Source organism: Streptomyces sp. NPDC045026 (assembly GCF_056432625.1).
Genome location: NZ_JBWKIS010000002.1, coordinates 169284 through 220524, shown reverse-complemented (window position 1 = coordinate 220524; position 51241 = coordinate 169284). Strand labels below are relative to the sequence as shown.

Sequence of the window (51241 nt, the reverse complement as noted above, 5' to 3'; positions counted from 1 at the left end):
AATGCGTCCAGCAGTTGCTCCGTGGACTCCGCCAACCAGGCCGGCAGGGCCTCGCGCTCCCGAGGCGCAGCCGGGGCGCCCTCCGCTGCGGACTTGGCCGGAGCAGGCCCTGCGGCGACGGTGGCGGCCCAGTCGCGGCGCCCCTCGCCGATGTGCTGCGCCAGATCGAACAGCGTCCACTCGGGGCAGGTCGGCACCTGTACGTCGAGGCTGGGCGCGGAGGCGACCGCGGCGCGGAAGGCAGTCGACCGTTCGTCGATCAGTCGCAACAGAACGGGGAACGTAAGTGTCGTTGTCACATGGACTCTCTATCACCGTGTTCCGACAATCGGACAGTGATTTTCACAGCCGAGGCGGCGAGCGCGCGGCACGGACCGGGCGCCCTCAGATGACGCCGCGTCCACATTCTGAAACGATCGGTGAGTCACGCAACGCCGCACCGGCAAGGCCTCATTGGCCGCTCTCACCGTGCCCAATGTGAGGTTTCCGATTGACTCGCGGGTCTGGCCGTACCCCGCGCCTCAAGCGGGCGGCCTGGTGCCCAACGACAAGGGACGCCGTCGCCGCTTCGGAGCCGGGCTCGTCTTCGTCGGGGCCCGCGGTGGCGTCCTGCGCCGGAACAACTTCCGGCGGATCTGGCTCCGCGCGCTCGCCGCGACCGGCCTGGGCGACGTCCACTTTCACGACCTCCGGCACACCGGCAACACCCTCGCCGCGACGGGCGGCGCCTCCACGCGCGAGTTGATGCACCGCATGGGGCACTCGTCCGTGCGGACAGCGCTGATCTATCAGCACCTCGTCAACGGTCGTGACCATGTGATCGCCGACTACGTGGACGGCCGGATCAGGAAGGTGAAGCGGCCCCCGCACGGCCCATCTGGCACGTAAGTGGCACGGCGCCGAAGAGCGGCCGCGAACGACTAAGGCCCAGGTCCCCGGATTCGCACCGGTTGACCTGGGCCTTACTCATGTCCCGAGACTGGTGGGCGCGGACGGTTTCGAACCGCCGACATCTGCCTTGTAAGGGTCGATGTATGCGGGTGAGCGCCTCATTCGGCGTCGCTCGCACCAGCGGCAACAGTGCCGAATCAGCAGGTGAGAACGGTTGGTTGAGGTCTCCCGCTCGACTCGCGTCCGCGAGTGTCACGGCAATGCGACGGTGGTGCGCGGGCAGTGACCCACGGGCACGGCCCCTAAATTTCCCCTAAACGATCATCGTCGTTTGCGCTGGTCAGGCGGCCCTCGCGCGGTTGGCGCGAGAGCCGCCCCGAGTGCCGGGGCACCACCGAGGGGGGGCGACCTGCCGACGGTGCCCGGCACGCTCGTGGGGTGTGACCACTCACCCTGTCTAGTGGATGTACAGATTCCGCAACATCGCCCATTCGAGTGAACAGACGTTCGAATCTAGGACAGTACCCGTAGCCCTGCGGCATATGCCAGCACCGCAGGGCGAGTCGCGAACCGCACCCGGACCCGACTACCGCGGATCCTGGCGCTCACCATGATCAAAGAATGCCGCAATTCTGCTGCTGACTTATGATCATCAGCGGCTGAGCGTTTGTCGAGTGCCGCCCGCCGACCAGCCGCCATGGATCCTCGACGCCCGTCGAGCGCTTGGCGACCGCGTGCGCGTCCGCCGGCTGCATCAAGACCTCACTCAGGAGCGGCTTGCCGCGCTGACCGGTATCGACCGGTCGACGATCCAGCGCATCGAGTGGGGGACGAGCGACGTGAAGATCAGCCATCTGCTACTGATTGCGCACGAGCTGCGCGTACACGTGACCGACCTCCTGCACTAGGCATCTCGGTGGCAGGTATTGACACTGTCACTAATAGGCGCCCGCAGGAACGGTGCAGGGGGCATGAGTCCCTGCACTCCGATCGTGCCCCGTGTGAAGGCCCGCCCGCCCCTGGCCCGCCATGACCAGGGACGGGCGGGAGTCTCAGCGCCGCGGCTTGGGCGGGCAGACGTAATGCCGGTGGATGCTCGAGCCGGCGGCCGACGCCGAGTGCACCGTGACGGTGTCGAACTCCTCGTCGGGCCTGATGGGCTGCTGGCACTTCGCGCAGATCACGTGCGCCCCTTCCAGATGTTCCACAGGGCGCGGGCTTCGCCGCACAGCGGGCTGGCGTTGCAGGCCGGGCAGTCCGGCGTGTGCTTGATGAGCGCGATGTACGCGCGCTGCCTGCTGGCTTCCATGAGCGTGATAGCCGCGGCGATGGGGTCGGGCCCGGTCATGACACGGGTCCGAGGCCGTACCGGTGGGTGACTGCCTGCGGGCAGTCGTACAGGTCGCGTTCGGGGCCGCTCGAGGAGAACGTGACGCCGGCCCGAAGGGGCGCGTGGTCCGGGCTGCCGCAGGGGCAGACGAGCGGCTCAAGCTCTTCGCCGGTGGGGGGTGGATCCGTAGGCTGTGTCATGGCGGCGCTCCACAGGTGTCGTCCACGCCCCCGAGCCGTGACCGCGGCTGCGGGGGTTCCAATCACCACAGGTCTACTGCGGTCTACCGCACTGTACTGCGGTCGCGCGGTGTACTGCAGGTACCTAGCGTCAACTATGTGAGCATTGATCTTGACCGGACGCGGCCGGTATGGCGGCAGATCGCGGCGGTCGTCGTGGAACGGATCGAGGACGGCACCTATCCAGTTGGTGCGCGGGTCCCGTCCGTGGTGGAACTGTCGGCCGAGTTCGAGGTAGCAGCGTCGACGGCACAGAAGGTTCTCGCGCACTTGAAGAGCGAAGGCCTCGTCCGCGCGGAAATCGGTCTCGGCACGTTCGTCGAGGACCGCCCCGCCGACTGATCGGACTATGCCGTTTCCGCTGATCGCTGGGCCGTGTCAGACCCGGCACCTAAGCTTGATCTATGTCTCCCACTCCCCCGGCCTCGGGTCCGACGCGGCCTGCCGCTGCGGTGAATGAGGAGATCCGCGCGCTCGTCGAGGCGTGCGGTGGCTGGCTGTACGGCGACACCCGGATCCGCTACGAGCAGCTCGTCGAGGAGTGGGCCGCGGCCGTGCGCGCAGGCGTCGCCGAGGCGGCTTAAGATCCACTCGTGGCCGACATCCCCGATGACCTGATCACGCTGGAACGTTCCGCCGAGGAAGAGCGCGCGAAGCTCGCCGGGCTTGACGGCGAGGAGCACGCGGCACAGTGGCGCCGGTGGCGCGACGCGGCTGAGCGCTTCCAGGCGGCCGTCACGGCGCACGCCGAGGCGACGGGGCAGGCGCGGTATGAGGTCGAGATGGCAACGAAGAAGGTTGTACGGCACGCCGACGAAGACCCAGCGGAGTAGACCCGCCTCGTGGTACTTCCTGCGGCCTGACAGCAGTGCGCCCCGCCCCTGCATCAAAGGGGGCGGGGCGTTGCGCTGCAGCCAGCAGACGCTGATATCGATGGAGCCAGCCTACGGGCAGCCGCTGACAACGCTGGGGCTGTCAGGCGTCCTCGTCGGGCCACTGCTGGAGGTCTTGCTCCGTCCCGTCATCGCCCCGCTCGGTGAGGACAATTCGCGCGTCCGCTACGGCGCCATAGCTACCGACCCAGGAGATGAACTTTCGTTCCCCGGTCGCGCGGTCGGGCCACCGGCCCTGCATCACGACGGCGCCGTCGGAGGTGAGGGTCAGGCGATAGCGCTCCGGATCATCCACCCGAGCACTGTGTCACGGCCGCGGCGGCAGCTCGTCGACGAGGACAGTCAAAGCGACGCCGGCCTCGCAGGCAGCATCACGCAGCACAGCCAGTGTGTCGGCGAGCGGCACGGTCGGCCGACCGCGGTTGGCGGCTGCGAGCATGCAATCCCGGCACAGGTCGAGCCACCGTCGGCCATGCTCCGGGGTGGCGATGATGCGGGTGGAGCGGGCCGGGGTGCCACACGCCACGCAGGGGACGGGGTCCGGGCCGAGACGCTCGCGGGCATCCTGCGCGCTCGCCGCGCGGGCCGGTGCGGGCTTCAGGTCGGCTGGGTCTAGGTCGAGCCGTAGTAGCAGGTCAGTGGTGTCCACGGGTACCTCCTGCCCTGGTGTGAGTACGGCGACCGCCGACGTACTATCGAACACATGAACGATAGCTCGCCCGCGCCTCGTCTCGACATGCTGCGCTTCGCCCGCCGCATCGCCGTGCAGCAGGTCGAGCAGATCGACCGATGGATAGCCACCGAGGAACGCCGCGAGACCGAACGCCACCGCGGCGAACAGGCACATCCGCCCGCCCCGGACTGGCTCATCGAAATGGGCCTCGGTGGCCGCGACCCGGTTTACGTCCACGTAGGCGGCTGCCACATGGCAGGCAAGCGCAGCCGCGGCGTTGAGCGGGATCAGGTGTTGCGCGCGCTCACCGAGGGCGTGGCCGCTTGTCCGCACTGCCGGCCGGACACGGAACTCGGGGTGCTGGACTGAACATCGAGATCCTGGACGTCGGCTGGCTCGGCTGACGCCCCCGCAGGGCGAGCCCTTCCGTATGTGCCGAGGCGCCCCTACCATCGCACCTCTCGGGTCACCAGGCGGTGATCTGTGTTGGGGGTACAGATGGGGTTCTTGATCGGCATTCTGTTGATCGTCTTCGGCGCTCCACTCGTCGGACTCATGGGCCACTGGCTTGAGAACGCAGGCCATGATGCCGCCGGAAGGGCGATCTCCGTCGGCGGGTATGTAGTGGTGCTGGGCGTGGCAGCCTGGCTGATCATCGGCAGCTTCTGACCCTGCCCGGCCGGGGCGGGTCGATGCTCACGGAATACGTCCATGCCTGCCCGCACTGTCGGTCGGATACGGAGCAACTCGGCGTGCCGGACTAGGTGCTGGTAGCGCTCTTCGGGCTCGGCCGAGCTACTCGGCTCAGGGTCACTTGAGCTTGTCGATCACGCTTTTCTCCGCTTCCGAGAGTCGTTTCACGATGTTGCCCAGGATCAACTGCGCCTTGACCTTCCGGTCCAAGAACATTTGAAGCCTGCGGGACTCGAGTTCGTCCTCGCCCTCGGGACTGTGGTTTCCCTGTCGATCTTGCGCCATGATCTTTCCCTTCCTGCGGGGCGGCGGTCATGCGCCGCGGGCACGTCGGGCCGAGGTCTTCTTCGCCGTGGCCTTCTTGGCGGTCGCCTTCTTGGCGGCCGTCTTCTTCGCGGGCTTCTTGGCTGCTGTCTTCTTCTTCGGCAGCTCGTGCACGGTCGCGTGTTCGCCGCTCTCGCCACGGGAGGCCTTCGCCTTCTGGACGGACTCTTGGAGTGCGGCCATCAGGTCGACGACCGCCCCGGCCGTCGTCTCCTCCTCCTCCGCTGCATGCGGCGGCTCCTTGCCCTTCTGCCTGGCGGTGATCAGGTCGGAGATCGCCTCGGTGTACCGGTCGGTCGCGGCGTCCTCGGGGATGTCGTCGCTGGCCATGACGTCCATGAGCGCGAGGGCGCGTTTGATTTCGTCCTCGGGGATCTCGACGGCCGGCGGGGCGAGCGTCTCCGGGGAGCGGATTTCGTCGGGCCAGCGCATGGCGTGCAACACGATGGCGTTGTCTTTGATGCGGAGCAGGCCGAGGCGCTCGCGTCCGTGCCACGCGAACTTGGCGACGGCGGCCTTCGCGTTCCGCTCGAGGGCCTTGCGCAAGAGGATGTAGGGCTTGTTCGCGACCTGACCGTCCGGCTCGAGGAAGTAACCCTGCCCGATCCGGATGGGGTCGATTGAGTCGTAGGGCACGAACGACACGATCTCGATCGCCTTCGCCGTGGGGAGCGGCAGGCCGGCCAGGTCCTCGTCGGTGATCGCGATCAGCGTGTCCTTGGAGACCTCGTACCCTTTGCCGATCTCGTCGGCACTGACCTCGCGCTCTTCGATTTCGCAGTACTTCCGGGTGCGGATCCGTCCTTGGTCTTTCAGGTGGTACTGGTGGAAGCGAATGCTGTGGTCCTCAGTCGCCGCGGTCACGCGGATAGGGATCGTGACCAAGCCAAAGCTGATCGCGCCGGACCAGATGGCGTGGGGCATGGCAGACCTCCAGGCCCCCCTGGGCGGACAGGCCTCCAGCCTAGGGCGCAGACCCTGCCGCAGCACCCGCGCCAAGACAGAGCGCCCGCCTCGACGGGGGTGCGAGGCGGGCGCACGGCAGTGTGGCACGAGGGGGCTGACAGGTGGCGCTGATTCGCCTAGCGTGGCGGAGCGGCCACTTCAGTTCGCAACCGCCCTTCGGGGAGGGGTCCTTCGGGACGCTGGGTGGCCGCACCTTACGCTGACGCTGCGATGCCCCCGCCACTTTCCCTGGCGGGGGCATCGTGCGGTCAGGTCAGGCTTCGTCGATGTAGTGCCAGGAGTCCACGTTGTTCTGCACGTGAGTCTCCAACGCGCCCTCTGCCCAGGACTGCTGCTCCTGGGCAGTCCAAGAGCCCCAGTCTTCGGGCAGCTCAACTTCGGCCTCGTCCTTCAGGCCGCCCATCTCTACGCCGAGCTTGAGCACCTTTGCCATGTCACTTCTCCTTCTGCGCTTCGTCGTGCGCCTGGAGCGCCTGGGAGATGGCTCCGACGCTTGGGTTCTTGCCCTTGCTCTTGCCTTCCGTGATGCGGAGGTGCGGTTGGATCTGCCGGATGGTGAAGCCCTGCGCACGCAGGGCGACGGCCTGGATCACTAGGGGCTCGGTCATCACTGGACGTCGGCCGAACTGCTTGCCGGACTTCCGGGCGGCTTCGAGACCACTCTTCGTCTTGCGGCTGATGTCCTTTCGGCGTTCCTCGGCGAGCAGCATGGCCAGCTTCAGCATCAAGTCGGCCTGCGGGTTGTGCTTCGGATGGTCTTCCGGGTAGTGGTCGCCCGCCCCGATCCCCTTCAGGACGCGCAGCGGGATGCCGACCTTGCCGAGATGGCCCATGAGGAGGAGACCGTCGAGCAAGTTGCGGCCGAGCCGGTCGACCTCCTGGACGCAGAGCATGTCCCCCTGACGCATCCAGTCCAGGGCTGCGGCGAGTTCGGGGCGCTTCTCGTGACTGATCTTGCCGCTGATCTTCTCTTCAAAGATGCGGATGCACCCGGCGGCTTCGAGGTCCATCCGCTGGCGCAGCGTGTTCTGTTCGTCGGTGCTCACGCGGCCGTACCCAACGAGGTCCAATACTCCTCCATGTTCAGGAAGTAGATGATTCACGATTCCTGAACAGTGTCTCAGATGAACGGGCAAATGAACAGACGGGACGTCAATTCCCCTTCGCCTCAGGGGAGATCGTTCAGGATCAGTAGCCGACCGATTGGTGAACGGCCTTTCTCGGCTGGACACAGCGAAGCGCCCCCACCGCTTCGGCGGTGGGGGCGTGGTTCACGCAGGTTCGTCCTCGACGGGCGGCGGCGGGATGTCGGGTTCGAGGAACAGCCCAACGTAGCTGGGCTTCGGCTGCGGTTCGGCATCGGGCATGCGTCCTCCTAGTACTGGCGGCGCTGCGGGTCCAGACCCATCGACAGCAAGCCGTCCTTCTTCTTCTCCGGCTGGGGCGCACTGTCGCGTCGGCAGACAAGGGCGTCCGGATCATAGGCCGGGGTCTGGAGGCTGTAACCGTCGGGGCATGCCTGCCCGTCCCGGCCATCGTTGCCGTCAGCGCCGTCCTGCCCAGCGGGACCCTCAGGTCCGGCCGGGCCCGGTACGCCTTGAGGGCCCGCGGGTCCCGGTACTCCGTTGCTACCGGCGGCGCCTGTCGGGCCGGTAGTGCCGACGCCGTCCTCGCCGCTACTTCCGTCGTCGCCGTTCTTCCCGTTCTTCCCGTTCTTCCCTGGGGATCCTGACGGGCCGGGGCTGCCCGGATCGCCTGGCGTTCCGGGATCCCCCTTGGGTCCTTGGGGGCCGACGATGGATTCGCCGCGGCTGCCGGGCGGGCCAGCCACCGGCTTCCCGCCGAGGCGCTGCACCTGAGCGGCGAGCGCGTCCCTGGCCTTGTTCGCGGCGTTCAGGTCGGCGGACTGGCGGACGACGAGGATCGTCAACGATGCCAGGAATCCGGCGACGAGGAGGAGCGTGAGGCCGACGAGCCATTCGGCGCGAGGGAGCCGAAGACGGCTCGGCTTCTTGCGGGTTGCGCTCACTGCGCCACCACCGCCCATATCGCTACACCCGCCGACAGCAGAGCCAGTAGGACAGGCACGACCAGTTGGTAGAGGCGGGCTTGCCGCTCGCGTTCGCGCCGATCGCGTTCTGTCAGCTGGTACGTCTCGAACGCGTTCTCCAGGGTCTCGCGAGCGTCGGCGACCTTCTGAAGATCCTGCGACAGCTGGGTGATTCGCTGGTCCGTGTAGGCGGACTGCAGGCTGTACACCTCGGTCGAGACGACCTTGTCGAGGCGGAAGTTGATGCCCTGCCCCATCTGCTGAATCTCATGGCGCAGGGCGTCGACGGTGCGCCCGAGTTCGCCGACGGACAGGTCGTCGGGCACGTGCTGCTCCTACCGTCAGACGCTGGTCGGGGGTGCGGGCTTGTTGGGCACGGCCCACGTGATGCCGAGTGCGGCCAGGACGGCGAGGGCGGCGGTGACGCCCTCCTGTGTCGTGATCGTGCCGTCGTCGAGTGCGGTGATGAGCGAGGCAGCGCCCGCCGCGACTGCGGCGGCGAAGGCCTTCAGGTACTTCTGCATGGGGATCGTTCCTCTCAGACGTTGGGGACGTGGAGCTTGGACCAGCTGCTCGGGCCAGGCGGCCACTTCGCGTCCGCGCCCGTGTAGCCGAGGGATCGCTGGAACGCCTCGTAGCTGTCGACGTCGGCCTGGCCGAGCGTCGGGCCGGGGCCGACCTTGTAGCGACCGCAGCCGACCGCGATGAGCCGCTTGCCCATGGCGGTGAAGACCGCGGACTTCCTGCCCAGCGCGGGCTTACTGCCGCTCATGAAGAAGGGGGTCCCGGGGAATGGCTCGTAGTCCGGGGCGCTCGGCGGGGTCGTGCTGCCGCCCGGTCGCGGGGCGCCCTTCTGTACCCACGCGTACAGCTTGGCGCCGGGGCAGGCGGTGGCGTAGCCGTCGCGGTGGCCCTTGATCTCGCTGCCGGCGCCGTGCTTGCACAGCAGGTCGATGCCGTCGCGGATCGCGGACAGCATCGCGTCGTTCGGCTCAGTGAGCCCCTCGGAGCCGACGAGGCCGACGATGGCGTAGTGCGCGATGTTCAGCGGCTGGTTGCCGTTGGCGCCGGTGCGCCGGCCGATGCCGCGGCCCTCGAGGAGGTAGCCGTGGGCGCACGCCCCGTAGTTGTAGGCGATGTCGCTGTAGCCCTCGGCCTTGTTAGCCAGGTGCGACTTGCGGATCGCCTTCCACTCGGCGATGCAGGCGTCGTGGTCGGTGAGAAGCCGTATCGAGACGGGCGACCCCTCGTAGTGGACCTTGACGCCCTTCGTGGACGTCTGTGTCGGAGCGGCCGACGCGGGCCAGCCCAGCTGTGATCTGGTGACGAGCTTCATGCTCGTGCCTCCTCTGCGGGATGGATGGCGAGCTTGAGCTCGGCGAGGGTGATGCGCCGTGGCTTGCTGTCGTTGTGTGCGACGAGCAGGGCGAGCGGCGTGCCCGGGTGAACGAACAGCTCGTGGTGCTTGTGGAAGAACTGCTCGCCGGGGCTCGGCGGCCGGTGCTCGGTCGCGGTCGAGTCGGCGCCGGTCGACAGGCCGAGGGGGTCGCGGACGAAACGATCGCGCAGCTCGGTGTACCCGCCGCCCTCCCAATAGATCATTGCCGTGAGCGAGCCCCAGCCATCCGCGGCCGGCCAGATCAGGCCGGACCGGTCGTCGCGCTGCCAGTCCCGCACCTCATGCCCGTGCGGGTCCTGCAGCTGGTGCATGCCGTGTTCGTCCGAGGACTCGCCGCGGCCGTAAGGGAAGCGGACGGCGTGGTAGGCGCCGTCTGCCGGGATGGACTGAGTGACGTCGGTCTTCAGCGAGCAGACGAGGACCGTCACGGCGCCTCCTAGGTGAGGGCGGCCCAGCGGACTGCGCTGTTCGCGTTCTGGCTGGCCAGGGTGATGGTTGCGGGCAGCGAGGTGTTGCCAATCCCGGTGTTGAGCGCTCGGGCGGTACTGGCTGTGAGGCCAGCGATGTTGATCCCGGTGTTACCGCCAGCGCTACCGACCTGGGGAACGGTCGTGCCGTTGGCCAGGAGCGCCACGTAGTAGGTGCCGACAGTCAGTGTCTGCGGCGTGATCGCAGCAGTCTTGGTGCCGGCGGTTCCCATCGCTGTCGTCTGATCTGCGCTGACGACTAGCCTGTTGCCGCTGGAGTCGTACAGGCCGACCAGGTTCTGAGCGGCCGTAAGGCCGGTGCCCGCGTTGGTCACGTAGTAGACGATGTTGGACACGACCGTTGACCTGTTGACGATCTTCAGCTTGGACAAGTAGACCGTGCCGGCGGTGAGAGGTACGGCAGCGCCGGAGATGACCGCCGGGTCTGCGGTCCATGAGAGAAACCCGTGATCGGTCTGCTTGAACGCCGAGTCATTCACCGTGGTCAGCGGGTACTGGAGTAGGCCAGCGGGCATCGCGTTGCCGGTGTTGAAGGTCGTGATGTCACGGAAGACCGTGCTCGACGACTTCGTGTAGGTGACGGTGCCGGTCGAGTTGTTCTCGATGCGGATGCGCTCGAACAGGTTCGGCGTGTTGCTGGTTGTGTTGAGGTCTTCGATGATCTGCAAGGCGCCTGCGGAGTCGATGTTGACCCACATCGCGCGGAACGTGTTGTTGTAGCTGTTCGTGCCGCAGACGAACATCTTGTTCCCGGCCTGACCGCTGTCACAGGTCACGTAGTTGCAGTCGAAGACGTTCGACTCGCCGTTGGCGACGTTGATGCAGGTCTGGAACTGCTCCAGGTTCAGGCCGTGGAAGCGCTGGCTCGCGGTGCCGACGAGGCCACCGAGCCAGATGCCTGTGCAGCCAGTGGAGTTGGCGCCCGCCTCGAACATGTTCCACTGGTTCTGGTTCATGTTGCCGTCGATGGAGTCGATGTACAGGGCGTATCCGCCTGTGCCGACGATCTCGACGAAGAACCGGTTGAACGTGCAGTCGCCAGCGTTCTGGTTGGCGCTGTCGTTGGTGATCCGGATGCCGTTCCTGGTCCCCTGGATCTCGATGTTGTCGAACGTCGACCGCCACGGCATCGCCATGTCCATGGCCCAGCCGGTGTTCGTCGGCGTGTAGCTGCCGCTGATGCGGATGTTGCGCATCGACGAGTCCCAGAAGCTGAGCGTGGTCGTCGTCGTGGTCGACGTCGACACGATGCCCGAGCTGGCGCCCTGGATGACGACGCCGAGGTCTTCGAGGTGGAACTGTGCCCAGTTCCCGATCAGGATGCCGTTCTGCCCGGAGGCTGGCTTCAGCGTGGTGGCGTTCTTGCCGCAGCCCCGGAGGATCACAGTGAGCGGGTCGTCCACGTTCGCGGTGCCCTGGATCGACACGGGGGCAGCCAGGTTGAAGTCACCGACGCTGAGCTGGACGATGCCGCCGCCCTCGTCCTGCGCGTCGTCGATGGCCTGCTGGATCTGCACCTGGTCGGCGGTGCCGTCACACAGGTACGCCGCTGCAGCCCGCACGTCCGCCGGCGCAGTCGCCGAAGCGACGACGCGGATCAGCTTGGTGAAGACGGCCCCGCCACCGCCAGCCCCACCGGTGGCTGCGCCGTGTGCATCCATCCAGGCGCGCGAGGTTCCGCCGCCGTCGGCCCACATGCCCGTCACACCGTCAGGCCCGGAGAAGCGGGGCAGCGCCCCGAACTCGTCCGCGGTCACCGATGTGATCGGAGTGCTGCTGGCGTCGAGGAGGTCCGCGTACTGGGTGCCCGCGTCAGCCGAGTCCCAGAAGGTGACGGTCGCGCCGGCGCCAACGGCCCACAGGCCATCGGAGGGCGTGACGACGAAGTCGGCGACACCGGCGCCGAAGGTCGACCTGGCCATCAGTCCACCACCCAACTGACCGTGCCGGGCAGGATGTCGTCACCCGTGCTGATGTCTGGCTTCTGGGTAAGCCACGCTTGGCCGGCAAGCGCGTGGTTCGCGGGGTAGATCGTGATGCGGCCGATGTCGGCGCCGCTGATGTATGCGGTCAAGTACATGTTCCGGGTGGGGTGCCGGTAGGCGGACGGAATGAGCACCGGGAGGCGGGCGTCCGTGGGCCCGGCTAGGGCGCCGCCCTTGCGGTTGAAGGTGCCCATGCGCAGGTGGACGTTGCCGCTGCGCTTCTCGAGGACGGATTCGACGGTGATCTCCCATGCGGACAGGGCGGAGTCTGCGGAGACGCTGCCTGAGCTGTCGTAGGCGGTGCTCCAGGAGGAGCCGTTCCAGAGGATGAGGCGGCCGGTGTCGGTCTCGAACGCGACCTCGCCGAGGACCGGGTTCGGGTTGCGCGCAGACGACAGGCAGGGCCGCAGGCGGGTGCCGATGTACATCTCCTCGCGTGCGACGCTCACCGCGGAGCCGCCATTCAGGACGGTGACCCTGGCGAGCGGGATCTCGTAGACGCCGGTGTCGCCGGTCTGCTGGGTCAGCGCCGGAGCGCCCGAGCCTGGGGTGCCTGCCTTGACGACGGCCCGGACCGTCCATGTGGAGCGGTCCAGGCGCAGCACCACGCGGTCGGTCCGTGTGGATCCGGAGCTGTTGGAGCCGATCGTGAGGTTCACGGCCGACGCCCCGGAGTACCAGGCGTGTCCGCGGAGGCTGCCGTAGACGCCGAGGCGGACGTTCACGGACAGGCCGCTGCCGGCGGACACGACGGCCGTGTCGGTCGGGTTGCCCCAGATGCCGTCATCGGAGAATCGAGCGGCGATCTTCTCGTACTCCGTGTCGGTCACGGCCCTGCTGTTGTGGGCCGGGGACGGCCACGAGTCCTGTGCCACGGCTCACCTCGTTTCGAGTCGGCCGAGCCTGCGGCTCAGCGTGCGGATCAGCTGCACCATCTGCGGGTCGTTCGTTGCGTCCGGGGAGCCGACGAGCGTGGTCACGGACTCCCCTGCTTCGGGGGTCGCCTGCAAGTGGATGGAGCGGACGATGTCGGTGACTTGCAGGCCGTGCGGCAGGGCGACTGCGACCTTGTCGCCGAGGTCGAAGTCCCGGCCGGCCTTCAGGTCGTCGGTGTCGACAGTGACGGTGGACAGCTCGATCGGCGCTGCACCGTCCGCGAGCTCGGCTGTACCGGCGGCGGTCAGTTCGCCGTTCGTGTCGTTGGCTGCGCCTCCGTCGAGGTACCGCTCGACGCGCCACCAGGTCGCGGCTGCCGTCGTGTTGGGGACTTCGACGTAGGTGCGGATCGTGTTGCCCTCGGTCTCGGTGCCTGCAACGAGCGCATGGGTGAGGCCGGGAGCGGACTGCTTGAACGAGACGGAGCGCAGGTTGCCCAGCCCGTCGGAGAAGCGCGCGGTCGCGCTCTTGTCCGCGGGCGCGTAGCAGCCGAACTTGAGTTGCGTGCCGACCTGCTGGACGCGGAACCCGATAGCTCCGCCCGCGAGGGCCGCGCGCCGACAGACATCGAGGACCGGCTCGAACCGCGTCTTCTCCGTGGTGTTGGTGCCGACTCCGGCGACCGCGTCGAGGACGAGGTTCGGGATGCGCCGGGCGGTGAGCGCGCCAGGCCCGCAGTTCTCGTTGACGAGAGTGCGGATGATCGTCTCGCTGTTCGTGGCGTTGAACTGACGCCAGGTCGCCCCGTGCTGTCCGGCCCATGTCAGCGTGGGCTCGGGCCATGTGATGTACCCGGCGATCGTCGCCAGGTCGTCGGAGAAGTTGACCTTTACCTGGCCGGGGCCGGGGTCGCCGTCCACGGACCACGAGTAGTCGGTCGGCACCTCCATCGGCCCGGTCATCCAGATCGCCCCGTCACGGATGACCGTGAGCCGGTTGCCGGGCTGGAGCTGAGCCATCACCTCAGGCAGGGCCGGCAGCGTCACCGACCCGGCTCCGGGCTCGTTGAAGTTCTTGATCGCGTCGAGGTCGATCCAGTCGACGAGCGGGTCGCCTTGAACGACCATGTTCTCGTTGGTCACGAGGAGATGGATGGTCATCGCTCAGGCCGTCTCGTAGCGCGGGTTGTAGGAGAGGTCGACGGCCGACCCGGCGCCGGATCCCGACAGCGTGAACGTCACCGGGTTGTCCCCAGGGGCCAGGCCCCACAGGGACGCGGTCGGCCAGTTGAGGCCGCCGATCCAGTTGTCGCCGTTCTGGTAGCGCACGCGCGGCGGGTCGGTGGAGATGGTGACCTGCTGCCCTGCGAGGAGGTTCCCGTGGCCGATCGCGGCTGCGTTGGGGTCGAGGGTGAAACTCTCGCCTGTCCCCGCGTGCGTGAACGTGATCGCCGACGCGGGGCCGGTGACCGTCCACGTCGGCCACACGGTGACGTCCCCGGGGTTGTGGAGCGTGGTCGCCCCGAGCACCTGTGACGACGCGATGGTCGGGTACGGGATGAAGAAGCTGCTGCTCCCAGCCGACGATTCGCGGTGCTCCGTGATGGGCTCGGGGTCGACCCAGTACGGGTCCTCGCACCACAGGCTGATCACCGCAGCATCGGAGTACCGGTAGTAGCCCTGCTTCGACTCGCCCTCGAACCCCTCCTGGTAGATCACTTCGATCCGGCGGCGGGTGCCGTCCGGGCGGGCTAGCTCGAGAACACCAGGCCCCTCCCGCAGCGTGCGCGTGAACGCCGTCGCGAGCGCCCGCCACCGCGCGAGGAACTCCGTGTGATCGGAGCCCTGCACGTACAGCGGCCACACGACCGTGCGGGCCTGCGCCTGCGCGTGACGCAGTCGTGCGCCCCCGCGCGGGTGCGGGTCCTGCGTCAGCTCATACGCCGTGGCGCCCAGTCCTGAGACTCCCTCGGCGAGGGTGAAGATGTCGCTGTCGATGTCGGTGAGCGGCCACACGGTGCCTGTGGGGTCCGTGTAGGTGGCGGTTGCCCGGCCGATTTCCGGGAGCGGGACCGGTGTCCCTCCACCGCCGGGCGGTTCACCCGTATCCGGCGGTGCAGGGGCGGTGATGATGGGCATTTAGCGCGGCCTCCCCACCCTGGCCCTGGCCTCTTGCACGCGCTGCACCCTCTGCAGGTCGGCAACGGTGAAGTCGGCGGTACGGGCGTTGATCGTGTACGCGTAGGAGGGCCCGCCGCCGTCTGCGGCGCGGCTGGATACCGCGTCCCACTGGTGGGCGGTCAGGATTGCTTCCGGCCGGCCGGTGTTGTTGACGGCCGCGGTGAGGCCGGGCTGGAGCCAGCCGCCCGAGTCGTACTTGCCGGGCTCGAACCCGTACCAGGACGTAAACAAGCTGTCCTTGTAGCTGCGGGCCCGCTTGCCAACGACGACGCCATCCCCGCCGCGCGACTCCACGTTGGTCTTGGCGATCGTGCCGGCGGTGTGCCCGACTCCCTTGTTCGTGATGCCGATCTTGAACGGGGAGTTGCCGTGCAGGACCCAGCCGGGCGGCGCGGTCTTCCCGGAGAACGCGCCGGTCGCCCACCGACGGTGGGGCTTCTGGCCTCGGATGACGGACTCGATCGCCGACATGAAACCGGAGCAGTCCCACGACGGGTTGCCGTTGCCGGCCCACTGGTACTTCTTGCCGTTCTGGGTCTTGGCCCACTTGAGAGCCTTCTGAATCTTCGGGCCGCCGACTCCGCCGCCGCCCTTCTTGTCGGCGTCCTTGCTGTAGCCGAACAGCGCGTCGATGATCTTCGTGGGGATGTGGCGCAGCATCTTGCCGATCCCGGTGTCCATGCCGGGGAACGACCTGAGCAGCGGGTCGACGACGTTCTTCACGCCCGCGCGTGCGGACGCCTCTAGCGTGTCCGCCAACCACGAAGCACCCTTCTTGATGCCGTTCCAGGCGGCCGACCCGGCGCCGGCCACCGAGGAGGCGGCGCTACCGATCCAGCCGAAGATCCCGCCGTCCTTGTAGCGCAGGCTCCGGTCGGTGGGCGAGCGCTGATCGTTTCCGCCGAGCACCGGAGCGAGCGCTTCGCGGACCCTCCCCGCACCGCCTGACTTGGCGAGGTGGTTGAAGTACGAGACGAAGCCGGGGCCCACGCCGCGGGTGAACTCCGGGCGCATGATGGCCTCGCCGCCGGACATCTCCAGAGCGCCACCGGTGGGGCTGTAGAACTTGTGCGGGTCGCGGCCCGGCGTGTAGCCGGGCAGGACGCCACCCTGCGCGAACTGGAACTTGTCGAGCTTCGGCGCACCGAAGGCACCAGCAATCTTGTTCCAGACTCCGCGGATCCCCTTGTTGTAGACGATGTCGATGATGAAGTTGACGGGACCCTTGGCGATCCCCTTCAACTTGTCCCACGCCGTCTTGATCGCCTTGCGTGCCGTGTCGAAGGAGTCGGAGACAGCCTTCACCGCGCTCTTCAGCGCACTGAAGATCGGCTTGATGCCCTTCTCGTACACGAAGCTGATCGCGGACTTGATCCCGTTCCACGCGGGCTTGATCGCCTTGTTGTACAGCCAGCGGAATACGTCGCCTACAGCAGTGACTCCGGACTTGATCCACCCGAAAACCGCCTTGATCCCGGTCCAGGCGCCGCTGATCGCGGTCTTGATCCCGGACCACACCGGCTTGATGACCTTGTCCTTCAGCCACGTCATGGCCGGGCCGAGCTTGTCGGCGACCCAACCCACCAGCGTCGAGATCCACTTGACGATGCTGGTGATCCAGCCGATCGCGACCTTCAGCGCCCCGGCGAACACGCCGATGAGGAACCCGGCCAGCTGAATCAGCGGCGGCAGCAGCCAGGACAACACCTTGACTGCCAGCTCCAGGACGATCGCCGCGATCTTCACCAGGGACGGAATCAGGGGGACGATCGCGAGGGCCAGCTGGATGAACGTGGGGAGCAGCTGCACGAGGAGGCCGGCGGCGAGCTTGACGACCTGGCCGATCAGCTGGCCGATCAACGGCCACAGCGGATTGAGCGCGCCGACCAGCGTCACGACGGCGGCGGCCAGAGGCGGGATCGCGTCGGCGAGAGCGCCCGCGAAGAGCATGGCGATCTGCGCGATGACGGGCGCCAGGTCGGCGATGACGGGGGCCAGCTGCTTGCCGAGCTCCGCGACGATGCCGCCGATCGGGCCGATCAACGAGAGCGCCGCCTTCGCGATCTCACTGAATGCGTCGACGAGCACCGGCAGTACCGGTGTCAGGGCGCTGAAAACGTCCTGGATCAGCTGGATCCCGATGGGGATCAGCGGACCCAGTGCCGACATGAGCTGCTTGAAGGCCTGCGCCAGGATCCCGGCGACGAGACCGGCGACCTGGCCGATCATGTCGACGAGCGGCGCCAGGAAGGGTTGTATCGCGGCGAAGATCTGGGAGATGACGCCGCCGAGCTGGATGAACACGGGGGTCAGTGCCTTGACGACCTGTGACAGGGGGCCGACCAGCGCATCGGTCAGCATGGTGATCAGGGCGATCACCGGCTGAAGAGCAGGGGCCAGCGCGGTAATGACGCCCGAGATCAGGTCGGCGATCGGCTTGAGCAGCGGTGTCACCGCTTCGACGATCTGGATCAGCGCCAAGCCGACCTGCGTGATCACAGGCGAAAGCGCCTGGATGATCGGCAGGAGGGCAGCACCGAGCGCCGACGCAAGCTTCGACAGCACCGGGCCCAGCACCTGCGCGAGGTTGGCGATCGGCCCGGCAATCGCGGCCATCAGCGGCACGACGGCCTGCACGATCGACCCGATGACCGGGACGATCGACGTGACGATCTGCGCCACGGACGTGAAGAGAGACCTCATCGAGGCCTGCATCTCGTCCGTAGCAAGGATCTTCTTCAGCTCGCCGAAGACCGCACCGAGTGTGCCGACGATCGAACCGCCCGCATCGGACGCGGCTTTGAAGATCTGGCCGACAACACCGAGCACATTGCCGAGGAGCGTGCCGAACGACTCCAGGATCTTGAAGGCAGCGTTGATGCCCTCCTCGAGGCCGCCGCTCTTGAAGCTCTTGGCAATGCCGTCGGTGAAGTGCTTGATCGCCCCGGCGAACTGGGTGAGCAGACTGTTGAACGCAGGCTGGGCGGCGACAGACAGCTGCCCGAACGCAGTGACGATCTGCCCGGGGGTCTTCTCGAAGACCTTCAGGTTCTTCGTCGCCCCGGCCAGGATCTTGTCGAGCATGCCGCTCTTGGCCATCTCGGTGACAGCGCCGGCCGCGTTCTTGGCCAGGCTGTTCCACACGCCCGCGGTGGCGGTGAGCTGCCGCTGCAGCACGGGGATCGTGGCGCGGCCGAGGGTGGTGACGGTGTCATCCAGGCCCTTGAACAGTTCGTTCTGGACCGACAGGCGCATCGCGTCCCAGGCCGGGGCCAGCCCTTTGACCGCCCGCACGAACGCCTGCGCGTTCGGTGCGAGCTTCGCCATAGCGGCATCGGCCGCCGAAGTCTGCGCAGCGGCAGCGGCCTGCGCATCGGCAACGGCCGCCGCGGCGTCCGCGACGCCACGCTGGGCGTCCTCGATCTGCCGCGCGCCATCCGCGTGCGCCTTGGCGACGCCGGCCTGCGCCTCCGCGAGGGCACGCTGAGCGTCCGCGACAGCACGGGCACCATCCACGCCCGCGCGCCGCGCGTCCTCCTGCGCGCGGGCCAGGGCGCGCGACTTGTCAGCGACGTTGCGCTGCGAGTCGGCGATCCGGTCCTGCGCGTCCTTGACCTTCTTGCTGCCCTCTACGCCTGCCTTGTTGGCCGCGTCGGAGTCCTGGGACAGGCGCTTCGTCTCGCCCTGCTGTTCCTTCAGGTCCAGCGCCGCCTGGTCGCGGGCAAGGCGCAGAGCCTCGATGTCTTTGAGGGCGTTGCCGGGCTTCTCCTCGGCGGCCTTCAGTGCGGCCTCGGCGTCCGCGAGCTTGCGGGTCGCCTCGCGCTCGTCCAGACGCGACTGCGACAGCTTGTTGTTCAGGTCCTCGAGATCGCGTGCGGCCTGCTGCCGCGCCTCATTGAGGCTGCTCTGGACCTTGGTCGCCTCACGCTGAGCGTCGGCCAGGTCCCGCTCGGCTTCCTTGACCTGCCGCTGCGCGTCCTGCTGGCGCTGCGCGGACTCCTCCACCGTGCGGGCGAGGGAGCGCTCCGCGTCCTCGACGGCGCGGTTCGCCTCGCGTACCCGCTCGGCCGCCTGCACGCGCGCGTCCGCAAGGGCGCGCTGCGCGTTCGCGAGCCCGCGCTGAGCGGACTCCACGGCGCGCGTCGCCGAGGCGGCCGACGATGCCTGCCCGGTCGAGTCGGCGAACGCCGCCTTGAACGCGGCGCCTACACCGGACATGCCGATCTTGAGGGCCCCGGCTGCCGCCCCGGCCGTCGCCAGCGCTGGAGCGAGCATGGCTGCACCAGCTGCCGCGCTCGCCAGGTTCGCGCCGATGGCAACGCCGGCCAGCGCTCCGACGCCTTTGATCCCAGCACCGAATGCCTTGGAGAAAGCACCGGCCCCGCTCCTGCCCGCGCTGCTCGCACGGGTGTTGACGGTGCGGGACCAGTCGCCCTCGAACTCCGGCCTGATGGAGACATATCCGCGTCCGACGAGCACACCGGAAGCAGCCACCGCACACCCCCGTCACTGGGTTGCGGCGCGGCCTCCGAAGACCCCCGCCAGCTGGGCTGCCCCGGAACCGTGACGGCCCCCGAAGCGAATGACATTGCTCTTCTGCTTGCGTGCCTCGACGCCGGGCCGCTCGATCGGGTCCGGGGCCTTCAGCTGCCGCGTCTTCTTCGGGTCGCCGTGCAGCTTGACCATGGCGAACGTGTTCTCGCGCGTCGCCTCGACGACCTGCGCCAGCAGATGCCGGTCGAGGGTCCACTGATCCTCGGTCGCTGTGGACCCGCGCACCGAGCGCGCTGTGGCGCTGTCCGTGGGCAGGTAGCGCAGGAAGACGCGCAGCTCACGCCATGACATCTCGCCGCGGTACAGCTCCAGCAGGGACCGGCCCGGCCAGTACCGGGCCATGTCCCACTCGACGGCCTCCCCGTGCTCCGTCAGGAATCGGTGGAGGCCGGCGATTCCCCCGGCTCGATCCCGCTGCGCTTCTGCCACTCCTCGGCGATCAGCTCGATGTCGCCGAACTGGTAGCCGGCCGCGTACATCTCCTTGATCTTCGCCTCGCCGAGGATCTCCTTCAGGACGCCGGCCGAGTCGTTCAAGTCGCCGACCCGCTCCTGGAGTTCGAAGGACAGGGCCTTGATGGGCGGCAGCGTGAACTCAACGCCCCACAGGTCGTATGTCGTCGGGTCGGGCAGGGCGTCGCGGCGCTGCTTGGCGAGCGCGTCGAGGGAGACGACTTCACGTCCCGCAGCGGCCTTCTTGGTGGCAGTCATGCTGTTCTCCTCGCAGGTGGTAGCGGGTTGAACCCGGTAGGCGCGACCCGCGTGGCACGCCTACCGGGAGTCGGGTTACGCCCCGGCCCAGGCCGGGTCGTTGGACAGCCACGTCGCGATCTCGGGCGCGGACGAGGCGTAGGCGGACACGGTCATCTCCAGGGCGACCGCCTCGGAGCGGGCCAGGGTGATGCCGCCGCGGTCGGTGATCTCGCCGCGCGGGATGACGAGCCGGTTCTTGATCGTGCCGTCGATCCACTCGAGGCCGAACGCGAACTCCTGCGGGCCAGGGGCGGCCGGGATGTCCAGGCGCTGCACTGCGCCAGACACTAGGGAGATCGTGGAGCCCGGGAAGTAGGCGGTGATCGTGCGCGACTTGAGCTCGATCGCGGTGAAGCCGAGCGTCATGTCGACGCTGGTCAGAATGCGGCGCACCGGCGAAAGAGACTGCCAGGCGCCGATGTCCTCTGTGTCCGTCGAATACTCGAGAGACACACCGTCGTCTGACATGAAGCCCAGGTCGAGCCAGGCCGCATCCCACGGAGTGTCGAGATCCACGGGGGCCGTCGACCCCTTGGGGGCCATGAAGATGGAGCCGGTAAGTCCGACCCGCACGTTGTCGGCGTCGTTCGCCACGGGATGCCTCCAGGCATAGCGAGGACCCGTGCGGCCAGAATGCCGACGGGTGAATGGGTATGGGGGCGCGGGTTGGTGAAGCTCTATGCGGGGCGGATGACCATGCTCATCACGAGCACGTACCGCGGAATCGGATCAGTCTCGGGTGCCGCCTCGAACGGCAGCCACACCACGCTCGTCTCGTCGACGCCGTAGATGCGGGCGCCCGGCTGGGCAGTACCGGCCGCGGCCAGCAGATGGGCGGAGACGTCCGCGACCAGCTGTCGGGCCTGGGACTTGGTGGCCGCCAGGATGTCGATGTCGAGGACCCTGTCGGCGGTGATGGACCGCTGCCGCGAGCCGCCGCCGCCAAGGGAGACCGCCACGACCGGAAGTCGCTCGGCGATCGTGGCCGGCCACTCGGTGCCCACGAACACGTCTTGCGGCAGCAGGGATCTGAGATAGGTGACGGCGACCAGTTCGATGTCCGGCATTGCCGCCGGGACTGTCATCGCCGCTTGCGGCCCGGCTCCGGCGCCTCAGGCTCGGCGGCCGGCGTCGGCTCCGGAGCCGCGGCGGGGGTGACGACCCGGGCGACGCGTCCGTCGCGCTGCATCTCCCGCAGCTGTACGTCGTCGACGTCGATCACGTCGCCGGGCTGATGGGTGCCGTGCCAGTGGGCGAGTTCGATGCGGGGCATCAGGCGCTCCTCAATGTGTCCAGGGCACGCCCGAGCGTGCGGGTTTTCGGTGACCGGCCGGTCTGCGGGCGGTTGCGGCTGGTTGCGGGACGGCCCGAGCCGAACTCGACCTGACCCCACCAGGCGGCGGTAGCCCCGAACTCGGCACGCCAGCCGCTGGGGCCCATGCTGGCCGCGGAGTAGAGGCTCGCCGCGTACTCGCCGTGGCGTTGGACTGCCGGGCTGTAGGTCGGGCCCGTGTACTTCGGGGCGAGCGCACGGGCCACGTCGGCGCCGCGGTCGGCAGGCCCCTTGACCGCGTTCCGCATGCCGGGTGAGCGTGCAAGTTCCCGGTACATGCGCGGGTTGGGGATGAAGCGGAAAGAGCCGGAGGGCATGTCAATCGACCTCCTTCAGGTCCGCCTCGATGTGATGGACGCCGCCGCCGGGCGCCGGCCAGCGGGCGACTTTGCCGGTCACCTGCAAGGTCATGCCCTCGAACTCGACCCGGTCGGTCTCCCGCAAGTCCAAATCCATACGGCGCGGGGTGTACAGGCGCCAGCCGGTGACCGTGAGCTGCTTGTCGTCGGTGTCTTCCATCGAGCCTCCGGAGGGCTGGACGTTGACCCCCGACACCGGTGTGCGGACGGCTGCCACGCCCCAGTCGGGACGCTCGTTGCCGTACTCGTCCTCGACCGCGCCGGGGCGCACGATGGTGACGGACTGCGTATACAGGAGGCTCATGACGGGATCACCGAGAACGCGGTGCGCCTGTACGGCCTGAGATCTTCCTTGTGCTGCCGGGTCAGCTTGGCGTTCCCGATGGTCTCCGCCGCGTAGGTCAGCGACTCGCCGCCGACCGTCTCCGAGCGCAGCCCGTTCGGGTTCGTCAGGTTCATCGTGGCCAGGTCCAGGACCACGTCGAGGACGTCGTCCGGGATTTCGCTGTAGCCGTGGCTGTAGGTGACGCGGACCTTGTCGGCCCACACGCCTTGCACGCGGTTCCAGGGCCAGCCCATCAGTCTCGTCGGTGCCTGCCACGGATAGCCGCGGGTCAGCTCGCTGCCGATCCGGGAGAAGTCCCGGTTCTCCACGGCCTCGAGTTCGATGCCGGCGAAATCCGCCACCTCGACGACCGTCAGCGGCCTCTGGGCGTCGACGATGAGTGGGCGCTGTGGCATGACCAGCACCCGTTCCCCGCCTCGCAACTCCACTGTGTCGCTCTCGACGAGCGTGAACTGCTGGCCGGTGTAGCGCCGCACCCGGGCAGACGCCCGCCGGAGCGCCATCTCGACGGCCTCAGGCGTCCCGGTGACGCCTGTCGCCTGGAGGTCGGCCGCCGTAGCGAGCAGGGGCAGTGCCATGGCGGCCTCCCCTCACTCGCTGCCGGCGTCGGCGAGCTTCTCCAGCTGCCTGACGAGCGTCGACCGCGGCTTATCCTTGGCCTGCTCGGCGGCCAGTGCCTCCGCGGCACGCTCCGGGTCTTCACCGACCCAGGCGAGGACGTCGGCGGCGTTGGCGTCGATGTCCAGGTCGCCATCAGCGCTCGCGGGCTCCTGGGGCTGTTCGGCGTCCGCCTGTGCGGCCAGCCAGTCGGCTGCCGCCTCGTCGACGGCTTCCACGTTCGAACCGGTCTCCAGCAGGAACAGGGCCAGCCCGCCGGATACTTCCTGATCCTTGGTGAGGGGAACGAGCCCGTAGTTGTAGTACGGACTGCTCGCCTCGAGCACCTTCACACGCATGTTGTCTCCTTCAAGCCGCCGGGGAGAAGCAAGCCCCTCCCCGGCAAGGCAGGATCAGGCGTGCTCGAGGACCACGGCGCGCTTGAACAGGGCCGCGTCGCCGTTCGCGAGAGCGTCGGACGGGACTCCGTAGTCGCCCACCCACGACCACGACGTGGACAGGGTCTGCTGCAGGCGGTCCTGCGGCGGGCGCACGATCCGCGCGACCTGCACGCCGGGCGCCGCCTCGATCATCGAGACGTCCGGGACGTCCTCCACGCCGGTTCCGCGCAGCAGGTCGCCGATCCCCTCGAAGGGAGCGGCTACCAGCGCGCCGGCGCCAAGGACGATCGGACGGTGCACGGTGACCGTGCCCGTCGTACCGGCCTGGATGGTCGGGGCCTCGATGTTGCGGACCCAGTCGATCCCGCCGAACCGGCCGATGGACAGGTCCGTGTAGACGGGGCTGTCGATCCGTCCCTGCAGCGCCTGCTTGAAGTCCGAGTCGGAGAACAGCTGGGCCTCGGTGTCCGGGTCGATGTGGGCCACGTAGTAGCCACCGACCGTGGGGACGTTCATCTTCCGAAGGCGGGTGACCGCGGAGCGGAACATCGCGAACGTCGCGGTGTTCGACGTGGTCAGGTCGTAGGCCGTGTCCGCGGCGGTCGCCCGGATCGTGGTCGGCGCGTTCGACGCCACCACGTAGTCGCCGGCGACGTCGACGCGGGCGGTGCCCAGGGTCAGGGTGTTCGTGCCGACGTTGACGCCGGTCACCGTGTTGGCGACGCCCTCGATCGTGACGTTCAGCGGCGTCGACGCGGACACGGCGGTCGGGACACCGTTGACCAGCACCTGCGTGAACCCCGCGACCGAACTGACGATCATCGAGGTGTCCGAGGACCCGGCCGTGGTGACCCACGTCCGGCCGCCGGAGTAGGCCGCGTACAGCTTGTTCCGGGCGATCTGGTTCAGAGACTGCCCGGCGTTGATGCCGAGGGTCTGCACGTCCGCGAGGAACTTGCTGGCGAGAGCCATGGTCGAGGTGAGCATGTTCGTGTCGACGGCGAGACCGTACTGGTCCATCGTGACGGACCACTGCTCGATGCCGTAGGTCGCGGCCGAGGTGTCCGAGCCGGTGATGGGTGTCGTCGACGGAGTGAGCAGGCCCTTGCGGGTCATGGTCTTGGTGTCGCCGAGGCCGCCCTGCCACGGCTCCGAGTCGGCGATGGCCGGGAAGATGAACTCCGGGCGCAGCGCCTCCTGGAACACGCGGTCCAGGACGCCGTTCTGCATCATGGCGCGGATCGCGACGGGGACAGTCGACCGCACATCGTGGCGGCCGAGGTCGAACCACGGCCGGGCCGCAGTCAGTGTGGTCATGTCTACTCCTGTGTGATCTCGACGGACACGAGGTCCGGGTACTGCTGCGCGACCTGTTCAAGGCCCAGCAGCGCGGTTTGGGTGATGGCCGACACCGCGGCGCAGACCCGGCCGTCCTCGGCGTGTTCCTCGTGACCGTGCACCTCGATCGAGGTGCGGCCCCCGGCCAGGCGGGCTCGGATCTGGATCACGCGCGAAGACGGAATCCCGGAACCGTCTGGGCGAGTTCTGCTTCGAGCTCGTCCCGGGTTGCGGTGCGGAAATCGGTGGGCGGGGTGGCGGGCCGTGCACCTTGCCCGGGGTCGGGCTTCGGTGCCGGTTTCTTCGGCTGCTCTGCGGCAGGGCGCCGCAGGTGCGGCTTGCGTTCCAGCAGAGCGTCGAGGTCTGCCGAGATTGACTCGGTGTCGATCTCGCCGTCGTCGCTGGTGTAGGCAGTCAGGTCGAGGAACGCGGCTGCGTCCTCCGGGTCGGCGAACGCGGCTGCCGCTGCCTTGACCTCGGCAAGCACGGCCCGGTTGGTGGCCTTGGCCACCTGCTCGGCGAGCTTCTCCGCCTTGGTGGTGGCCTTCTCCAGCTCGGACTTATCACGGTCCTGGAACTCGGCGACTTGCCGTGCCAGGTCGTCGGCCCGCTTCTTCTCGGCGGCGGCAGTCTTCTTGGCCTCGGCGCGCTGCGCCTTCATGGCCTCCAGCGCCTTCTTCCCGGGGTCGCCGAGCTTGTCGGCGCCGTCCGGGTCCGGCTCAGGCCCGGGATCCGCCGGATCGTCCGCAGGATCCGGAGCAGGCTCCGGGGCGTCCGGTTCGGGGTCGTCGTGCCGGTCAAGCTGGAACCAGCCGCTCTGGGCAGCAGGCAGCCAGCGGTTACGAGTCGTACTCATGGTGATGTGCTCCCGTTGCGGGATCAGTGACCAGGCCTTGCGCCAGGTCAGGTCGGAATCGGCTACACGATGTAGCCGTAGCGGCGCAGCAGCCGGAGCTGCCCGTCGCGGTCAGCCGTCTGCTGGAAGATGGCCTGCGGGGTAAGGCGGGGCGTGGTCGCCTGCGAGTAGCGCTGGCCCGGGGAGCGCGCGAACTCGCCGCCGGCGCGCCGGACCCGGCGCCCGTACAGTCCGCGGCGCGTGATGCCCTCGCTCGTCGTGGGTGAGCCTGCGTTGTCCATGCCGCGCCGGGCGTTGACCACCTGCATGACGTCGGCGCCCTCGCCGATCGCGCGGGCCCCATCGACGGTGAACACGCGGCGCCGTTCGGCAGGCGACAAGCTCGCAAACAGCTGCTTCGGCGTCGGCACGCCCGGCCACTCGTGCTGTCGCAGCGGCAACGTCTGACAGTCGCAGTTCGGATGCCGCAGGAAGCCCTCGGAGTATCGGTACATCTGCCCCGACAGGACGATGCAGCGCGAGCATGCGGGCAGTTGAACGACCCGCACGTAGGCCACGCAGTTGCGGTTCGCGGCCATGCCGACCTGGTCGGACGAGCGGGCCGTATCCGCCACAGCAGTCGATGCGTAGCGGGCCATGTCCGCCAGCCCGCCCAGCATGGCCTCATCCGGCGGGTAACCGGCCGCCAGGCGGCGGCGCACACCGATCGCCGGCAGGAATAGCAGCGTCTCCAGCGGGCCGCCGTCCGGGGCGATCCCCGCGAACGCTTCCGCAATAAGCGTCGCTTCGGCCAGCGCGGATCCGCTCTGAGCGACCATCTGCGCGGCGATGTAAGCCTGAGCGGCGTCCGCAACGGTGAATTGCCCCTCGGTGACCGCGGCGAGCATCGCGGCCCCGGCCGGCCCCGTGAGATCGTGCTCGATCGAGGACGCTGACAGGCCCTTCCACAGCTGCTGGATCTGCTCGACGACCGTCCGGATCGTTGCCGACACCTGCCGGTAGCGCACCTGACCGAGCTCACTCGGCGACGGCACCGGCCGGCTCCTCAGCTTCCTCGTCCGGCGCGTCCTCCACAGGAGGCTTCGGACCGAAAATCGACGCCACATCACCAGAAGCAAAGCGCTGCATCGCGTCCTGTGCGGCCTGCTCGTCCTGCTCTTCCATGCGCTCGATCTGCGCCTGGGTGTAGCCCATGTCCTCGCGAGTCTGCCGCAGCGGCACGATCTTCGTCGTGTGCAGCTTCACTGCGGCGTCCGCCTTCTGCGCGACAGTCGGCGTCGATGCGTCGCGCCAGATCGTTTCCAGCGAGCGAGCATCGTCGTTCCAGATGCCGTCCCGCAGGCGCAAGACCTTGCGGTTCACCCGCTCCCAAGTCCCGCCCGCCCTGCGCTGCTTGCGCTCTGCCCGCTTCACCAGGCGCGTCTCCGCGCTGCGGATTCCGTCGGCGCTGGCGGGGTTGTCGGTGGCGTACCCCAGGAAGTGCGGCGGCATCCCGGCGAGGGAGGCCACAAGCGAAGCCAACAGCTTGATCGTCTCGTGGAAGTTGCTGAGGCTAGCCTCGCTGAACTGGATGACGTCGGCGCCGTCTTCCTTGCGGTTCTTCTCCGTCGCCCACATCCGGCCGATGATCCGCGAGAACGCACTGACCTTACGGCCGTTGGCGTCGACGAAGTCTTCTTCGCCGAACCCGAAGGCCACCCGGCGGGGCGTGGCGTGGTACTCGGCAGAAACCATCATGTCCGTCGCGATCTTGCAGGCCGCGTCCGAGATCGGAATCACGTCCGCCAAGTCGCTCGTGCCGTTGGGGCACTTCAGGCGCGGCCGGTTCGCCAGCACCTCGACCATGACCTCACCGATCTCGTGATCGTCACGCTCATGCTCCGGATCCGGGACCCAATCACCCTTCTCCTTCACCCACCACGACGTCGCATCCGGCAGGTACAGGGCGGCGTAGTCGGCCGTGCCGGTCTCACCGTCCTCGCACCAGCGCTTCACCGCCGCGCGCACCTCACGCGTCTGCGGATCGAACTCCGCGAACATGTCGAGCGGCGACTCGACGGTGATCAGCGGCGTCGCGTCGTCGCCCTCCCGTGTGCCGACCACCACGTAGGCCCGGCCCATAACCAGCGAATCGAGATGCCCCTGCTGGGACTGCTCGTCCATGTCGTTGGCCTGCCAGATCCGCCACAACTCGTCATCCGCGCCCGGCTCGCCAGGGAAGCGGAAGCCCTCGACGTCCAGGCGCTCCTCGACCGAGTCGACCACCAGCCGGGGCCAGTTAACGACGACCTGCCGCACCGTCTCCTGAAGCTCTCGCTCAAGCTCCGGCGCCATGTACGACAGCGGCTGCCTGCCCTCGTAGTACGAGTTCAGTCTCTTCAGCTCGCCGAGGTCCTTGTCGTGGCACTTGACCAGGTGAGTGAGCCACTGCAGTTCGGTGCGTTCCACAACTCACCCACCCTCATCGCATGATCAGCATCTTCGACTTCTTCTTCGGACGGGCCTGACCCGCAGCCACCGCGTCACCGGCGGCCTCGTGGGCGAGGATGCTCGGGATCGCAGCGTCGATCTTCTGCGCCGGACTCGCCTTCGCCAGCACGTACCGGCCGCCCGTGCGAGCGGCCTTGCGGGCGTTGCGGACATGGACTGCGGTGATCGGGCAACCGTCATGGCGGAACGCGCTGTCGGCCTTGTTGACGTCGGTGAGCAGCCGCTCGGCCGCCGCGTGCATCTGAACCGTGCGGTACGTGTACCAGCGCACAACGCGCTTCTCCCCGTACTTTTCCGCCGCCGCGTCGATCTCCGACTCCCAGTACGGCGGGTCGGCATAGAAGCGGATCACGTCGAACCGCGCGAACACCTCATCGATCGCCGCAGCGACCTCCAGGCGCGGCACCTGGCCGCCGTAGTCAGCCGGATTCCAGATCGTCGGCAGCTCATCCGGTCCGAACGTCGGGGTGAACTGGTAGCCGTCCAGGGTCTCCAGGCGCAGCGCCGTCCAGTCATCGACGTCCGAGCCATCGAAGCCGACCACAACCGGCGTGCCGTCCGGCACCTCCCGCGGACCTGCGAGCTTGTCCCAGGCGTCCCCGTTCATCCACGACCCGGAGCCGTACACGATGCGGTTCCCGAAGAACCTCTCCGCCTGCTCAGGATCCTTCTCCAACAGCTCCGCGGCCTCGGCCTCGATCGCATCGAGGTCAACGTGCGTGGAGCCCTGATAGACGTGCCGGTGGATCTTCCGACGCTCCTGCTTGTTCTTGTACGAGAGCGACGCTGGCGGCGTCCGATGGAACCGGAAGATGTCCTTGACCTTGGCCTCGGCAGTGCGCTGCGCCACCGAATCCTCAGCCGGATTCCACGCGTTGGTCGTCTCCATGGTCCGGCCGCCCATGCCGGCCGCGCCGCGGCGCTGCGTCGTGGCGACTCGGTCCATCTTGTTCGCCACGGTCCACAGCTGCGTCTCGTCCTGCATCACGAATGTGACCGGGTTACCGAGGCGAGACTGAGCGCTCGAGGTGACGACGTCGATCCGGCCGTCGTTCGGCAAGCGTATGAACTGCTCGCCGACCCGCATGAGTTCACCGAGCGGCCCGTTGCGGATCATCGACTGGAGCGGGCGGTAGACGTTGTCCGTCTGCTCCTCGGAGAACGCCGTGATCTGCACCAGCGGCGTCGGCCACGGGATGCCCATGGGCTCGCCGGGCTGATACTCGTACATCCAGCCACAGCCACAGCCGTGATTACGGCAGTCGTAGACCTCGCCGCCCTTGGCCCAGCCGTCGAAGACCGCGGGCCCGACACCCTCGTTCGCGCACACGCTCGCTGTCCACGGACCCTTGCCAGTCTTCTGCGGCGCCACGCACTGCGACCGCCGGTAGTGGAACGCGGGGGCCAACTGACCGACCTTCGCGCGAGGCTTGATCCGGTAGAAGTTCGCCGTGCACCACAGCTGCCAGTCGTACATCTCGAACGGCTCGCCCTTACGGAAGCCGTCCGGGACCACGCAGTGCTGCTCAATCCAGTCGCAGGCCACCCACAGTGTGGGGAAGTCGACGACGAACTCAGTCTCCATCGCCCGGGACGACCTTCAGCCGCGAACGCGACGACGATCGGGCGGTCGGCCTCCGGCCGCCAGTCGCCACCGGGGCGGCTTCCTCGGCCGTGACCCTCCACCGGTTCGCGCGCATCCCCGGCGTCGTCAGCCCAAGCGAATCGCCCATCTGACGCACGAGCGTCGACAGGTTCACCCGGGAGTCCATGAGCTCGGCCTCGGTCAGCCGGCGCACATACAGCGCCACCTCGACCTCCTGGCCGAACCGTTCCCACATCAAGGCCTGCGGCTTCCGCCACAGGTCAGCCCACAGTTCGGCTTCCCGGACGCTCTGCTCCGTCAGCGGCCATTCGGGCGTTGCGCCCTGGCGGCCCTCGGCGGGCAGGATCGTCCATTCGCCGGCGTCCCTTTCGCGCCGCAGCGCGTTCGGATCGGGCGCGGGACCGGATCGTGCGCGTGCTCCACCCTTCGGCATATCGATCACTCCAACTGCCGCGTTGCGCGGCCAGATACGCCGTCACGTTGCGTGGCCGGCTGAGCCCCGTTGATGATCAACTAGGGAGTTCTGATCTTGACCGACCTGCGGGAGCCCTCCCCGGCGGTCTTTCCGTGATCATCCTGAGGGGGTCACCCCCCACGTCGATCTTGGATGCCTCGACAACCCGGGGGTGATCAAGGTCCCGTGATCACTGCGCGTGTTCACGGATGGCCGGCATTCCAGCCTCCTGGCTGATGCGCCGCGGTCTCTACGCTGTGGCACGGACCGCACAACCCTCGCCCGTACTGCGAGTCGTTGGCATCAAGGCCTGCTGCCTCGAGCTCTCGCCTGCTACGGGGATGGTGGTCTGCGTGCTGGCTCGGCCTCTCCTTACACAGCACACAGAGAGGGTCGCGCTCCAGGACTGCGGTACGGAAGCGTCTGCGGTGCTGGGTTCCGTAGCCGCGCTGTGTGCTCGTACCCCGCCTGCGTTCGGCCTTGGCCTTGCAGTCTGTGCACCTGCCACTGGCTGTGTACTCGGGGCAGCCTGGCGTGGAGCAGATGGACATTGCCCGTCTGGGCACCAGCATCACCTGCCCTCCACTAGCGTGCTTTGCCCAGGAACCAGGGGGGTTCCAGGATGAAGGGGTCTGCAATGGCAAGCGGGTGCCGTGACTGCAAGACGTGCACGAAGAGCTTCATCGGCCGCATGGGCCTGAAGGCGGCCTACTTGTTCACGCTCGCCTGGCTGGTCAAGCCTGTGTTCATGAGGAACTGCCCTCAGTGCAAACACCTCATGAAGCGCCATCAGCGCAGGCGTGACGGATCCTTCCAGGACTAGGCGCGGTCGAGCCCTGCTGTTGCGTGCGCCTTGGCCAGGTGCCCATAGACCAGGCTCATGTCTGCTCGGGCTCGGGCATGGAGGCCATCACCCGCGCGTGTGTGCGTGAATTGCACGCTGAGCCGCATCGGTTCCTTGCACTCGGGGCAGCGGATGACGCACCGGCCTGTGGCTGCCATCAGATCCCGAAGGCGAGCAGCTTGAGCTCTGCGTTGTCCACGTCGACCTGCATCGGGGATCCGTATGCGTCCGTGGGGAACGGGCCGATGTAGCGGCTGGTCGACTGGGGGATGCTCACGGTCTTGGGCGTGACGGCCTGTCCATCTGTCAGCCCGGGGATCCTGAGAGTGACCGTGCGCGCCACAGTGGTGCCCGAGTTCCGGACGAGAAGCACGACGCGACCGTTGTTCGCGACGGAGTGGTTGTTCGTGGCGTCGCCATTGACCTCGGTCGGGGCAGCTACACCCGCGCGGGAGATCTGGGTGACGGGGATTGCAACGCGGGGCATGGCTTGCTCCTCGGGAGGTCAGTTGTCGGTGCCCTCGATGGGCGGAGTGCCGGGCCCGCTGCTGGGCGGTTCGGATGTCGGCGGCCGGCTCGTCGGGGGCGCGCTGGTGGGCGGCTTCGACGTGGGCGGCTTCGTTGTCGGAGAGCTCGTCGGCCCGGGGCTGCAGCCGTCGTCCGCGCAGCCTGCAAGGCCGAGGACGAAGGTCACGGTGAGCGCGGCGACAGTGAGCGTTCGGCGCATGATTCCTCGAAGGGTTGGGGTCCCGCCGCCCGCCAGGGCAGACGGCGGGACATCGGGGTCCGCGGGGGACGTTGACCCCGAGCTATGCGGCGCGTGCGCCTTCGGGGAGCGCCGGCGGGTCGCCGAGGGCGACCTCGCCGGTCCATTCGTCGACGGTCTTGCGAGGCAGCTCGCGCAGGTCGTAGCGGGCGCTCTTGCCCTTGCCGTGCCGGCTGATGCGTCCTTCGGATGCCCAGCGCCAGATCGTGCCAACGGGACGGCCCGTGTAGTAGGCGGCGTCGGCGGCGGTGGCGAGTGCGGGAGGCATGCTCACCTCCTGCGGATATGACGAAGGGCCACCGGGTTCGGATGGCCCTTTGAGCGCACGATGTCTATATGAGCAGATCATCGCTTCGGTGCAGGTGAACTGTCAAGTTACGGTTGAGGGTTCGCGGTGCATGCTCTACGGCCGCCATTCCTCGCGGTAGCCGGGCCGGTCCGCGTAGGGCAGGGCGAGCAGGCGCAGCGTGGGGCAGGGCCACGAATGCTCGGGGAACTGGTGGTTCGGTTCGCAGGAGCGGCACACGGTCGCCGTGGCGAAGTGCTGTGCCCCACCTCCGGACCGGAGCACCGCGCGCCCGTGCAGCTTCACGATTTGCCGCTTGGCGTCGATCTCGCGCAGCACCCGCGCCGGATCATGCCAGGCCATGTGAGCGAGGATTTCCACGCCGAGGTCTGGGCCGTAAATGACGATGTCGCGCTCATCCCACTTACCGTCTCCGGAGCAGGCCCGCGCGATCCGTCCGTCCTCGTCGAGCTGCTCGCCGAGCCACTGCACGATGTCGTCGGTCATGGGGTCATCCTCTCGCTAGAGACCGAGCACGGCCCTGTACGGTCACAGCAGCGCCCCCGCACTAGACCTGCGGGGGCGCGCCGTTGTTGCGGGCTCAGGCGGCTGTGGGTGTGATCCCCTGCTGAGCGAGTGCCAGTCGGAGGCCCTCGGCTGCTTCTTCGTCGGTGATCTCGGTGGTGAGGTAGCGGCCGTACATGGCGTTCGCCTTGGTCTTCACGACGCCCACGGTGGCGGTGGGTCGGTCGTTCTTCCACGCTCCCCGGGTGGCGAGTTCGGATGCGGCGTGGCGGGCCATGGCTACACGTTCGGTGATCTTCTTCGGCATGGGGTTCCTTCTCAGTACGAGGCAGGGATGGGCTTGTCGGGGTGGCGGACGTGGAATCCGGCGGCGAGCATGGCGTGCTGGTCGTCCCTCTGAAGTCCTTGCTTGCCGCAGCTGCACGTCCAGGTGATGCCGTCGGTGGTGGCCTTGTGGCCGTTGCGGCGGTTGTTGTAGACGCCGTTCACGGGTCTCCTTCACTGCTGGTTGTTGGTCTTGGCCCACACGCCGCTGGTGCGGCTGTCGATGTTGCGCTGGTCCTGGTAGACGGGCGCCCCGAAGTGGTTGTGGATCTCGGGCGGGGCGGCCTGGACGACTTCCTTGGCGCTCTTCATGAGGCCTTTGAGGGCGAGGACGGGGATGGCGAGGGCGGCGGGGACGGCGATGACGCAGCCGCAGACCCAGCCGATGACGGTGGGGTTGGCGTGCCCTGTGGCCCAGATGACGGCGGTGCCGGCTCCACCGAGGGTGGCGGCGAGGACGCTGCTGGAGAGGATCGTGGTGTTGAGGTCGACGGCGCGCTGGCTCATGGGGGGCCGTCGGGTTCCGGGCTGGTCCGCGGGCGGTGTCGTCCCGATGCGGGGGCCGTCCTCCCATGACGGCAGGTCGGGGTTGAGGTAGCGGGTCTGCATCGCTTGGGCGAGCGCTTCCTCGACGGCGCCGGCGAGCTTGTGGACTTCGGCCCGGTCGGTGGGCTCAGGCTGTGCGGGCATGGCTGGGGCTCCTTCCGGGCCAGGGGTGGCGTGGTGGGTTTGGTGGCAGCGGCCCGCGGTTGGGCGGGCCGCCGCTGCGGGCTACTTGGCGGAGACGTCGTTGACGGTCTGTGTCGCTGCCCCAGCCCCGTTGCCGATCATCGTCTGGACCTTGTCGACGACGCCGGCGCCGATCGGGGTCATCATCACGAGGACCCAGAAGAGGGAGACGACGAGGACTTCGCGCGGGCGGAAGCTGCTGTCCTTCTTCATCCAGATGGCGATGCCGATGGCGGCGATGAGGGCGAGGCCGGTCACGGTCAGGTTCATGTTTTCTCCAGGTGGGGTTAGGCGCTGATGGGTTCGTTGTCGAGGGGCTGTGCGGTGTGCCAGTCCTGCCGCTTCTTTTCGAGCTTTCCGAGGCGCTCCAGGCGCGCGGTCGCGTTGGCGACGTTCTGCCGAGTGAGATCGGTGGCCTCAGCGATCTGCTTGTTGCGACGTGCGCCGCCGTCCACGGCGCGCCAGACGAGCTCTGAGCGACTGGGCGGCACGATGTCGTCGAGGTCGTCGTCATCGACGTCCGCGCCGGCGTCTGCGGACTGTGCGGGCGTGGTGACAATGACGGTCTTGTTCTTCTTGTTCTTCTCCTGCACCTTGGCGACCAGCTCGCGAAGGAACTGCTCTTCCTCGCCAGCGTCGAGGTGCCGGTACTCCTCGCGGCGCAGGTAGGCGAGCCCGGCCGGCCCCGCCTTGCAGGCTGCGTCGGCTTCCTGCCAGCTGATCGACTCCAGAGGAAACTGACGGGCGACGCGGGCCGGGTTGCTGTGGAACATGGCCCGCGACTGGGTGTACTGGGCTTTGCCGTCGGCGATGTAGAACATGCCGCCGGTCTCGGATCCGTCGGGGAACCGCTCGGGCAGCGGAGCGAGGCGGAACTCGGGGGTGCGGGAGCCGAGCGACATGATGTCGATGTCGGAGCGCGCGGTGCGGAACAGGGCGATGTTCCCGGACTGAAGCATGTCCCTGATCGCGTTCGCGCTGGCATCGGAGCCGATCGAGTCCAGGTTGGGGATCTGCACCCAGATGCGGGCACCGATGCCCGCTGCTCGGGACAGACGGCCGACGCTGGACACGGACCGCAGGAGTGGCTTGACGTGGTCAGCCTGGGGATCCTTGAGGATCATCTCGTTGAACTCGTCCCAGACCGCCGACATGGGCTTGAAGGGATCGTCGGGCACGAAGAAGCTGCGCCCGTTCTCGGTGAACCCGTCGGCGTCGAGCCACTGCAGCTTCATCTGCTCCGCGTACCGGTACTCGCTCACCGCGTTGGCGGCCTGCCCCATGAGCATGGCCCCATAGGGCGACTTAAGGAGCCAGTCCAGCTCGGTTTGCCAGGGCGCGTACCCGGCGCCTCCTTTGCCGTCGGCGAGCCAGGAGATGAACCCGTTCTTGCGCTGGGCGACTTGCAGGTCTTCTTCGAGGGAGGTCTTGCCGGCGCCGGTGGTGCCGGAGCCGAAGGAGTGCACGGCGGATGCGGACGGCCTGCCGGACAGACCGCGGCGGCTCGGGTCGAACTTGAGGAGCCGCCACTTGGCAGCGCCGCCGTAGATGTCCTTGCCGACGGTGATGTAGCCCTGCTCGTCCATGAGGAGGGCGTCGAGGTCAAGGTCAACGCCACCCTGGAGCGGGTTGTTGGTCATCTCGTTGACCTCGATGCGGCGGGCGTCGACGACGCGCAGGTGGAGGCGGGCGACGGCGTCTTCGCCTTCGAGGTCGAGGGCTTGGGCGATAGCCCGCGGCTGGACGTCGGCGACGGATGAGCCTTTGCGGGGCATGAGGATCTGGAAGCTGCGGCCGAACTCGGTGGCTTCGGGGGCTATCAGCTGGCTGCCTGCGTAGGGGTTGTACTCGGCCCACACGGCGACCAGGTCGTCCATGTCGAGTTCGCTGGTGGTGGCGCGGAGCTTGACCTTGAGGGTGGCGCGGTCGGCGGGCATGTCGTCGGGCCGGTGGATGTTCACGGCGCGCGGCGGCACCCGGAAGGCGATGGAGACCGAGTCCTGGTCGACGTTGAGTGCGGACCGGCCGGTACTGGAGACGATGATCGCAGTGAACTGGTTGTCGTCGAGGTGGGCGTTGGTCAGTTTGGAGCCGGGCAGCTGGCCGCGCTCGTGGGCGATCCATTCGGCCCACTGCGCCAGGTACCAAGCGGCGCCCTTCGGCGTCTCCGCAGCGTCGCCTCCGCAGTCAGGGCGGCCGATGAAGCGGGCACCCCAGCCGGTGGCGGCGCTCATGACGAGCAGGCGCCCCCACCAGGGCAGTTCAGCGAAGCCGCTGGCCGGTACGGCGGCGAGCGGACCGGCACGCAGCGCCATCTCGGCCAGCGAGTGCTTGCGCCACCAGGCGCTGCCCCAGGAAGGAAGTGCGTGCTCCCAGGCGGTGCGAAGCAGGGCGCAGCGGGCCTGATGGGAGTCACCGGTCGCGGCGCGCACCAGGGCGTCACGGTCGGGATGCAGCCGCCAACCGTCACTGCCGCCGATCACGAACAGGCGCTCACCGCCAGAGCCGACGGCAGGAAGCCTGCCGGGGTCGGCGGCAAGCCGGTGTCGCATGCGACGCAGCCGGCGCCGGTAGGAGCTGTTGCTGGCGCTGTTCAGCCACTGCCACGGCGCGCCCTCGCCGGGCAGCCACCGCCACGGGCCCGGGTTCATGCCGAGGGCGGTCCAGCCTGCGGCGATACCGGTGGCTCCTACGGTGGCGTACAGCAGCGGGTCACCGGTGAGCAGGGTTGATACCGCACCTGCACCGGCGCCGACGAGGACGCCGGGGGTGAGCAGGCGGCTGGCCCGCGCACTGGAGGTGGTCGGTTCGGCGCCTTTCTCGTTGGTCTGCGCGGTGGGTACGGTCATGGTTGCCATCGGTCTTCTCCGAGTCTCGGGTGGTGGAAGGGCGGGGCGTGCTGGCCCCGCCCTTCGGGGTGTCAGCGGCGCTGGATGAAGGCGGGTTCGCTCATCTGCACCGGATTGGTGCGGTTGGCGTCCCGCATGCGCCCGTGCTGGGACTGCGTCTCCGCTTCCAGGCCCTGGGCGGCCACGATCAGGTCGTCCGCAGCGGAGACGATCGCGCCGACGTTGCCTGCCGCTGCAGTGCCGAGCCGCGACACCTCCATGTATGCGGTGGTCGTCGGCTCGTCCACGTTGAGGACGGTCATGGCTTCGGACAGATACCGGGCGGAGGCGGCCCGGTCTTCGTACCTGGCCTTCATGCGTTCGGTGGCGCTCTTGGTGCGATGAGCGCGCACGGTGTAGGCGGCAGCCCTGGCGAGGACTGCGGCGACGGTGACGATCGAGTTGACCTTCGCGGCGACACTCATGGTCAGGCCACCTCCTTGGTCTCGTAGACCTCGCTGTGGGCGTTGGTGTCTTCCGCGTCGACGGCGTCGGAGATGTAGGCCTGCCGGTCGGCGACGGACTCCATGTCTGCGGCAATGCCGGCGTACACGCCCTGTCCGACCTCCAGGAGCGTCTTGGCTTTCACGACGGCTTCGCGCTGGGCCAGGGTGTTCTGCTGGAGTTCGGTGACGCCGCTGCGGATGACGCCGTAGATCTCGGTGCAGCGGGCGACCCAGGCGATGGTCTTCTGGCCGAAGCCGGTGTCCTGCATCGAGGCCATGAGTGCGTCGCCGCGTCCGACTTCCCGTTCGGCCCGTTCGCGGATCCTGTCGTAGGTGCGCACATCGTCCTCGCACATGATGGAGAGCTCGTCGCTCTCGTCCAGGACTGACTCGTAGGAAACTTCTGCTGCCATGCGCCCAACTCCTTGTGGGGTGTCGGCGGGTTGCGGTGTGGGTTGCGGTGCTGTTTCCGGCGGTCCGTCCGTGGCGGGTTCGTCCTCCGCGGCTGCAGGCTCCGGCTTTGTGATGTCGGTGGCGGGGTCCTTCGGTGCTTCGGGCTCGCCTGTCTTGGCCGCCTCGACTGGGTCGGCAGCCGGCTCCTCCGCCTTGTCGCCGTCGTCGGCGACGACGGGCGGCTCGGCCGGTATCGGCGGCACCATCGGCGGGACGGTAGGCGGCAGCGGCACGAGCACCGGTGCCGGGTCGTCGTGACCTGCGGCCTTGCGTCGGTTGCGATACGACCGGATCGCGTTCCGCCCGGTGTCGTGCGCCCAGGTCACGCTCCTGCCTGCCCAGGTGCCGGCGCGGTGGCCGAGCGGGGGCCGGCTGGGGCGGTGACTGCGGTAGCCCGAACTGAACGTGGCCGGGGCGCCATCTGCGGACTTGGCGTTCGGCGCGTCCTTCCAGGGCGACGAGTTCCCGACTGCAGGAACGGTCGCTTCGCCGTGCTTGTCGGCGATCTTCTGGACGGCCTTCTCGTGACGTGTCCGCTCTCGCATCTGGTCGCGCTGCGCCGGGGACAGCCCCAGCTTCGCCTGCTCGCTCTGCGCGCCGCCCGTGTACGCGAGCCACGCGCACGCCGCGATGAGCAGAAGTTCCATCGTGTTCCCCTTACTTGCTGTGATCGGGGCGGGTGAACGTCGGCGTCGTGCGCGCACGTGCGCGCGTAGCAGACGGGGAGTTCACTTGTCACCCAGGTGAATGAGCGGGTGAATGTTCACGTCGAGTAGCGGTCGGTGATGGCCTGGAGGGCATCACCGACCTCGCGCCATGCGCGGTTGGCCACCTCCGGGTCCAGGTCGCGCAGCACGCTGCGCAGGCGGTCCAGCCGTCGGATCGCCCCCGTCTTCGGGGAGACGCGGTCCTTCTGCTTGATCTCCTTGGGCCAGTACGTGGCTCCGCGCACGGCTGATCTCCTCTCTTCGTTGGTCTGGTCGGTTCGTTCCGGGTCTGCTTGCCGGGTCTGCGAGCGTTCCGCTCACCGGGTCACTCACCGGTTGACCTGCGGTTTTGCTAAGCCGACTGCTTCCGGCAGTCGCGGCAAGGTCCAGAACTCCTGGGTGCTGGACCCTGCGGCGATCGCCGGCTAGCGGATGGGGGTGCCGGTCTCAAGCTCTTCGATCTCGGTCCAGGCGTGGCGGATGCGCTCCTCGCGAGCGACGAAGCCGGCGTCACGGAAGTCCTTCTGCGCCTGCCGGTAGGAGCGGGGCGGCTCCATGCCGTAGCGCAGCCAGCGGATCACCACAGACAGCTGCTCGTTGGTGAGCTTGGCGCCCGGCTCGGGCAGCGGAATGCCCTCTGCGTCTGCGAGCTCTTGCAGGCTCATCTGGTTCTCGACCGGGGCCTGCCCGACGGGCGTCTCCCCGGTCTCCGGAGCCGCGGTTTCAGGCCGGGTCACGGGGGGTGTGGTCACGGGTGCGATTTCCGGCTTGGCCTGTGTGACCACCGTGTGACCGTCCAGGTCGGCGCCGCTGTCTCCGCCGGCCGTGACCGCAGGCCGGGAGACAGCGCCTACGAGGTCCCGTTGGGCGAAGGCGCGGGCCTTCTCTCCGTCGCTCGACTCTGAACTCTGGAGCTTGTCCTCGGCCTTAGCTCGCGCCTTATTGATCTTCTTCTGTGCGGTCGTCAACACCTGCGCCTGAGCGATCTGCCGCTCCATGGCTGCGAGGTGGCCGGCGGTCTCGGCGACGACTTCAGTGCGGGCCTCGACCCGCAGATGCCGGGCATCGGCCGCAGCCAGGGCTCGGGCGTTGCGGTCGGCTGCCGACTGATCGGCGATCCGCGACGCCGTCTCTCCATCTGCCAGGACGTTCGCGGCGAACAGGCGCAGGCCCATGAAAAGGGCTGCAGCGACGGGCACGAAGGCGAAGACCTTGGCGTGCCCCAGGATCAGGAGCGTCCCGGTCGATACGCCGACCGCCAACGCGGACAGGCCCAACATCACGGCCATCCCGACCCGGGACCGCTGCTGGATCGCGACCTCCGACATCCGCAGCGACCCGATCCACAGCGCGTCGTACATGATCGCGATCGACCAACCGACCGCGGTGCCCAGCGGACCGTGCAGGTTCAGGATGTGGCCCAGCTGCCCGCCGACCGTGATGGCGACAAGCGCCAGAGCGGCCAGCGTCAGAAGCTTCTCCACCACCGAGAACACGTCCAGGCGGCGCAGGGACTGCAGGGGCTTCCTCATGACTCCTCCTCTCAAGGGTCTTGGGGTGCCGGGGGAAGCGGGTGCCTCCCCGGCGTTGGGGTCAGCCTCGGCGGGGCTTCTTCGCGGCCTTCTCGGCGGCGTCGGCCTGGTCGTTCGACGCCACGAACTCGTCGCTGTCCGGGTCGGTGTCGCCGCTGTTGAAGCGGGCGTTGTGCTCCCGCTGCTCGCGAGTGCCGCGGATCATGTCGGTGAAGCGGCCCATGACGGGCTCCTCTCTGTTGGGGTTGGGGCTACTGGTCTTCGATGTCGCTGATGGCGACGTTGCGCTGGAAGCCGTCGGGGCGGGACACGGTGGCCCAGCGGCTTTGCAGACCGACCACCGTGTACGTCTCGCCGTCGTGCTGGACCTTTTTGCCCATGAGGTGGGCGTCGTGGTGCTGCTCGTCCCTCACTCGCTTGCTTCGCATGAGCTGTCCTCTCGGGTTGGGGTGGTGCGGAGTCAGGCGGCAGGGATGCCGGTGCAGCTGTTGGAATGGGTGCCGTTGGGGAGTTGTGTGAGTTCGGCGATCTCATCGCCGGTCAAGTGCAGTCGGGCGGCAAGAACGTCAGCGACGCCTGTTATGGCGGCCCAGTGCTGGTCGACGATCTGGTCGGCGAGGTCGTGGACGACGCGGTAGTCGTTGTGGTCCTTGCCGAAGCCGATGTGCGGGTTGGTGGAGAGGACGTTCCGGCGGTCGGTGTAGGCGCCGAGTTCCACGCCCGCGGCACGGGTGGGCGTCCAGAGGTTGTTTGCGAGGAGCCAACGGTTCTCGGCTCGTTCGCCAGCTCCGTGGAACACGGCGTATCCCTGGCCATCGGAGAAGTTGCAGGCGGAGACGCGGCCGTTGACAGTGACGGGTGCACTCAGGGAGGCGGGTACAGGCTCCGTGGCCGGCGCCAGCCTCGTGTAGTGGACGTGAGCGCCAGCGGCGAGGCATGCGATGGCGTGGGCGGTCTCGTGGATGGCCGTCAGTTGCTGGCGCTGGGTGGCCGTCAGGTCGCCGAGGAGCTCGGAGCTCTTAGCGAACGATCCGGGGACTGGGTGGCGGGTGTAGTAGGTCTGGCCGTTGATGGTGATGCCGTCGTGCCAGGTGTGGGTGGGCTGGGCGGTGTCCATCACGGTCAGCGGTCCTCTCGGGTTAGGCGGCGGCCGGGTAGTCGAAGCCGTCGAACTCGGCGAGCAGGTCCGGGTCGGCGAACAGACGGATCTGCAACATGCGGGTCACGTCGCCGTCCTCGCGGGCCTTGACGTACTCGCCGAACAGGTCGGTGATGCTCAGGACCATCGCCTCGGCGACAGTCGTGGTGGCGCGCGCCTTGCGGCCCAGCTCGGTGACGCCGAGATCGCCGGAGAACAGGTACGGAGACATGGGGGTGCCCTTCACGTGGATCAAGCGGGAATTGGGGTACTGCGTGGTGGTGCGCCGCGCTGGCGGAGGCCGTGGGGGAACGTCATCCCCGCCAGCGCGGCAGCTGTGGGCTAGCGGGGGCGCTGCTCGCTGCGCTTGTTCGCCTCGGCGACCTTGCGGCTGAGTTCTGCGCTCTCTTCGGCGGTCACGACGATCACCAGTCCCCGAACGTGCAGACGATCGAGCAGCCGGAGACCTTGCAGTCGTGGGCGCGGATCTCGGCCGCCCGCCGCTCGTCCTGCTCGCGACGGGACGGAGCCCAGCGAACCGGCTCGGCGCCTTCCTTCAGCTCCTGGCAGCGGAGACAGTCGTCGACGTGGCGGCCGAAGTTCGGCTTGTGCGAGTGCTTCGCCGTCACGCCGTCACCTCGATCAGGTGCAGCAGGCCGGCACGCTCCAGGAAGCGGCGGGAGGCGGCCATCGTGGCCTGCGCGTCACCGAGGGCGATGTACTGCGCGCCCGACAGGTCGATCGCGTTCACCGCGGACAGCTCCGCGTAGCGGGACTTCGCAACCTCGAAGCGGGTCACGGCGCGGACGACGTCGAAGGGAAGGGTTGCGGTGCTCATGCCGCCACCGCCGAAGCGTTCGCGGTACGCGCCGTGTGGGCGGCGGCCCGGATCTGGGCGGCGAACGCGATCAGGTCACCCGCGAGTTCGTCCGCCATGGCCGGCGTCAGGTGCGCCTCGTCCGCGGACTCGTCCCCGATGAGGACGTGAGCGGTACGCATCCGCTCGTCGTGGTGGGCCGGGACGGCGTTGAGCCGCGCGAACCACGAGTAGATGGCGGTGCCCTCGTCGAGCATCGTCGGCACCTGAACGCCGAACATGTCGCCGTAGTGCGTGATGTCCTCGACCGCGATCTCCGGCTCCGACGCGTGCGCCTCGGTGCACCACGAGTCGGGGCACTCGATAAACACGGTCTGCGTCCGGCTCGGCCGGCCGATCAGGGCCGCCACGAGGCGGGGGGTGATGGGGCTGTCCGCCTTGATGGCGGGCTGTACGGTGGTCGTCATGGTTCTGGGTCCTCTCAGCGATCCGAACCAGTGCCCCGTTCGGTGTTCACAGCACCGGCGGGGCTTTTTCATGCCCTGGCGTAGCGGCTTGATGCGCTCTATAGTTGCAACATGATGAAGCAAACGCAAGCGCTCAGGAGGAACTGGCCGAATCTCGTGTTGGTTGCCCCCAGTAGTTGCAACGGGGGGCTGTGGGAACATCTGGCTATGACGGATGAGGCGACGGCGCGCAGAGACGCGGCACTGAAGCGGCTGGACGAACTGAGCGCGGCCTATGAGGCAGCCAAGAAGCCCTTCGACGAGGCACGCGACGCGCTGCATTCCGCCGTCGTCGAGATCCTGCTGAACCGCGAAGCGCGACCAGGCGAGGTCTCCGACCACACGCCCTACGACCGCAACCACATCCGTCGGATCGCGAACGCTGCCGGCGTGCCGCCCCTCAGGGAGAGCACGGTGCGTAGCGCCAAGCGTGACGAGTAGCGAGCTTCCAGCGGCTGAGACATCTCCCACCTCCCCTCGTGACTAGGAAATCGCCTGGGGAGGGTGTGAGGTCAGCCTGAGAGTCGATCACTCACAACTCACTCATAGGCACAGGGGGAGCGATGCAGGCGGCAGCCGAGGCGTTCATTGCCGAGCTGAAGCACTGGCGCGACGTGCGAGGGATGAGCCAGTCGAGGCTCGCCCGCGAGGTCGGCTACGTACCGTCCTACGTGTCGAAGGTCGAGGGCGGCCAGCTGCCAGCGTCAGAGGAGTTCGCCGAGAAGGCCGACGACGCCCTCCAGGCCGGCGGTGCCCTGCGTCGGACCTACCGGGAGATCGCTCGACATGGCAGCCCGGTCGCCCCTCACCCGGGAGGGAACGCCGAGGACACGCACGCGACGAGCCTGATCGTGGAGCACGAGGACACGACGCTCCACTACGACGGGCACGTCTACCGGGCGACGCAACGCCGCCGGCTCTACAACGACTCCCCCGACCCGGTCACCCGCTACCTGGTTCGGATCTCCGTCGACCGCTACCCCGGCGACCCGGAGCGCTCGAACCAGCACTACCGAGAGAACCCGCTCACCTGGGAAGAGATCGGCCTGAGCGCGTCGATCGACGGCGAGCCGCTGACGTGGAAGGTCAAGCATGACCGGGACGCGTTCAAGGAGCTTTGGCTACTCTTCGGACGGTTCCCGCTCTACCCGGGCGAATCGGTATGGCTGGAGTACAGCTACACCGTCGGTGACAACAAGTGGGGCTCCTGGTTCCAGCGCGCGGTACGCCTGCCCACGCACCGCATGAGCGTCCGCCTGGCCTTCCCGACCGAACTCGACCCGGTCGTGTGGGGCACCGAGACCAGCATGACCGCAGAGGCTATGCCGCTGCGCACCGCGATACGCCGTACCGAAGAGGCCGACCGACGCGTGTTCTCGTGGTCCACCGAAGACCCACCGCTGCACGCCCGCTACCGCCTCGAATGGAAGTTCCGAGCTAGCCCCGACACCGAGGAGACCAGGCAGGAAATGATGACCGAGGCGACAGCAAGTGAGCGGATGCGCGCCGTAGGCGTCGTCCAGGAAGGCGACCCGATCCTGGCCAAGACGGCCCGCACTTTCGACCTGCCTGCCGAGGCTGAGGATGCTCGCAGAGTCGTCGCCGAGCTCATCTCCGCTTGTGAGCGCGCGTCTGGCGTTCACGTCTTCGGCAAGGGCATGGGGATGGCGGCGCCGCAGATCGGCATCGACCGGGCCGCGGCGATCGTCCGCGCCCCGGACGGCGAATCCATCACGCTGTTCAACCCGCGCATCGTGGAGGAGTCTCCGGAGTCCGACGAGCAGTACGAGGGCTGTCTGTCGTTCTTCGACGTGCGCGGCAAGGTCCCTCGCCCGCTCGCGATCAGCGTCGAGCACCAGGACATCGACGGCACGCAGCGGATCACCATCTTCGAGCGCGGCCTGGCCCGCCTCGTAGCCCACGAAGTCGACCACCTGCACGGCCAGTTGTACCGGACCCGCATGCGGGAAGGCGTCGAGCCGATCCCCGTCTCCGAGTATCGAGGCACCGGCAACACCTGGCAGTACGGCCGCTGAGCACAGCAAGGAGCCCCCGCCCGATTGGGCGGGGGCTTCTTTGTGCCCGTAACCGGCCTGCTGTGGCGCCGTTGCGTGGGCATGGATGAGATCACTGACGCCGTGTTCCGCGACCAGCCCGCAGACTTCGTTGCGCCCGAGCCCCCTGCCCCATTGCTGCCGCTGTTGACGTTGGAGGAGGCGCAGGACGCGATCGAAGTGCTGAGGTACTACGGGACGGAGAGCAACTGGTACGGCGACACTGCGACCCGGTTGGCCCGAGAGCTCGCCGCCCGGGTCCCGTCGCGCGACTAGGCCGCGCTCCTGTCGGCCAACGGCAGGTCGAGGAGGTCGCTGTGTCCGTGCTGCTGCTGGCAGTTGGGGCAGCGGAGGCCGAGCGTGTCGAGGGTGAAGCCGAGCCGCTGCTGGCACGGGCAGACGACGTACAGGCGGCGGGGCGGGCGTTCGCCGGTGACTTGCGCTTCGCACTGACGCCGCAGCTGGCCTATCTCGCGGGCGAACTCGTCGAAGGCGGCGTGCCGTTCGGCTGCCCACGGGAGCAGAGTCCGCAGCCGGCCAACGGCCTGGTCGCACTGCTGCTGCAGGCCGCCTTCCCAACGGGGGTGCCGATAGTCGAGGAGCTCGTGCCAATCGACGATCCACGTCTGCAGGACGGTGACGACTCCCCCGCGGGCCATGAGCGACAGCGGTTCGAGACGCAGCGGGAGCGGGGCTGTGCGGCTTCCGGAGACCGCCGGGCCCCCGTTGCCGCTGCCAGGCATGAGCCGGCCGCTGAGGCGGGCGTACAGGCCGTCATCCCCGGCGAGCGCGCGGAGGTCGCGGTCGATGCGTTCGGTGCAGGGCCGGCAGGCCTGGTGTCCCAGCTCGTCGGCATAGAGGCCACTCCGGCAGATCGTGCAGGCGGGGGCGGTGACGTCGTCGAGGGACATTGGCGGGTGCTCCATTCGGCGGTATTGCAGTTACGGGCTGCGCGTTGGCGCGTTGAACATGCATGAGCAGAAGTCGCAGGTTGCGGGAGCTATCGGGCCCGGCGGCGTTCGACCAACTGCAGGCACAGTTGGCCCGTGCTGCCGCCGGGATGGCGAGTCGAAAGTCGCCCCGCCAGAAGGCCGTTGAGGGGGCGCTTCACCCTCCGGGCGGGGAGCCGGATGACAGCCACGGCGAGGCGGCGCCGCCCGGCTCAGGCTGAGGTCACTCGCCCTCCTTCTCCAGCGGCCAACGGCGGTCGGCTGCAGCGCATTCGGCTATCGACGGGCCGTCGTAGGCGGGCTCGAGCTGACCGAAGGCCTGGAGGACTTCCCGCAGGGCGTTGATGGCTTCGCGGTAGCCGTCGCCCCACGCGTCGCTGCGGGTGATGTCCTCGCCGATGAGGTCGCGGCAGCCTTCGATGGCGCCGCGGAGTTGGCTGGTGCCGAGTGCGCGGCGGATGGCCTTGCGCCGCCACGCGTCCGCTTCGGCACGCAGCTGCTCGAGCTGGGCCAGTTCGGGACGGATCATCGCTGCGCGCACTTCCCTTCGATGATCACGGCGGCGCGGTCCCAGTCGAGGCTGTCGTCGCCTGCGCCGTCGCGGAGTTGGCCGGCGGCCCATTCGGTGCCGAAGAGGTCGATGCCGTCGCACATGGCGGTCTTGTCGGTCTCGCTGGTCTGGTCCCAGGTGAGGTCGACGACGGCCTGCGTCATGTCGTCGTCGGCGGAGGCGGGCGGCGGGGCCGTGTCGCCTTCGATGGCGGGCTCGGCGGTGACGGTCTTCGTCGGGGTTGCGGCCGGGGCGGCGGTCCCGCAGGCGGTGAGGGCGGCCAGCAGCAGGACGGCAGGCAGGGCGTGACGGACACGGATCATCGGACGGTCTCCTTGGTCGGATTGGGGATGAGCCCGCGAGTGCGGGCGGTACGAACGGCTGCTGCTCGGCGCTGGTTGCGGGGCAGGTGGGTGACGTCGAGCCGCTGGTATGCCTCGGACAGGCGGGCGGCGACCTGCTGACGGGTTGTGCCGACGCGGGCCGCGACGACGGCGAGCGGTGCACCGTCGGCTGCGGCGGTCAGGACGGTCGACTGCCGCGGAGTCAGTGGCATGCGGGCCGGGCCTCTCACGCCTGCCTCCTGGGCTTCTTGAGGCGGCCTTCGCGGATGGCGTGCTGGCGGACGGCTTCCTCGATGACCGTGGCGGGGACCAGGCCGGGGAACAGGTCGCGGAGCATGACCTCGACGTTCGCGCTGATGTAGCGGCGGCGTGCCGGCTTCTTCGGCAGGTTCGCGGCCGGCTTGGGAGGCTTCACGTACTGCTCCTGTGCGGTGGGTGGGGCGGCGGCCGGAACCACCGCCCCAGGGCGGTCAGTTGGCGGTGTCGAAGCTGTTCCCGGGGCAGTGGACGTAGGCCATTCCGGGCTGCGGCCACCACGAGTGCGGCATGTGCGGCTGGTGGAGTTCCGCTCGGCTGCACGGATCCACCGGCACGCCGGCGGTGACGACGTGGTCCCCGTCGTGACCGGCGGGCTTGATGCAGCCGGAGCCGTCACCCGGGCCCTTGCCGTAAGGGCAACTGGCTGCCGCGAAGGCGTCGGCGGGCTGCTCCCCCGCCTGCTGCGCCTCCAACTCGTCCGCCTTGCGGTGGAGTTCGGCGGCCCAGTCGCACGGGCAGTCCATGAACGCTTCGTCGGCGTCCGTATGGTCCGGGCAGTGCGCGGTCCAGTCGTTGGCGACCTCGCGCAATACGGCGGCCCGGTCGATGTGCGCCTCCAACGCGGCCTGCTCGGCGGTCTCCTCGCGGTCGATCGCTTCGTTGGCGCGCTTGTTCTCCGTGGTCAGCAGGTCGCGCAGTTGCGCCTTCTCGGCTTCAAGTTCAAGCACTCGGTCCCAGAGGCGGCCAACCTCTTCATCGGCGCCTGTGATGCGGTGGGGCGCTGCGGCGATGGCGGCGGCGGTGCTGACGTACCCGTGGTGGTGGGACTCGCGGGGGTCTCCGCAGTATCCGCAGAGTCCGATCGTGTCGGCGGACACAGACGGCACGGCGGTCGCGGCCGGGTTCGGAGCGGGCGGCTGGGCGGGGTCGTGGGACTCGACGGTCATGCAGGCGATGCATGGGTCTGTGCACCCAGCCGCGGTCGGGTCGGTGGTCATGGTCGTCTCCGGGGTCTCGTGGGATCGTGTGGGGTGCAGCGCCCGGCTATCACCCGGGCGCTGCGCTTGCGTGGTCACAGCAGGCTGAGGTCGAGGAGCGTCACGGGCTGGGCGCCGGGCTCGCTTTCGCTGCTGAGGTCGAAGAACCACTCGCAGTCCGGGTCTTCGTACTCATTGGCCGGGTCGTACTTCCGGAAGATCGCCCAGTGCTCGGAGACCGCCTGACGCCAGTCGCCGCCGGTGGCGTTCCGGTCGTCGACAAGGTTCTCCAGGCCGACGAACACGCGGCCGTGCCGGTTGAAGGCGGCGAAGGCACGGCGGATGCCGGGGTGGCCAAGGGCGATCAGGTCGCCGTCCTCGCCGACATGGGCGACGGGGATGCCGTAGTGCGTGGCTTCCATCTCCGGGGCGCCGATGATCTCGGGTGTTGTGTTCATGTGCTGCTCCTTCGGGTCGAGTTGGGGATCACGGGGTGGGGCCATTTGCCAGCCGCAGCAGGACGGCCGCATGGCAGTGGTCGGGCTGGCCGGGCTCCGGGAGCGGGCAGGTGCAGGCGAGGTCTTTGCCGCGCAGCGTGTGGAGTTCGGCGAGGACGCGGCGGCGGTCGAAGACCTGGCGGCCAATGCGGTACGTCTGCTCGAACCAGCCGCCTGCGGTGCCGACGCGCAGCCACTCGCCGTAGTTCGCGGCGCAGGCGCTACGGGGGTCGCCCATCTCGGCTTCGATGGCGTCCTTGATCGTGAACGGGTTTCCGAAGCGGCTGGGCCGGCTGACGATCACGCAGTTGTCGGGCTTGCGCCAGCCGCGGGTGCGGCGGCGCTGGATACGAGTCGGGCTCATCGCTGGCCCTCGCAGCGCTGCAGCTCGGCGTAGCAGCTGTTGCACATGTCGACGACGCCGCCGTCCTGGTAGCCCATGTCGACGGACACGAGCGTGTTCTCGTCGTCACAGGTGCACGGGTCGGGAGTGTCGGCCTGGCGCGGGTGGCCGTCAGCCTCGTCAAGCTCGATCGCGTTCATGTCGGGGCGGTATGACATGGGGTTCTCCTTGGCGGTCACAGGGACCAGAGGGTGGGTTGGTGCTCGGTCAGCGGTAGTTGGGTCTGGCCTTCGATCTGCGGTTCGGATGCGGGCGGCTCTGCTGTGCGCCTCGCTGGCGTTCTCGGCGCCGTAGCTGACGCGGGGCCTTCGCGGGCTGCCAGGCCGGGAGACGGGCGCTGAGCCCCGCTCTCGGCCCGCTCCATGCCGGAGGCGACTGTCGCTGGCATCAGGCGGCCTCGCGCGCCGGCTTGTGCTCATCCGGCAGGTCGGCGTCGCAGTAGAAGCCGATGCTGGCCCCGAAGTCGTGCAGTTCGACGACCTTCCACACCGCGACGTTCGTGCAGGCGGGGCGGCCGTCCTGCTGGCGGTGGAAGTTGGTGGTGCACTCCTCCGGTTCCGAGCCGGTCATGATCCAGCCGGTCGGCTTGCGGAAGACGCGGACGACAGGCCCGAAGTCGGGATCGTCCAGCTCGTCGCCCTCGGGCTCGTCCGGCTCGCAGTCGTCGTGCACTTCGGCCGGGTCACCGGCCTTGATGCCGCAAGCGCAGCACTCGAGGAAGTCGCCGCTCTCGCCGGTGGCCGGGTTGGCCCAGCTCACGAAGTGGAGGTTCTCTGCCGTGCCGCAGTCCTGGCAGGCGAGCGGTCCGGTGTAGCCGTGGACGTGGGCGATCTCGGTCGTGATGGTCATGCGGTGTCTCCTCGACTGAGGTGCTTGCGGGCGCGGGCGATGGCGGCCAGCTCGTGGACTTGGGCGGTGACCTGCCGGTTGAAGATCGGCGAGTCGGCGATGGGCTCGGGCGGTATGGCGCGGCCGGGGACGATCTGCCAGCCGCACGTCCAGACGTGGCCGCAGTTGGGGCAGCGGTAGCCGGCGATGATCCCCTCGGCGCCGTCGCGGAGCGCGGACTCCGGGAGGACGTCGTAGGTGGGGCACGCCCCGCAGGCGTCGCCGTAGAGCGGGTTGTGGTCGGTCACCAGATGGCTCCTGTCTCGGAGTAGCCGCTGAACTGGTCGGCGTCGATGGGCTTGTAGGACTGCCAGGGCCACTTCTCGCCCTGCTTGATGAAGGTGGGCCAGGCGCGTTCGTCGCGGCTTCCGCGCCAGGGGACGACTCGTCGGCCGCGGGCGCCTTCGACGTTCTGTGCGGACTTCTCGTCCTCGACGGGGCGCAGGCCGAATCCGAACTCGGGCCAGCGCATCCACAGGCTGCTGCCGAGGGGGCGCAGGGAGCGGGGGCCGATGTTGCCGCCGTGGGGGGCGTGGGCTTCCATGAGGACGGTGCAGCCTGCGGTGGCGCGGGCTTCGTCGATGACGACGCTCACCTTGCGGGCGAGCTCTTCGTCGTTGGGGTTGCCGGCGTGGAGCCGGTAGACGGGGCCGATGATCAGCACGTCAGGCTTGATCTTCTCGACGCGGCGCATCACCCAGGCCCGGTCCGACGGGCGCGTCAGGTCGAGGCCGGCGGGGCGGCACTCGATGTGGAACTGGCCGCGGCGCACGGGCTGATCGAGGCTTTCAGCAGCGGCGATGAGCGGGCGGAACTTGCGGCGGGACGCGGCTTCGCCGTTCTCGCAGTCGAGGGTGAGCACCTTGACGGGATCGATCGTCTTCCACGTGTCGAACGGGTGGATGCCAGCGGCGAGGGTGATGGAGATCTGCCGGAGCAGAGTCGACTTGCCGCCGCCTTCACTCGCCGTAAGGATCAGCCGGTCCTGCCGTTCGAGGAGGCCGGGGACGACCCAGTCGTAGACGTCGTCGTGCTGGATGAAGTCGAGGATGTCCTCGGTGGGCAGGTCTTCGGAGGCCATGCCGCGGTCGCGGAGGTCGCGGGATTCAGCGACGGTGCGCTCGATGAGGTCGGTCGTCTCGCCGGTGGTGCTGTACCCGGCCTGGACGGTGCGGGTGCCGAGCTCGATGAGAGAGCGGCGCAGTCCTCGGTCCTGGACGATCTCGGCGTAGTACTCGCCGTTGGCGGCAGTGGGTACGGCGCGGACGAGTTCGTACAGGTACTGGGTGCCGCCGACCCGCATGAGGTCGCCGGTGTCAGCGAGGTACTTGCCGAGGGTGATCTGGTCGACGGGCAGGCTCCGCGAGTCCATGTGCAGGATGGCGGCGAAGATCACCTGGTGGCGCTGCTGGTAGAAGGCGGCGACCTCGACGGCGTCGCGGACTTCGTTGAGAGCAGTCTTGGAGAGCAGGCAGGCACCGAGGGCGCACTGCTCAGCTTCGAAGTCCTGCGGCGGGACGCGCTCCAGCGGGATGTCCGCGAAGTCGGGCTCGATGTCGGTGGTCATCTCGATGTCGGTGGTCATTTAGAAGATCCCCCTGTCTTCGGGGCTTTGGCCGACGGCACGGAGATGCGGTCGGGATGCGTGGACGCGGGTGCCTTCCGCCGGCTTGGGCGGAAGCTCAGCCCAGCCGCGCATGAAGTACTTCGCGGAATCGACCGGCGTGCGGTCTGCGGTACGACGGGCGTAGGCGATGAGCGCCGGGGTGCCGCACTTGCTGATCAGTGAGATGAGCGGGAACCACTGGTTGCCGGTGAAGGGCCACCGCACGACGACGCCGCTTGCGGTCATTCCGTCGACGAGGGGGCGGACGACGTCGGGGATGCCGTAGTCGTCCTGCTGCTGCCCTTCCGGCTCCCCCTCTTGCCTGCTGGGTGAATGGGATGGGGAGTGTGGGCCGAAATCCGGCCCACTAGAGGGCCGAAATCCGGCCCTCTCTGGGTCAGAATCCGGCCCACTAGCGCGATCATGGTTAGGGCCTAGTGGGTCAGAATCCGGCCCACTAGGAGTGGTCGGCTCGTCCTCTAGCGGGCCGAAATCCGGCCCACTAGAGTTCGCCGGACGGACGTATCCAGCGGCCTTCGGCAGCCGGTACTGCGACGGGCGCGTGCCCTTGCCGAGCTCCCTCAGCTCAAGCTCCCCCGACTGCAGGGCCGCCTTGATCGCGGCCTTGACCGTCGATCGCGGGACGTTGAGCGCCCCCATGAAGTCGGCATAGCTCAGCC

At 68.3% G+C, this 51241-nt stretch carries 78 protein-coding genes and 1 pseudogene (2 of these 79 only partly in view); 11 read left to right on the top strand and 68 right to left on the bottom strand.

All coding sequences use genetic code 11. From position 1 onward, the window contains the following. Positions 1 to 299, bottom strand: partial view of a maleylpyruvate isomerase family mycothiol-dependent enzyme gene (locus AC07EJ_RS04780; RefSeq protein WP_389476081.1) — the 5' portion only. 499 nt of this gene lie to the left of the window's left edge; 299 of the gene's 798 nt are visible here — the first part of the coding sequence; it begins with the start codon at positions 297 to 299; the stop codon falls past the left edge of the window. Between the two features lie 277 nt (positions 300 to 576). Here AC07EJ_RS04780 and AC07EJ_RS04775 point away from each other — a divergent pair. Together AC07EJ_RS04775 and AC07EJ_RS04770 are read left to right on the top strand one after the other, a co-directional pair. Beyond that, positions 577 to 888: pseudogene (locus tag AC07EJ_RS04775) on the top strand (tyrosine-type recombinase/integrase); the annotation flags it as partial. Between the two features lie 677 nt (positions 889 to 1565). Beyond that, a complete protein-coding gene (locus tag AC07EJ_RS04770; RefSeq protein ID WP_478883797.1) occupies positions 1566 to 1799 on the top strand; it encodes a helix-turn-helix domain-containing protein in 234 nt (77 codons plus the stop codon). Between the two features lie 144 nt (positions 1800 to 1943). On the opposite strand, the gene AC07EJ_RS04765 is transcribed toward AC07EJ_RS04770, so the two are convergent. Both AC07EJ_RS04765 and AC07EJ_RS04760 read right to left on the bottom strand, forming a co-directional pair. Then, positions 1944 to 2075: a hypothetical protein gene (locus tag AC07EJ_RS04765; RefSeq protein ID WP_478883796.1), complete on the bottom strand. Its 132-nt coding sequence runs from the start codon at positions 2073 to 2075 to the stop codon at positions 1944 to 1946. After that, positions 2072 to 2239, bottom strand: coding sequence for a hypothetical protein (locus AC07EJ_RS04760; RefSeq protein WP_478883795.1), 168 nt, complete (start codon positions 2237 to 2239; stop codon positions 2072 to 2074). Before AC07EJ_RS04760 ends, AC07EJ_RS04765 begins: the two co-directional genes overlap by 4 nt. A gap of 320 nt (positions 2240 to 2559) precedes the next feature. On the opposite strand from AC07EJ_RS04760, the gene AC07EJ_RS04755 reads away from it, so the two are divergent. From AC07EJ_RS04755 to AC07EJ_RS04745, 3 genes are all read left to right on the top strand, one after another. After that, complete coding sequence (locus AC07EJ_RS04755) at positions 2560 to 2802, top strand: GntR family transcriptional regulator (RefSeq protein ID WP_478883794.1); 243 nt, start codon at positions 2560 to 2562, stop codon at positions 2800 to 2802. A 62-nt stretch (positions 2803 to 2864) separates the two neighbouring features. Beyond that, on the top strand, positions 2865 to 3044 hold the full coding sequence (locus AC07EJ_RS04750) for a hypothetical protein (RefSeq protein ID WP_478883793.1): 180 nt from the start codon (positions 2865 to 2867) through the stop codon (positions 3042 to 3044). 9 nt (positions 3045 to 3053) lie between these two features. Then, positions 3054 to 3293, top strand: a complete 240-nt coding sequence (locus AC07EJ_RS04745) for a hypothetical protein (RefSeq protein ID WP_478883792.1) — start codon at positions 3054 to 3056, stop codon at positions 3291 to 3293. A gap of 142 nt (positions 3294 to 3435) precedes the next feature. Here the strand turns inward: AC07EJ_RS04745 and AC07EJ_RS04740 are convergent, their stop codons facing one another. Then, on the bottom strand, positions 3436 to 3648 hold the full coding sequence (locus AC07EJ_RS04740; RefSeq protein WP_478883791.1) for a hypothetical protein: 213 nt from the start codon (positions 3646 to 3648) through the stop codon (positions 3436 to 3438). Positions 3649 to 3660: 12 nt separating this feature from the next. Then, positions 3661 to 4002: a hypothetical protein gene (locus AC07EJ_RS04735; RefSeq protein ID WP_478883790.1), complete on the bottom strand. Its 342-nt coding sequence runs from the start codon at positions 4000 to 4002 to the stop codon at positions 3661 to 3663. A gap of 54 nt (positions 4003 to 4056) precedes the next feature. Here AC07EJ_RS04735 and AC07EJ_RS04730 point away from each other — a divergent pair, with 54 nt between their 5' ends. Further along, positions 4057 to 4395 (top strand): DUF6233 domain-containing protein, encoded by a 339-nt coding sequence (locus AC07EJ_RS04730; RefSeq protein ID WP_478883789.1) that lies wholly within the window; start codon positions 4057 to 4059, stop codon positions 4393 to 4395. A gap of 138 nt (positions 4396 to 4533) precedes the next feature. Further along, positions 4534 to 4695 carry a hypothetical protein gene (locus AC07EJ_RS04725; RefSeq protein ID WP_165914397.1) on the top strand — a complete coding sequence of 54 codons (162 nt, stop codon included), beginning with the start codon at positions 4534 to 4536 and terminating at the stop codon, positions 4693 to 4695. A gap of 141 nt (positions 4696 to 4836) precedes the next feature. Here the strand turns inward: AC07EJ_RS04725 and AC07EJ_RS04720 are convergent, their stop codons facing one another. The 30 genes from AC07EJ_RS04720 to AC07EJ_RS04575 all read right to left on the bottom strand — a co-directional run bounded on the left by AC07EJ_RS04720 (position 4837) and on the right by AC07EJ_RS04575 (position 30052). Continuing rightward, the gene (locus AC07EJ_RS04720) at positions 4837 to 5004 is read right to left on the bottom strand and encodes a hypothetical protein (protein ID WP_478883788.1); all 168 of its coding nucleotides are present in this window, start codon (positions 5002 to 5004) and stop codon (positions 4837 to 4839) included. Positions 5005 to 5031: 27 nt separating this feature from the next. Further along, positions 5032 to 5967, bottom strand: a complete 936-nt coding sequence (gene ku, locus AC07EJ_RS04715) for a non-homologous end joining protein Ku (RefSeq protein WP_478883787.1) — start codon at positions 5965 to 5967, stop codon at positions 5032 to 5034. Positions 5968 to 6262: 295 nt separating this feature from the next. Then, positions 6263 to 6442, bottom strand: a complete 180-nt coding sequence (locus AC07EJ_RS04710) for a hypothetical protein (RefSeq protein ID WP_478883786.1) — start codon at positions 6440 to 6442, stop codon at positions 6263 to 6265. A gap of 1 nt (position 6443) precedes the next feature. After that, the gene (locus tag AC07EJ_RS04705; protein WP_478883925.1) at positions 6444 to 7112 is read right to left on the bottom strand and encodes a recombinase family protein; all 669 of its coding nucleotides are present in this window, start codon (positions 7110 to 7112) and stop codon (positions 6444 to 6446) included. A 272-nt stretch (positions 7113 to 7384) separates the two neighbouring features. After that, positions 7385 to 8038 (bottom strand): collagen-like protein, encoded by a 654-nt coding sequence (locus AC07EJ_RS04700; protein ID WP_478883785.1) that lies wholly within the window; start codon positions 8036 to 8038, stop codon positions 7385 to 7387. Further along, positions 8035 to 8385 (bottom strand): hypothetical protein, encoded by a 351-nt coding sequence (locus AC07EJ_RS04695; protein ID WP_478883784.1) that lies wholly within the window; start codon positions 8383 to 8385, stop codon positions 8035 to 8037. The genes AC07EJ_RS04700 and AC07EJ_RS04695 overlap by 4 nt, the downstream gene beginning before the upstream one ends. Before the next feature lie 15 nt (positions 8386 to 8400). After that, complete coding sequence (locus AC07EJ_RS04690; protein WP_478883783.1) at positions 8401 to 8583, bottom strand: hypothetical protein; 183 nt, start codon at positions 8581 to 8583, stop codon at positions 8401 to 8403. A 14-nt stretch (positions 8584 to 8597) separates the two neighbouring features. After that, a complete protein-coding gene (locus AC07EJ_RS04685) occupies positions 8598 to 9395 on the bottom strand; it encodes a peptidoglycan-binding protein (RefSeq protein ID WP_478883782.1) in 798 nt (265 codons plus the stop codon). Continuing rightward, positions 9392 to 9886, bottom strand: coding sequence for a hypothetical protein (locus AC07EJ_RS04680; protein ID WP_478883781.1), 495 nt, complete (start codon positions 9884 to 9886; stop codon positions 9392 to 9394). The genes AC07EJ_RS04685 and AC07EJ_RS04680 overlap by 4 nt, the downstream gene beginning before the upstream one ends. 8 nt (positions 9887 to 9894) lie before the next feature. Beyond that, the gene (locus tag AC07EJ_RS04675; RefSeq protein WP_478883780.1) at positions 9895 to 11868 is read right to left on the bottom strand and encodes a hypothetical protein; all 1974 of its coding nucleotides are present in this window, start codon (positions 11866 to 11868) and stop codon (positions 9895 to 9897) included. After that, entirely contained in the window at positions 11868 to 12806 is a 939-nt protein-coding gene (locus AC07EJ_RS04670; RefSeq protein ID WP_478883779.1) for a hypothetical protein, read from the bottom strand. Before AC07EJ_RS04670 ends, AC07EJ_RS04675 begins: the two co-directional genes overlap by 1 nt. A 3-nt stretch (positions 12807 to 12809) precedes the next feature. Then, positions 12810 to 13967 (bottom strand): siphovirus ReqiPepy6 Gp37-like family protein, encoded by a 1158-nt coding sequence (locus AC07EJ_RS04665; RefSeq protein WP_478883778.1) that lies wholly within the window; start codon positions 13965 to 13967, stop codon positions 12810 to 12812. 3 nt (positions 13968 to 13970) lie between these two features. After that, on the bottom strand, positions 13971 to 14945 hold the full coding sequence (locus AC07EJ_RS04660; RefSeq protein WP_478883777.1) for a phage tail family protein: 975 nt from the start codon (positions 14943 to 14945) through the stop codon (positions 13971 to 13973). Further along, on the bottom strand, positions 14946 to 19481 hold the full coding sequence (locus AC07EJ_RS04655) for a hypothetical protein (protein ID WP_478883776.1): 4536 nt from the start codon (positions 19479 to 19481) through the stop codon (positions 14946 to 14948). 12 nt (positions 19482 to 19493) lie between these two features. Beyond that, the gene (locus AC07EJ_RS04650) at positions 19494 to 19883 is read right to left on the bottom strand and encodes a hypothetical protein (protein ID WP_478883775.1); all 390 of its coding nucleotides are present in this window, start codon (positions 19881 to 19883) and stop codon (positions 19494 to 19496) included. A gap of 29 nt (positions 19884 to 19912) precedes the next feature. After that, complete coding sequence (locus AC07EJ_RS04645) at positions 19913 to 20251, bottom strand: hypothetical protein (protein ID WP_478883774.1); 339 nt, start codon at positions 20249 to 20251, stop codon at positions 19913 to 19915. A 75-nt stretch (positions 20252 to 20326) separates the two neighbouring features. Beyond that, positions 20327 to 20887: a phage tail tube protein gene (locus tag AC07EJ_RS04640; RefSeq protein WP_478883773.1), complete on the bottom strand. Its 561-nt coding sequence runs from the start codon at positions 20885 to 20887 to the stop codon at positions 20327 to 20329. Positions 20888 to 20970: 83 nt separating this feature from the next. Next, a complete protein-coding gene (locus tag AC07EJ_RS04635; RefSeq protein WP_478883772.1) occupies positions 20971 to 21360 on the bottom strand; it encodes a hypothetical protein in 390 nt (129 codons plus the stop codon). Between the two features lie 14 nt (positions 21361 to 21374). Then, entirely contained in the window at positions 21375 to 21566 is a 192-nt protein-coding gene (locus AC07EJ_RS04630; RefSeq protein WP_478883771.1) for a hypothetical protein, read from the bottom strand. Further along, positions 21566 to 21943 (bottom strand): hypothetical protein, encoded by a 378-nt coding sequence (locus AC07EJ_RS04625; protein WP_478883770.1) that lies wholly within the window; start codon positions 21941 to 21943, stop codon positions 21566 to 21568. The genes AC07EJ_RS04630 and AC07EJ_RS04625 overlap by 1 nt, the downstream gene beginning before the upstream one ends. A gap of 1 nt (position 21944) precedes the next feature. Next, positions 21945 to 22289, bottom strand: a complete 345-nt coding sequence (locus AC07EJ_RS04620) for a hypothetical protein (RefSeq protein WP_478883769.1) — start codon at positions 22287 to 22289, stop codon at positions 21945 to 21947. Continuing rightward, a complete protein-coding gene (locus AC07EJ_RS04615) occupies positions 22286 to 22909 on the bottom strand; it encodes a hypothetical protein (RefSeq protein ID WP_478883768.1) in 624 nt (207 codons plus the stop codon). The genes AC07EJ_RS04620 and AC07EJ_RS04615 overlap by 4 nt, the downstream gene beginning before the upstream one ends. A gap of 12 nt (positions 22910 to 22921) precedes the next feature. Beyond that, the gene (locus AC07EJ_RS04610) at positions 22922 to 23287 is read right to left on the bottom strand and encodes a hypothetical protein (protein WP_478883767.1); all 366 of its coding nucleotides are present in this window, start codon (positions 23285 to 23287) and stop codon (positions 22922 to 22924) included. Positions 23288 to 23341: 54 nt separating this feature from the next. Next, positions 23342 to 24646, bottom strand: coding sequence for a major capsid protein (locus tag AC07EJ_RS04605; protein ID WP_478883766.1), 1305 nt, complete (start codon positions 24644 to 24646; stop codon positions 23342 to 23344). A 2-nt stretch (positions 24647 to 24648) separates the two neighbouring features. Further along, positions 24649 to 24837: a ribosomal-processing cysteine protease Prp gene (locus AC07EJ_RS04600; protein ID WP_478883765.1), complete on the bottom strand. Its 189-nt coding sequence runs from the start codon at positions 24835 to 24837 to the stop codon at positions 24649 to 24651. Beyond that, on the bottom strand, positions 24834 to 25523 hold the full coding sequence (locus AC07EJ_RS04595; protein WP_478883764.1) for a hypothetical protein: 690 nt from the start codon (positions 25521 to 25523) through the stop codon (positions 24834 to 24836). Before AC07EJ_RS04595 ends, AC07EJ_RS04600 begins: the two co-directional genes overlap by 4 nt. Before the next feature lie 62 nt (positions 25524 to 25585). Further along, a complete protein-coding gene (locus tag AC07EJ_RS04590) occupies positions 25586 to 26557 on the bottom strand; it encodes a hypothetical protein (protein ID WP_478883763.1) in 972 nt (323 codons plus the stop codon). After that, a complete protein-coding gene (locus tag AC07EJ_RS04585; protein WP_478883762.1) occupies positions 26541 to 27971 on the bottom strand; it encodes a phage portal protein in 1431 nt (476 codons plus the stop codon). Before AC07EJ_RS04585 ends, AC07EJ_RS04590 begins: the two co-directional genes overlap by 17 nt. 13 nt (positions 27972 to 27984) lie before the next feature. Beyond that, the gene (locus AC07EJ_RS04580) at positions 27985 to 29598 is read right to left on the bottom strand and encodes a hypothetical protein (protein ID WP_478883761.1); all 1614 of its coding nucleotides are present in this window, start codon (positions 29596 to 29598) and stop codon (positions 27985 to 27987) included. Further along, complete coding sequence (locus tag AC07EJ_RS04575) at positions 29588 to 30052, bottom strand: hypothetical protein (RefSeq protein WP_478883924.1); 465 nt, start codon at positions 30050 to 30052, stop codon at positions 29588 to 29590. Before AC07EJ_RS04575 ends, AC07EJ_RS04580 begins: the two co-directional genes overlap by 11 nt. Before the next feature lie 658 nt (positions 30053 to 30710). Between AC07EJ_RS04575 and AC07EJ_RS04570 the strand changes: the two genes are divergently transcribed. After that, on the top strand, positions 30711 to 30896 hold the full coding sequence (locus tag AC07EJ_RS04570) for a hypothetical protein (protein WP_478883760.1): 186 nt from the start codon (positions 30711 to 30713) through the stop codon (positions 30894 to 30896). 178 nt (positions 30897 to 31074) lie between these two features. Here AC07EJ_RS04570 and AC07EJ_RS04565 read toward each other — a convergent pair whose 3' ends face one another. The 20 genes from AC07EJ_RS04565 to AC07EJ_RS04470 form a co-directional block, all read right to left on the bottom strand. Next, positions 31075 to 31404: a hypothetical protein gene (locus AC07EJ_RS04565; protein ID WP_478883759.1), complete on the bottom strand. Its 330-nt coding sequence runs from the start codon at positions 31402 to 31404 to the stop codon at positions 31075 to 31077. Between the two features lie 18 nt (positions 31405 to 31422). Beyond that, a complete protein-coding gene (locus AC07EJ_RS04560) occupies positions 31423 to 31644 on the bottom strand; it encodes a hypothetical protein (protein ID WP_478883758.1) in 222 nt (73 codons plus the stop codon). Between the two features lie 82 nt (positions 31645 to 31726). Beyond that, positions 31727 to 31951, bottom strand: coding sequence for a helix-turn-helix domain-containing protein (locus AC07EJ_RS04555; RefSeq protein ID WP_478883757.1), 225 nt, complete (start codon positions 31949 to 31951; stop codon positions 31727 to 31729). Positions 31952 to 32086: 135 nt separating this feature from the next. Continuing rightward, entirely contained in the window at positions 32087 to 32476 is a 390-nt protein-coding gene (locus AC07EJ_RS04550) for a DUF6221 family protein (protein ID WP_478883756.1), read from the bottom strand. A 94-nt stretch (positions 32477 to 32570) separates the two neighbouring features. Further along, on the bottom strand, positions 32571 to 32801 hold the full coding sequence (locus AC07EJ_RS04545; RefSeq protein ID WP_478883755.1) for a hypothetical protein: 231 nt from the start codon (positions 32799 to 32801) through the stop codon (positions 32571 to 32573). An 11-nt stretch (positions 32802 to 32812) separates the two neighbouring features. After that, positions 32813 to 32983, bottom strand: coding sequence for a hypothetical protein (locus AC07EJ_RS04540; protein WP_478883754.1), 171 nt, complete (start codon positions 32981 to 32983; stop codon positions 32813 to 32815). 9 nt (positions 32984 to 32992) lie between these two features. Next, positions 32993 to 33508, bottom strand: coding sequence for a hypothetical protein (locus AC07EJ_RS04535; RefSeq protein WP_478883753.1), 516 nt, complete (start codon positions 33506 to 33508; stop codon positions 32993 to 32995). Between the two features lie 81 nt (positions 33509 to 33589). Further along, positions 33590 to 33817 carry a hypothetical protein gene (locus AC07EJ_RS04530; protein ID WP_478883752.1) on the bottom strand — a complete coding sequence of 76 codons (228 nt, stop codon included), beginning with the start codon at positions 33815 to 33817 and terminating at the stop codon, positions 33590 to 33592. Positions 33818 to 33834: 17 nt separating this feature from the next. After that, positions 33835 to 36396 (bottom strand): hypothetical protein, encoded by a 2562-nt coding sequence (locus AC07EJ_RS04525; protein WP_478883751.1) that lies wholly within the window; start codon positions 36394 to 36396, stop codon positions 33835 to 33837. A 71-nt stretch (positions 36397 to 36467) separates the two neighbouring features. Continuing rightward, positions 36468 to 36860 carry a hypothetical protein gene (locus tag AC07EJ_RS04520; RefSeq protein WP_478883750.1) on the bottom strand — a complete coding sequence of 131 codons (393 nt, stop codon included), beginning with the start codon at positions 36858 to 36860 and terminating at the stop codon, positions 36468 to 36470. A gap of 2 nt (positions 36861 to 36862) precedes the next feature. Continuing rightward, positions 36863 to 37981 carry a hypothetical protein gene (locus tag AC07EJ_RS04515; RefSeq protein WP_478883749.1) on the bottom strand — a complete coding sequence of 373 codons (1119 nt, stop codon included), beginning with the start codon at positions 37979 to 37981 and terminating at the stop codon, positions 36863 to 36865. Positions 37982 to 38097: 116 nt separating this feature from the next. Beyond that, on the bottom strand, positions 38098 to 38286 hold the full coding sequence (locus AC07EJ_RS04510; RefSeq protein ID WP_478883748.1) for a hypothetical protein: 189 nt from the start codon (positions 38284 to 38286) through the stop codon (positions 38098 to 38100). A 180-nt stretch (positions 38287 to 38466) separates the two neighbouring features. Continuing rightward, positions 38467 to 39573: a hypothetical protein gene (locus AC07EJ_RS04505; protein ID WP_478883747.1), complete on the bottom strand. Its 1107-nt coding sequence runs from the start codon at positions 39571 to 39573 to the stop codon at positions 38467 to 38469. A 61-nt stretch (positions 39574 to 39634) separates the two neighbouring features. Next, positions 39635 to 39796, bottom strand: a complete 162-nt coding sequence (locus AC07EJ_RS04500; RefSeq protein WP_478883746.1) for a hypothetical protein — start codon at positions 39794 to 39796, stop codon at positions 39635 to 39637. Positions 39797 to 39824: 28 nt separating this feature from the next. Further along, entirely contained in the window at positions 39825 to 40001 is a 177-nt protein-coding gene (locus AC07EJ_RS04495; protein ID WP_478883745.1) for a hypothetical protein, read from the bottom strand. A 32-nt stretch (positions 40002 to 40033) separates the two neighbouring features. Then, positions 40034 to 40693, bottom strand: a complete 660-nt coding sequence (locus tag AC07EJ_RS04490) for a hypothetical protein (RefSeq protein ID WP_478883744.1) — start codon at positions 40691 to 40693, stop codon at positions 40034 to 40036. 19 nt (positions 40694 to 40712) lie between these two features. Then, positions 40713 to 40943, bottom strand: a complete 231-nt coding sequence (locus AC07EJ_RS04485; protein ID WP_478883743.1) for a hypothetical protein — start codon at positions 40941 to 40943, stop codon at positions 40713 to 40715. Between the two features lie 193 nt (positions 40944 to 41136). Then, positions 41137 to 41340 (bottom strand): hypothetical protein, encoded by a 204-nt coding sequence (locus AC07EJ_RS04480; protein WP_478883742.1) that lies wholly within the window; start codon positions 41338 to 41340, stop codon positions 41137 to 41139. Next, positions 41337 to 41549 (bottom strand): hypothetical protein, encoded by a 213-nt coding sequence (locus AC07EJ_RS04475; protein WP_478883741.1) that lies wholly within the window; start codon positions 41547 to 41549, stop codon positions 41337 to 41339. The genes AC07EJ_RS04480 and AC07EJ_RS04475 overlap by 4 nt, the downstream gene beginning before the upstream one ends. Then, entirely contained in the window at positions 41546 to 41995 is a 450-nt protein-coding gene (locus AC07EJ_RS04470) for a DUF6907 domain-containing protein (RefSeq protein WP_478883740.1), read from the bottom strand. The genes AC07EJ_RS04475 and AC07EJ_RS04470 overlap by 4 nt, the downstream gene beginning before the upstream one ends. A 111-nt stretch (positions 41996 to 42106) precedes the next feature. Here AC07EJ_RS04470 and AC07EJ_RS04465 point away from each other — a divergent pair, with 111 nt between their 5' ends. From AC07EJ_RS04465 to AC07EJ_RS04455, 3 genes are all read left to right on the top strand, one after another. Continuing rightward, complete coding sequence (locus AC07EJ_RS04465) at positions 42107 to 42475, top strand: hypothetical protein (RefSeq protein WP_478883739.1); 369 nt, start codon at positions 42107 to 42109, stop codon at positions 42473 to 42475. Positions 42476 to 42597: 122 nt separating this feature from the next. Continuing rightward, the gene (locus tag AC07EJ_RS04460; RefSeq protein WP_478883738.1) at positions 42598 to 44070 is read left to right on the top strand and encodes a peptide deformylase; all 1473 of its coding nucleotides are present in this window, start codon (positions 42598 to 42600) and stop codon (positions 44068 to 44070) included. An 81-nt stretch (positions 44071 to 44151) separates the two neighbouring features. Further along, a complete protein-coding gene (locus tag AC07EJ_RS04455; protein WP_478883737.1) occupies positions 44152 to 44364 on the top strand; it encodes a hypothetical protein in 213 nt (70 codons plus the stop codon). On the opposite strand, the gene AC07EJ_RS04450 is transcribed toward AC07EJ_RS04455, so the two are convergent. The 13 genes from AC07EJ_RS04450 to AC07EJ_RS04390 all read right to left on the bottom strand — a co-directional run. Next, entirely contained in the window at positions 44361 to 44999 is a 639-nt protein-coding gene (locus AC07EJ_RS04450) for a hypothetical protein (RefSeq protein ID WP_478883736.1), read from the bottom strand. The genes AC07EJ_RS04455 and AC07EJ_RS04450 overlap by 4 nt on opposite strands. A 262-nt stretch (positions 45000 to 45261) precedes the next feature. Continuing rightward, complete coding sequence (locus AC07EJ_RS04445; RefSeq protein ID WP_478883735.1) at positions 45262 to 45567, bottom strand: hypothetical protein; 306 nt, start codon at positions 45565 to 45567, stop codon at positions 45262 to 45264. Then, positions 45564 to 45911 (bottom strand): hypothetical protein, encoded by a 348-nt coding sequence (locus tag AC07EJ_RS04440; protein WP_478883734.1) that lies wholly within the window; start codon positions 45909 to 45911, stop codon positions 45564 to 45566. The genes AC07EJ_RS04445 and AC07EJ_RS04440 overlap by 4 nt, the downstream gene beginning before the upstream one ends. Next, on the bottom strand, positions 45908 to 46144 hold the full coding sequence (locus tag AC07EJ_RS04435) for a hypothetical protein (RefSeq protein ID WP_478883733.1): 237 nt from the start codon (positions 46142 to 46144) through the stop codon (positions 45908 to 45910). The genes AC07EJ_RS04440 and AC07EJ_RS04435 overlap by 4 nt, the downstream gene beginning before the upstream one ends. Positions 46145 to 46158: 14 nt before the next feature. Next, on the bottom strand, positions 46159 to 46347 hold the full coding sequence (locus AC07EJ_RS04430; RefSeq protein ID WP_478883732.1) for a hypothetical protein: 189 nt from the start codon (positions 46345 to 46347) through the stop codon (positions 46159 to 46161). A 55-nt stretch (positions 46348 to 46402) separates the two neighbouring features. After that, entirely contained in the window at positions 46403 to 47137 is a 735-nt protein-coding gene (locus AC07EJ_RS04425; RefSeq protein ID WP_478883731.1) for a hypothetical protein, read from the bottom strand. Between the two features lie 125 nt (positions 47138 to 47262). After that, positions 47263 to 47625, bottom strand: coding sequence for a hypothetical protein (locus AC07EJ_RS04420; protein WP_478883730.1), 363 nt, complete (start codon positions 47623 to 47625; stop codon positions 47263 to 47265). 28 nt (positions 47626 to 47653) lie between these two features. Beyond that, on the bottom strand, positions 47654 to 48028 hold the full coding sequence (locus AC07EJ_RS04415) for a DUF4326 domain-containing protein (protein ID WP_478883729.1): 375 nt from the start codon (positions 48026 to 48028) through the stop codon (positions 47654 to 47656). After that, positions 48025 to 48225 (bottom strand): hypothetical protein, encoded by a 201-nt coding sequence (locus AC07EJ_RS04410; RefSeq protein WP_478883728.1) that lies wholly within the window; start codon positions 48223 to 48225, stop codon positions 48025 to 48027. The genes AC07EJ_RS04415 and AC07EJ_RS04410 overlap by 4 nt, the downstream gene beginning before the upstream one ends. Positions 48226 to 48454: 229 nt before the next feature. Then, positions 48455 to 48916, bottom strand: a complete 462-nt coding sequence (locus AC07EJ_RS04405; protein ID WP_478883727.1) for a hypothetical protein — start codon at positions 48914 to 48916, stop codon at positions 48455 to 48457. Continuing rightward, a complete protein-coding gene (locus AC07EJ_RS04400; RefSeq protein ID WP_478883726.1) occupies positions 48913 to 49203 on the bottom strand; it encodes a hypothetical protein in 291 nt (96 codons plus the stop codon). Before AC07EJ_RS04400 ends, AC07EJ_RS04405 begins: the two co-directional genes overlap by 4 nt. Continuing rightward, positions 49200 to 50540, bottom strand: coding sequence for a DnaB-like helicase N-terminal domain-containing protein (locus AC07EJ_RS04395; protein WP_478883725.1), 1341 nt, complete (start codon positions 50538 to 50540; stop codon positions 49200 to 49202). Before AC07EJ_RS04395 ends, AC07EJ_RS04400 begins: the two co-directional genes overlap by 4 nt. Then, positions 50541 to 51241, bottom strand: the 3' portion of a protein-coding gene (locus AC07EJ_RS04390) for a hypothetical protein (protein WP_478883724.1). Its footprint extends 112 nt past the window's final position; 701 of the gene's 813 nt are visible here — the last part of the coding sequence; its start codon lies off the right edge, out of view; the stop codon is at positions 50541 to 50543. It lies immediately after the preceding gene.

Bases quoted from the DNA above. Each gene is read 5' to 3' on its own strand.
- AC07EJ_RS04750 (WP_478883793.1), top strand. From the start codon at position 2,865: ATGTCTCCCACTCCCCCGGCCTCGGGTCCGACGCGGCCTGCCGCTGCG.
- AC07EJ_RS04455 (WP_478883737.1), top strand. From the start codon at position 44,152: ATGGATGAGATCACTGACGCCGTGTTCCGCGACCAGCCCGCAGACTTC.
- AC07EJ_RS04475 (WP_478883741.1), bottom strand. From the start codon at position 41,549: ATGAGCACCGCAACCCTTCCCTTCGACGTCGTCCGCGCCGTGACCCGC.
- AC07EJ_RS04575 (WP_478883924.1), bottom strand. From the start codon at position 30,052: ATGCCGAAGGGTGGAGCACGCGCACGATCCGGTCCCGCGCCCGATCCG.
- AC07EJ_RS04420 (WP_478883730.1), bottom strand. From the start codon at position 47,625: ATGAACACAACACCCGAGATCATCGGCGCCCCGGAGATGGAAGCCACG.
- AC07EJ_RS04560 (WP_478883758.1), bottom strand. From the start codon at position 31,644: ATGCGCCGAACGCTCACTGTCGCCGCGCTCACCGTGACCTTCGTCCTC.
- AC07EJ_RS04665 (WP_478883778.1), bottom strand. From the start codon at position 13,967: ATGACCATCCATCTCCTCGTGACCAACGAGAACATGGTCGTTCAAGGC.
- AC07EJ_RS04485 (WP_478883743.1), bottom strand. From the start codon at position 40,943: ATGTCTCCGTACCTGTTCTCCGGCGATCTCGGCGTCACCGAGCTGGGC.
- AC07EJ_RS04410 (WP_478883728.1), bottom strand. From the start codon at position 48,225: ATGTCATACCGCCCCGACATGAACGCGATCGAGCTTGACGAGGCTGAC.
- AC07EJ_RS04445 (WP_478883735.1), bottom strand. From the start codon at position 45,567: ATGATCCGTCCCGAACTGGCCCAGCTCGAGCAGCTGCGTGCCGAAGCG.
- AC07EJ_RS04520 (WP_478883750.1), bottom strand. From the start codon at position 36,860: ATGAGTGTCGCCGCGAAGGTCAACTCGATCGTCACCGTCGCCGCAGTC.
- AC07EJ_RS04720 (WP_478883788.1), bottom strand. From the start codon at position 5,004: ATGGCGCAAGATCGACAGGGAAACCACAGTCCCGAGGGCGAGGACGAA.
- AC07EJ_RS04635 (WP_478883772.1), bottom strand. From the start codon at position 21,360: ATGCCGGACATCGAACTGGTCGCCGTCACCTATCTCAGATCCCTGCTG.
- AC07EJ_RS04565 (WP_478883759.1), bottom strand. From the start codon at position 31,404: ATGCCCCGCGTTGCAATCCCCGTCACCCAGATCTCCCGCGCGGGTGTA.
- AC07EJ_RS04570 (WP_478883760.1), top strand. From the start codon at position 30,711: ATGGCAAGCGGGTGCCGTGACTGCAAGACGTGCACGAAGAGCTTCATC.
- AC07EJ_RS04545 (WP_478883755.1), bottom strand. From the start codon at position 32,801: ATGCCGAAGAAGATCACCGAACGTGTAGCCATGGCCCGCCACGCCGCA.
- AC07EJ_RS04395 (WP_478883725.1), bottom strand. From the start codon at position 50,540: ATGACCACCGACATCGAGATGACCACCGACATCGAGCCCGACTTCGCG.
- AC07EJ_RS04465 (WP_478883739.1), top strand. From the start codon at position 42,107: ATGATGAAGCAAACGCAAGCGCTCAGGAGGAACTGGCCGAATCTCGTG.
- AC07EJ_RS04515 (WP_478883749.1), bottom strand. From the start codon at position 37,981: ATGGAACTTCTGCTCATCGCGGCGTGCGCGTGGCTCGCGTACACGGGC.
- AC07EJ_RS04550 (WP_478883756.1), bottom strand. From the start codon at position 32,476: ATGACCGACGACATCGTGCAGTGGCTCGGCGAGCAGCTCGACGAGGAC.
- AC07EJ_RS04525 (WP_478883751.1), bottom strand. From the start codon at position 36,396: ATGACCGTACCCACCGCGCAGACCAACGAGAAAGGCGCCGAACCGACC.
- AC07EJ_RS04440 (WP_478883734.1), bottom strand. From the start codon at position 45,911: ATGATCCGTGTCCGTCACGCCCTGCCTGCCGTCCTGCTGCTGGCCGCC.
- AC07EJ_RS04450 (WP_478883736.1), bottom strand. From the start codon at position 44,999: ATGTCCCTCGACGACGTCACCGCCCCCGCCTGCACGATCTGCCGGAGT.
- AC07EJ_RS04690 (WP_478883783.1), bottom strand. From the start codon at position 8,583: ATGCAGAAGTACCTGAAGGCCTTCGCCGCCGCAGTCGCGGCGGGCGCT.
- AC07EJ_RS04535 (WP_478883753.1), bottom strand. From the start codon at position 33,508: ATGCCCGCACAGCCTGAGCCCACCGACCGGGCCGAAGTCCACAAGCTC.
- ku (WP_478883787.1), bottom strand. From the start codon at position 5,967: ATGCCCCACGCCATCTGGTCCGGCGCGATCAGCTTTGGCTTGGTCACG.
- AC07EJ_RS04470 (WP_478883740.1), bottom strand. From the start codon at position 41,995: ATGACGACCACCGTACAGCCCGCCATCAAGGCGGACAGCCCCATCACC.
- AC07EJ_RS04415 (WP_478883729.1), bottom strand. From the start codon at position 48,028: ATGAGCCCGACTCGTATCCAGCGCCGCCGCACCCGCGGCTGGCGCAAG.
- AC07EJ_RS04630 (WP_478883771.1), bottom strand. From the start codon at position 21,566: ATGCCCCGCATCGAACTCGCCCACTGGCACGGCACCCATCAGCCCGGC.
- AC07EJ_RS04610 (WP_478883767.1), bottom strand. From the start codon at position 23,287: ATGCGTGTGAAGGTGCTCGAGGCGAGCAGTCCGTACTACAACTACGGG.
- AC07EJ_RS04760 (WP_478883795.1), bottom strand. From the start codon at position 2,239: ATGACCGGGCCCGACCCCATCGCCGCGGCTATCACGCTCATGGAAGCC.
- AC07EJ_RS04555 (WP_478883757.1), bottom strand. From the start codon at position 31,951: ATGCCTCCCGCACTCGCCACCGCCGCCGACGCCGCCTACTACACGGGC.
- AC07EJ_RS04660 (WP_478883777.1), bottom strand. From the start codon at position 14,945: ATGCCCATCATCACCGCCCCTGCACCGCCGGATACGGGTGAACCGCCC.
- AC07EJ_RS04620 (WP_478883769.1), bottom strand. From the start codon at position 22,289: ATGAGCCTCCTGTATACGCAGTCCGTCACCATCGTGCGCCCCGGCGCG.
- AC07EJ_RS04435 (WP_478883733.1), bottom strand. From the start codon at position 46,144: ATGCCACTGACTCCGCGGCAGTCGACCGTCCTGACCGCCGCAGCCGAC.
- AC07EJ_RS04495 (WP_478883745.1), bottom strand. From the start codon at position 40,001: ATGCGAAGCAAGCGAGTGAGGGACGAGCAGCACCACGACGCCCACCTC.
- AC07EJ_RS04730 (WP_478883789.1), top strand. From the start codon at position 4,057: ATGAACGATAGCTCGCCCGCGCCTCGTCTCGACATGCTGCGCTTCGCC.
- AC07EJ_RS04500 (WP_478883746.1), bottom strand. From the start codon at position 39,796: ATGGGCCGCTTCACCGACATGATCCGCGGCACTCGCGAGCAGCGGGAG.
- AC07EJ_RS04710 (WP_478883786.1), bottom strand. From the start codon at position 6,442: ATGGCAAAGGTGCTCAAGCTCGGCGTAGAGATGGGCGGCCTGAAGGAC.
- AC07EJ_RS04675 (WP_478883780.1), bottom strand. From the start codon at position 11,868: ATGGCCAGGTCGACCTTCGGCGCCGGTGTCGCCGACTTCGTCGTCACG.
- AC07EJ_RS04685 (WP_478883782.1), bottom strand. From the start codon at position 9,395: ATGAAGCTCGTCACCAGATCACAGCTGGGCTGGCCCGCGTCGGCCGCT.
- AC07EJ_RS04460 (WP_478883738.1), top strand. From the start codon at position 42,598: ATGCAGGCGGCAGCCGAGGCGTTCATTGCCGAGCTGAAGCACTGGCGC.
- AC07EJ_RS04605 (WP_478883766.1), bottom strand. From the start codon at position 24,646: ATGACCACACTGACTGCGGCCCGGCCGTGGTTCGACCTCGGCCGCCAC.
- AC07EJ_RS04405 (WP_478883727.1), bottom strand. From the start codon at position 48,916: ATGACCATCACGACCGAGATCGCCCACGTCCACGGCTACACCGGACCG.
- AC07EJ_RS04580 (WP_478883761.1), bottom strand. From the start codon at position 29,598: ATGGAGACTGAGTTCGTCGTCGACTTCCCCACACTGTGGGTGGCCTGC.
- AC07EJ_RS04505 (WP_478883747.1), bottom strand. From the start codon at position 39,573: ATGAGGAAGCCCCTGCAGTCCCTGCGCCGCCTGGACGTGTTCTCGGTG.
- AC07EJ_RS04650 (WP_478883775.1), bottom strand. From the start codon at position 19,883: ATGGCCCGGTACTGGCCGGGCCGGTCCCTGCTGGAGCTGTACCGCGGC.
- AC07EJ_RS04625 (WP_478883770.1), bottom strand. From the start codon at position 21,943: ATGCCCTCCGGCTCTTTCCGCTTCATCCCCAACCCGCGCATGTACCGG.
- AC07EJ_RS04425 (WP_478883731.1), bottom strand. From the start codon at position 47,137: ATGACCGTCGAGTCCCACGACCCCGCCCAGCCGCCCGCTCCGAACCCG.
- AC07EJ_RS04595 (WP_478883764.1), bottom strand. From the start codon at position 25,523: ATGAGTACGACTCGTAACCGCTGGCTGCCTGCTGCCCAGAGCGGCTGG.
- AC07EJ_RS04615 (WP_478883768.1), bottom strand. From the start codon at position 22,909: ATGGCACTGCCCCTGCTCGCTACGGCGGCCGACCTCCAGGCGACAGGC.
- AC07EJ_RS04530 (WP_478883752.1), bottom strand. From the start codon at position 33,817: ATGAACCTGACCGTGACCGGCCTCGCCCTCATCGCCGCCATCGGCATC.
- AC07EJ_RS04645 (WP_478883774.1), bottom strand. From the start codon at position 20,251: ATGACTGCCACCAAGAAGGCCGCTGCGGGACGTGAAGTCGTCTCCCTC.